The sequence below is a fragment of the uncultured Methylibium sp. genome (assembly GCF_902826655.1).
Taxonomy (GTDB): Bacteria; Pseudomonadota; Gammaproteobacteria; order Burkholderiales; family Burkholderiaceae_C; genus Methylibium.
This window is the reverse complement of sequence record NZ_CADEFR010000006.1, coordinates 56,432-114,102: the sequence shown is the minus strand read 5'-3', so window position 1 is coordinate 114,102 and position 57,671 is coordinate 56,432. Positions and strand designations below refer to the sequence as shown.

The following is a 57,671-nucleotide window of genomic DNA, read 5'->3' as shown; positions in this document are numbered from 1 at the left end:
GTGCCAGGCCTTCGAGGGATTGGCGGCACAGAGCACCGATTGCGGCAGCTGGCGGCCCTGGAAGGGGATCACGAAGGTGTAGATCGTGACGTCCTGAAGCTTGGCGAGTTCGGGCTCGAGGCGGCGGCAGAAACCGCAGCCCGGATCGCTGAAGACGTACAGGGCGCGCGAGCCGTTGCCCTGAACGAACTTCAATGCGTCACCGAGTGGCAGCGAGGCGACCGCGATGGGCTGGCCTTCCGCGGCACCGGTCTCGGTCTCGACGCGGGCGCCCTGTGCCCGTGCGAGCTTGGGGCCCGTCATGTCGGTGAGCGTGGCCGTGTCGAGTACGCGGCCCATGATGAAGTAGCGTGGGTTCCTGGGCGACACGTAGGCCACGTTGGGACCCATCCAGACCTCGAAGACCCCGGGGACCGGGCTCTCGTTCACCGATGTGAACCTGGTGCCGGGATGGGTCTTCTGCAGAAACGCCATGAACCTGGCCTCTTCCTTGGTGGCGCCTGCAGCGGCGGCGGGAACGCCAAAGGACAACATGGCGACCAGGCTCGCGATACCGAGCACAGGCAGGCGATTACTCTTCATCACTGATCACCTTGGTGGTTTGCTCGGACGGCTGCGAGCGGGATGGGAAGGAGGTCGGAGACGCCCTGGCTGGGTCGGGCGCCTCGATGCGAACCCCCTTGGTGAGCACGACATCGATCTCGCGGCCTGCATCGATCTCGATGATGGGGAAGGTCTGCTCGGCGAGCTTGATGTAGTACTGCGCGAGTCGATCGAGGGCCTTGCCGACGCCGCTACCCAGGCCGGCCTTCAAGGCGTCGGAGCCGGTCGTCGTGGCAACAGACCCCAGGGCCGACGTGCTGTAGGTGGTGTTGGCGGTCGAGATGCCCTGACCGATGCCGCTGACGACGCCAGCAAGCAGGGCATTGGCAAGCATCTGGCCCTGCTTGGTGATGAGCCGGCCGCGCATGCCGACCTTGCCGTCCTCGCCATAGACGCTGCCCTGGATCCTGACCTCGAGGGCCGTTCCATCGGCGCGGACGCACGACAGGGACTCGGTACGCAAGTAGGCGCGCTCGGAGCTGATGTCGCCGTACCCGGCGGCGATCACGAAGCACTCGCGGTACTCGGCCCGGTAGCGATTCGGCAGGACGGAGTTGTCGGACAGCCGAATCAGCACCGGGTGGGGATTGGTCTGGCTCTGCCCACCGGTCGGCGCGTCGAGACCACCCAACAGGACGCCGCGCGTGAAGCTGACGGGAAGAAAAGTGTCGATGGTCTGAGGAGGCGATTTGCCCGCATCAGCGCTGCCTGCTTGAGCTTTGCCCGGCGTGGCCAGCGTCACGCGCACGAGCGCGGGTTGAGGAGGAGCGTCCGCACCCATGCCAGAGGGAAAGCCCGGCGCGCCCACCGGCATTCCGGCGCGCGCGCCGGCGGGGGGCGGCGGAGGAGGGAGACCGGACTGCCGTGCGAGGGCGGCGTCGGGCGGGAAACGGGACGGCGGCGCCGCGCCGACCGGTGGTGAAGCCAAGGCCGGAGCCGACGCAGGCCTGGGAGGCTCGGCAGCTGCGGCCCCCTTCAGCCTGGCCTCCAGTTCCGCGAAGCGCCGCAACAGGGCATCCTGCTGCTCCTGACGCTCACGGTTGATGCGGCGCTGGTCTTCCCGATCCGCCTTGTACTGGTCGAGCTCGCGGCCGGCCTTGCCGATCCACACCTCCTCGGGCTTCAGCGCCGCGCCCGGTGCCATCAGATCGACGTTGGTGGGCTTCAGGTCGGTCTTGCCTGAAGCGGACGCGGCGCGCTGGGCGTTGTCGCCGGAGCCCATCGCGAAGACGGCCCAGAGGATGGCGACGGCGGCGGCAGCGATCGCGCCGATGGTGGCCCACTGCCGCGTGCGGGGCGACATGCTCTCGACAAGACCGGACCAGCGCTGCCTGAGGGTGCACTGCATGGCTACGCTCCTTGGCGAATGACGTAGACCGTCGTGGTCTCGCCCGGGCGAAGGTTGTGGTTCTCGATCGAGACGGCGAGGACCGTTCCGGACTCGCGGTCGAACTCCTGCTCGGTGAGGACCATGTTCTGGTTGCTGACGTTGGTCAGGATGTAGCGCTCGCCGATCAGGCCGCGGCCTTCGTACAGGCGAACCAGCGAGAAGCGGGCCTCGGCCCATAGCTGGATCGGGCGGTTGACCTCGTCGATGCGGATGTCGGTGGGTGCCCTGTCAGAGGCCATCGCGACCAACATGGCCTTGAGGGAGCGAATGTGCTGAGCCTGACGGCCCGTGGGGTTGGAGGCCGACGTGTCGAGCCTGGCGGCACGTGGCGCCTTGTCACGGATGACGATCGTGTCGGCCGGCGTGTCGGACCTGCGCAGCAGCAAGGTGTAAGTCGCGTGCTGCGACGAGACGAACAGGTTGACGGGCTTGACCGAGTCGCCGACCGGGCGAACGTAGATCTCGCCCTTGTCGACATCGCACTCGAGCACGATCTCCCCGGCGGGATTGACCTGCGAGCCCGGAAGCGTCTGGGGTGCGCCGCTCTGTGGCGCACCGGGTGGAGCGGAGGTGGTGGCGCCGCAATTGCTCGAGTAGATGTTGCCGAAGACGTTCGTGATCGACGATCCATCGATCCGGATGCGGGTCGCTTCCTTGATCGACAGGACGGCCTCGACGGTGACGCCGTCGCTGGCCTCGACCACTTGAAGCGCGTGGGCAGGTGGCGCGCTAGCGAGCCACAGTGCCGGAACCAGCGACGCCCACGCGAACCTGGCCAGGTTGGACATTGGCGATCTCCTTGAAGGTCTGGATGTGGACACGGCCGCCCGTGTAATGGAACTGCGCGAGGTAGGAGCGTGTCTCCGGCTCGGCGACGTCGGTGCCGTTGATCTGCCGGCGCAGGCGGCCGGTGATCAGGACCGACTGCTCCTTCTCGTCGGTGGTGAGCTGCTGAATGAGGAAGGAAGTGGAGGCGTTGTGGGTGCGCAGACGGTCGGCCTCCAGATCCATCTTGGTCTTCATCGCCGCGTGCTGCTCAGGCGACACCCAGTTCAGCAGCACGTTGCGCTTCCAGTCGACCGTCGTGGGAGTGACGTCGAGCATCAGCCAGGACACGTAGCCGGCCATCTGCTCGAGGTACTCGCGACTGGCTTTGTCCCTGGACACCCAGAACGACTTGTCGATGTTCGGGGGCACGATGACCGTGCGTTCGGAGCCGACGATGCTTGCGATCACGACCAGCGAGATCAGCTGGCAAACGCCGAGCAGCGCGAGCACGGCTCCCAAGGTGCGATTGGCCTTGCGCTGGACGCGCAAGTCGTTCTGGTGGCGTTCGAAATCCATGGTGTTCGCGAGTGAGGGTCAGCCGACCATGCGGCGAAGGTGCGATGGCGGGGTGGACCGCATCGCGGTGATCGGATTCGAGGGCAGCGCCCAATAGGCCCAGTGCATTGCGAAGGCAGGGTGCTTGTCGGCCTTGGTGCGCGAAACCCAGCGGCTGAGGTAGAGGCCTGCCGCGACGCAGAGGAAGAAGCCGAGCTTGGTGCTCGACATGTACCCGACGAAGAACGAGAAAGCGAAGGGGAACGCGACGTCGGCATCCCAGAAGCCGACCTTCCATTGGTCGTCAAGACGGCGTGGGATGTAGGTGTCGGTCTGCATCGAGTTCTCCTCGCTTGGTGGTTGCGACTGGAGCCGGCGTCAGATGACCGCGCCCATGATCGCGCCGGCGATGACGAGGCCGACGGCGCCGAAGATGGCCATCCCGATGTAGAACAGCACAGGACCGAAGTTGCGCAGTGCGGCGAGGCTGATGAAGGCGACGACGAAGCCGATGAAGGCAACGAGCGCCTTGATGCCGGGGCCGAGAGCGGCCAGGAGCGTCAGTGCGCCAACCAGCGGGCCCGTGATGCCGGTGAAGGCGACCAGGTCGAGGGCGTGGGTCGGAAACGCCGCCAGCAGGCCCGCGAACAAGACGGCCAGCAGGCCGATGAGGGGGACCAGCTTGCGCGAAGGCGCGGGAAGGGGCGAAATCGATGCATTCATGACTGGAACTCCATGGAAAGATTGATGGGTCAGGCTGAGGTGCGTGCCGGACGCAGGGCGTCCAGTGCGCGCTGCACGATGACTTCCGCGCCAATGTCCAGAGCGATCTGAAGGCACGCGTCCGTCAGGTAGCTCAGGTCGATCGCGGGATCGCTCGTGGATTTCTGGATGGCCCTCAGCTTCGCGAAAGTCTCGGCTCGGACGATGGTTGCTTTCCATCCGGGCCTCACCCTGCGCTTGGGCTGCGGGTATGCAGAGGAGCGCGCCGTCATGTCGCGTCGCCGCGGATCGGACTGCGGTCTCTCGGGAGTCGTGGCCGCAGGCCTGAGAATCGGCTGATTCATCAAGCGCCTCCTACGGCCATGAACACGATCTCGACGCGGCGATTGCGCGCGCGTCCGTCCTCGTCGCTGTTCGACGCCACGAAGCAGCAGCGACCCTTGGCGTCGATGGCGATCGTGGCACTGATGTCGGGCGCGATCGTGCGAATGCGGTCGCGCACCGCGAGCGCTCGGGCCATCGCGAGCGCCTGGTTGACGTTGACGTCGCCGATGGCGTCGGTCCGGCCGGAGATGACGATGCGGTTAGCCTTCTTCGCATCGCCCATCGAGGCATCGAGCGCTGCTTTCGCCGAAGGCGACAACTCTGCTGATGCGAACGCGAACGTCAGCACCATGTGGCGCGTCGCATCGACGGGCGAGGGCTTCCCGGCTTCGGTGGGCTGCGGTGCCGAGGCCGCTGACTTCGTCGGCTCGACGTGGAGCGCGGCAGTGGAGGTGGGCTGCGCGAGAGGCTCCCGCTGTGCGACGGGCTGCGGAGTCAACAGTGCGGTCGCAAGCGTCTTGCGCGTCACCTGTGGGCAGGCAGGTTCGGCGCAGATGCCGAATACCGCGTCACGCCCGAAGGAGAATTGCGCCAGCCGCTGTCTCAGCGGGGCGTGGGCAGCACGTGTGGCTCCATCGCTCAGCGCATCGCTCGGCGTTTGTGAACGCAATCCGGCGCACGACGAACAGGTCATCACCAAGCAGCCGGCGAGCGTCGATGTGACGGCCGCCCGAGAGATGCGGCGGCTCATGGAGAGACCCTCGCTGACAGGATGAAGCCCACCTTCGCTACTCGCGTGCTGCGCTCCGGCGCCGGCGCCTTCGTTGCGCCAGGCGTCGCGTGGCCAGGAGTCGGCAGGCGGTGGTAGACGCGCCATGCGTAGCGGCTGCGGGCTTGCGTGCACGCCTCGCCCTTCAGCTGGCTGCACGCGGCGTTGTAGGCCCCGACGGCATTCCAAGACATGCCATAGCGGGCGAACGCATGCGCCATCAGCCAGGCGCCGACCTTGATGTTGGTGCAGGGGTCGTAGAGATCGCGCTCGGTGATCCCGGCCGCCGCGAGCGTCGGCAAGTGGCTGCTGTTGATCTGCATGAGGCCGATGTCATAGGTCCCCGTCCGGGAACGATGCGTGAGGTTCACGGCCGACGGATCGAGGTCTGACTCGGCACGCGCCACCGCGTAGAGTAGGCTCGAGGACACGCCGTACAAGCGCTCGGCCTCCTCCCAGCAGGCGCGGCTGCTGTTGGGCACCCAGGCGGCGCAGGCCGCAGAGGCAGCAACGAGAACACGCAAAGACGGCTTCATCGCGGTCAGTTCGTCGTGACGCCGCGCGCCTTGGCCCGCGCGAGAAGGTTGAGGCGGGCTTGGCGGAGCACGCTCGCCTGGCCGTCGGGCAGCGACATCGCGATCGCCACGCAGCCGGTCGTGATGTGGTCGATCTCGAACATGGGGTTCGGGAAGCGGTTCCATGCCGCCCGATGCGCCTCCATCAGCTGTTCGAACTGCGCGCTCCAGATGTCGCAGCTGCGGCGCTCCGTCTTCGGATCGCGCTGCGTCAGGCGTGTCTCGAGGTATTCGACGAGGCGCTGCTGTCCGTCCGAACTGTCGACCGCCAACGAGACGCACGCGCCCAACAGGTCGGGGAAGCGGAACTTCGGAGAGCGGTTCTCGGGCGACTTGAAGATGCGATGGAGCCAGTCGTGTTCCTCGATCCAGACGCCCGTTTGAACAGTGGGTTGTCGATCTTCACGGTCGATCGGACTTGCCATCGACAGACCTCGCGAGAGTTGCATTTCGGCTTGCATCGGGTGGCCTTTGGAGACGCGCGTTGGTGTCGTCTCAGTGGCCATCAGCGTATGGAAGACGCGCCCCGCGCGCACCCGGAAATCCGGCCCAGATGAGGCCGAGTTGAGGGGGGTGGCCCCTCAGCGGATCACGTGATAGTTCGCCAGGGCCCGACTCAGCACGAAGAGCATCAGGAGCAGGCACAGCGTGACGAACATCGGGTGCATCTGAAGCGGAAGGAACCAGGCGACGACCACCGCACTTCCCAGGGCGATGCCGCCGGCGACGCTGCCGCCGAACATTTCGGCGCTGTGGGGAATGAACTCGCGCGCCCGGACCAAGCGCACCACCAGCCCGTCGACCGCCACCACCAGACAAAAGATCAACAACAGCGGAAGAAGCTCGACGAGTGCGCTGAGCCGGTAGGTGACGAGTACGAAGAGCGAGTCGATCGAGCGAAAGTACGGGTTGCCGAATAGGCGTGCGCTCATTTGGCTCACCTGGTGCACCATGGCGGCGTCGATGGCCCCGCTCGGTGGGACCTGGATCGTCGGAGCCGGCGGGTCACTGAGTTGCTTGCCTGCCTGCTGCATGTCGAGCATCCGCGAAAGGATGCGCTGCGCCGTGGCCGCGCCCCACACGTGTTCGTTCATCGCATGCTCGGCGCGCAGCACCTCGAGGAAGCGCTCCGGAGGGGCCGCGGACGGGATGTACAGCACGATGCACAGGATGGCCAGCATGGCCGTGATCCAGACGTAGCGGATCACTTGGCGGCTTCCTTCGCTGCGGACCCCTGCCGGTCGAAGTCGGGGTTCAAGATCGCGAATCTTCCCTTGACCAGGCGGCCCGCGACCGACCCGAAGTACTGCAGGTTGGGAAGCTTGCCAAGGATGTCCACAGGTACGCGTTCCTCCATCGACTCGGTAACCTGGACGCTCTTGCCTGCGCTCCAGTCGCCGAGGTGCGTGTCCGCGCCCTGGTTGAGCCCCACGCGCATCGTGTGGATGCCGGTCTTGCCGAAGGTCTCGACGATGAAGTCCTGTGTCGGTCGGTCCTTGGAGCGAAGCGCGAAGAGGTTGTTCAGGTTGCCCAGCGCCATGCGGGCCGCGTCCTCGGAGCCGAGGCGCTTGGCCAGGTCGGCGAGCGTCTGCATCGCGCAGATCGAATGGATGCCGCCTTCGGCGCCCTTGTTCAGGATCTCGATGAGGGGCTGGTTGATCACGTTCGCGATCTCGTCGACGACGAGCGTGATCCGCCGGCTGCTGCCCAGGTTGTAGCGCATGCCCGCACGCGCCGCGAGGTCGGCGATCGCCAGCGCGCCGATCGCCGAGGCGACCGAGGGGTCCGGCAGGGAGTCGAGGCACATGTAGAGCACGTGGCCGCCGCGCTCGATCTTCTCGAAGTTCATGATCGGACGCTTGTCGTCCAGATCGAACGGATCCGGCGAAAGGCTCTGCCCGAGGTCGCCCGAGGTGAGCATGGACAGGATCGGCAGCAGATTGGCCGTGATCTTCTGGTAGTGCTCTCGGTTGTGGCGGAACACCCGGATCTGCGAGTCGATGACCTTGTCGCGCTGGGTCTGCGAAATGCGCTGCTCGTAGTACGACACGAACGCGAGCAGCTGTGGTGTGGCAACCTCCGACGGCTTCTTGATGCCCCCGCGCGCCGCCGTCTGCAGCAGGGCGCGCATCTCCTGCGAGTCGCGCCATCCGTAGCCCAGTTGCCGGTCGAAGAAGCGCTGCAGCGATGCTTCGAGCACGGGCTCGATGCCGCCCTCGATGTAGTGCGTGAGCTTCAGCAGGTTCGGCCTGTCTTCCAGACTCACCAGCCCCTGCACGACGACGTTCACTGCGTCCCATCCGAATGCAGTGAACGCGCCGCCCGTGTCCACCGGCATGATCGACTGGATGCGGGAGGCGATCTCGGTCGGCTTCTGCCAGTTGAACGTGAAGTCGAGCCGCACACCGGTCTCGGGGAACGCGGGGTGGAACTCCATGAAGGTGTCCGCCTCGCGGTAGTCCTCGCAAGCACGCTGGACCACGCGCTTGAGGCGGCGGCTGTTCTTCGGGTCGATGAAGACCACGACGTCGCCGCGTCGGACGGCCTGGGTCAGGAAGTTGCCGAGCGCGACGCCTTTGCCGGCTTGGGTCGTGCCGACCAGCAGTGTCCCGCCCTCGAAGTTCTGCAGTGGACGGTAGAGCGCGTGCTCCCGTGATTCGACGCCATGGATGTACGGGAGCCCGATCTCGGAATCGGGTTGAGGACTGACCGCGAAGCCCAGCAATCGCAGCAGGTGGGGCGAAACGGCATAGTCCTTGTAGTTGATCTTCGCGAGCTCATACAGGCGCTGCGAATGGACGGGCAGCCACTCGAACCCGAAACCGAGGAACACCTGGCTCGGGTCGCGCGTGAACGTCTCGAGCTTCCGGGTGGTGATGATCTGCATGGCCTTGCCGGACAGTGAGGCGCGAACCGTGAGGACCCGCAGTCCCTGACGCGTCCGGTGAGCGGCCATCATCAGCGCCACGAGCGCCAGTCCGAGCGCGACCGCAGATGTGATGAGGCCGCGCCCGCCGAGGTACACGAAGGAGAGCAATCCGACCAGCCACGCAGCGCCGGCCCACATCTCGTACGCCGGCCGCCACGGCATTTCATAGTCACGGACCAGCATGGCTCATTCTCCCGGCGCCGGCGCGAAGTCGGCGGGGTCGAGCCCGCGAACGAACGCGGGCTTCAGGACGAAGCCGAACTCGGACTGCCCGCCGAGCTCGTGCTGCACGGTGTCGACGCGCGACGAATGGCGGCCGACGGCCATTCCTGTTTCGGCCAGTGATCGCAGCACGACGGGCAGGTCGATGTTGGTCCGCTTGAAGTGCTCCAGCGAAACGAACACGCCGGCTGGCACCGTGACGGCGATCGCTGCCTTCGAGTCGCCGTTCATGGTGTCGATGGCGGCGGCGAGCGCGTCTCGCACACGCGGGTTCAAGCGCATCGGAGCTTCGAGCTTGAACACGGGTGGCGGCGCCGGCTCGGTGTGGCGCGCCGGCGCGGCTTCGTTGTCCGGTTCTTGGGCGGCGTCGGCGATGTCGTGCGCAGCGCCGCTGCTCCCCGCGGGGAGGATCTCGCCGTCGGCTGTCACCGCCTGCCGCTCGGGGACCGACATGGACGGCGGCGCGGGCACGTGGACTTCCAGACTGAGTTGCTCGGGCTGCGGGCACGGCGGCGCTGGTTCGCTCGCCTTGGGCTGTGGGCGGACTGCGAGCGCAATGGGCAGGGGCGCGACGGGGTCGAGGTGAGTGGACAAAAGGATCTCGGGCGACGACAGCTTGACCGCCTCGATGACGTTCTTGCCCGGCGGCGGAGCGATGGTCCACAGCGCCTCCGCGCCGCCGCGGCCCTCCAGCACCTTCGCGCCGAGGAGGATCTCCAGGATCGTCTCGGGCGCCTTCGGAATGCCCGGCAGTGCGTCTTCCTCGAGGAGCTTGCGGATCTCGGCAGCGGCATTCGGCCAGACGATGAACAAGCCGTCCTTGCCGTACCAGACGCGGGAGCGCTCCTGATTCGGGACCCAGGCAGTGTGCGACGTGACCAGGCGCCGCATCGCATCAAGCAGATAGCGCTCGAGGTGAGCGCCGAGGATGGGTCGCCCGTAGCGGTTCGCGCTGGCAATCAGGTTCCGGTCAATGACGAGCGCGGTCGCGCGCTTCACGAGCTCGGCAAGGATGCTTTGCTCACGGTACTGGGGCACGCCGGCCAGGCAGGCGAGGAACTGCGGCATGACAACCGAGTTGCCCGTCGCGAGGTGCTGCATTGTCTGTTCCGGCACGATGTGGCGCAACGCGAACAGCCCGAGCGCCCGAGTCTCTTGAGCACCCGAAAGCCACCGGATGAAGAAGCGCTTGGAGCGCCTGTGTTGCAGCCAGCTCGTCAGCGGACTCAGGTAGGCCGGCCATTCCTCGCCCCGGTCGTCGGTCACGACGACATGGCTGAGAGTTCGGTGCAGCTCGCTGCACAGCCCCGCCAAGAAGGTTGCCTGTCGCCATCGCGGTTCGAGATGTCGGCGCGTCGAGATCGTTGAACGCCCTGAGACGATGTGGCCGTCGGTGCCCTGCAGCGCGTAGAAGCCGACTTCCAGTCCGAGCCGGAACAGTCCGCCCACCTCGCAGTAGTAGTTGTCGGCCGTCGCCGGAAGCAGGTTCACGAAGTCCGCGAAGTTGCGGACTGACGGCAGCAGGTCCGCCTCGAACGTGGCGCGATCAGCGCCGTAGCACAGCTTGATCCGCGAGAGCAGGTCCTCGTGGGCGGCAAGCAGTTGGTCCACCGAACCGGCGGCCAAGCCGGGGTCGACCGACGGATAGGTCGCGGCGTCTGCAGCAAGAGAAGGATCGGTGCGTGCGGCGGGCGAGGCACGCCGTGGGGCCAAGAAGGATAGAAGGGACATGTCCGTCGCTGCGAAGCCATGCGGCGACGATGTTGGACGTACGACCCGCGGCGGTCTACCCGAAAAGTCGGGGCGATTCGGTCAGAGAAGGCGGGGGGTGGCCGCTGGAGTGGTCGCGTGAGCGCGCGGCGGATATATCTCGGGGTGGCGAAGCAGCACGCAGAACGGGCAACGCTGCGGCGACGGGTCGACGCGGCTCGCGAGATACGTGGAGCCGCAGCGCTCGCAGTCCTTCAGCTGCAGCTTGGGCTCGGAGACACCCCACCGTCCCTCGGACAGGCAGACGACCTCAAAGCATCGATTGAACGACAAAGGCGATGCGTGGTGAAAGGCGGCGAGGACATGCCGGTACGCGGCGGTGATGGCCTGTTCGGGCTCGATCCCTCGATCGACCAGCCGCTTGAACGTCGAGGCCATGATGGAGAACTGCGCGCGCAGCAGCGTCCTGACACCGGAACTCCATCTGGACACCGGGAGGGCCTTGCCGACGCGGACCAGCCGCGAGGGTGCGCGGCGGCTGGGATCCGGATACCCGGAGAGGATGGCCGCTACGACTCGAGGGTGGGCCCCGGCGGACTCGAGCACGCGCTGCATCCGGAGAATCTCGATTTGAAGGGGCAGCCCCGCCGAGACACCGATCGATCCTGAGTCAGGAGGCACGCGGCCTGCGACCCTCCGCCGCAGCCCGCGCTCGCCGCATTCCTCCTTGCAGAAGGCGCACACGGGCGTGAACGCGCCGCCGTGCGCGACCAGCCTCCTCGCCGTACATCGGGGGCAAGGTTCGAGTTGCAGCGTGGGGGTGGTGCAGGCCCAGATGCCGTCAAGGTTCGACACGAGGAAGAAGGCCTCGTCGAAGCTGAAGGACGGAACGGGAGTGAATGAAAGGTAGTGCCGGTATGCCGCGATCAGCGATGACGCCGGGGTGAACCCCGCGGTTGTCAGCGCCCGGTACTTCGCCGCGAAGGTGCCGAATTCGGCCTGGATCTTGAATGTCGTCTTGAAGACGAGGTCATCCGTGTAGGGCGGCCGGCCGCGCGGAGCGCGATGGCCGGCGTCATAGATCTTCGTTCGGATGAAGTCGTTGGGCAGGCCGGTCACCCATCCGATGGTGCGCGGGCAGGCGCCCAGCATGGCGCACAGGCGCGCCGTCTCGAGCGAGCGAATGCGGGCGTCGGCGAACGCCACGATGTGGCCGCTGAGAGCTGGCCGCTAGGCGCCGGGTTGATCGGCGCGGTGCCTCGCAGGCCCCCGCACACGCGCCGAGGCCAGGATGGGAATGACGGTGCGCGGTGCGGCGAGCAGAGAGTCGATGTCGTCTCTGGGCGCGAAGAGCAGCACGTTGCCGGTGCTGGCGACGATCTCGATGACGTCGGCGGGGGTAAGGTCGCTGATGGCCCTCAGCTGCATCGGACTCAGCCCGAAGCGGCAGCAGGCGCTGGCCAAGTCGCTGCGGGCGGCATCACGCATCAGCGACAGGATCGTGAAGTTGAGCGTCTGAACATCGTTCAACGGCGCGGTGTCGTTCATTGGTTCTGCTCCCGGGTCTGCCTGGTGGGCCGATCAGCACAGCCGCTTCGGCTGGCCAGCCGGCTCACCCGAAAGGTGCACCGACTTGAGGAAAGCGTACCCAATAAGGTCGCTGAGTGTCAAATGTTTCTATCGTTGAACGATACAAACTAGACAAGCCGAGATTTCGAAACTAGACACTATGACGCGTGCGACCGCCCTCTTCGGGCTTGGCGCATCCAGGAAGGAGGCGCAAGCGTTGTCGATCCGGTAGAGGGAGCGGGCTATCGCGCGCGGGGCGATGCCTCGAAACCCAGTTCCAGCGCATTGAAGAGGCTGAGAGCTCGTGAGGGTTTCTCGTACAACTGGGCTCGGAAGGTCGTCAGGGCCGACGCCAAGTCCGACTCCTCGGCGTCGCCGGCCTCGATCTGTCCGGTCAGGATGATGACCGGGCCGGCGGGATTCTTGGCGCGGATCAGCGGCAGCAGGGCGGTGGCCTTCTCTTCGCCAAGCACCCAGTCGAGGATGTAGCCATCGAAATTGGTTGTCTCCAGGGCGGTGCGCAGATGCTCGGCGCTCGTGTAGGAGAGCGCGTCCAGGCCCTTCTGTCGCAGAAACTGGACGATGGCCCGGCCAAGATCGTCGTCGTCGTCCACCACGGCGACACGCCTTGGAGGCTCGGCTTCCAAGATCAGCCGCCGGACCTCGAAGACCCGGCGTCCGGCAGCCTCCGAGGCGGGGACGACTGTCCAACCGTTCGGTTCTTCTCCGGGAATCGCGACGTAGGGCCCGATGCATTGTGCCGCCTCGGGCCCGGGCCAGACCGAGCAGGCCAACTTGGCGCCAGCCACCTGAAGCACCGCGGGCTCGCCAGGGGTTTCGTCCACGAGCGCCCCCAAGAGGCGGAACACGGGTTCGCCGAAGTGCGCGGCGAGCCGCTTGATCTCGTCGACGCTCCAGGGCGTCTCGCCCATCATCCGACGCCGGACCTGCTGGTACGCGATGCCCACGGCGGCCTCCAGCGCCCCCAGCCGCTTCCGCTCGGGTATGCCACGGCGGTCGAGAAGAGCCTGGATGGCCCGCGTGATCGCCGTCGGAGCGGACTTGTCGCCTGCGGGGTCTTGTTCCATGTCGTGGACTTCTTTTCGGGAGCGGGACATCTCCTGCATTGGGAGAGTGTACGACCGACGATAGAAAGTCACGAGGCGCGGAAGACTGGAGGGGGCGTATTGCATCGAGAAGTGACCTCAATGTTGATGAAAAACGTCAAATCTGAAGAACTATCGACTGCCTCTCGGGGAAGAAAAAAGGGGCACCACCCCTTCCAGGTTGGTGCCCCCTTTGGCTTATCAATGCGCCGCCTGCGTGCCAGGCGCGGTTCGATCAGGCCGCTTCGGCGACAGCATCCCATTCCGACCGGCTCTGCTCGATCATCCTGCCGGCGATCGCCTCGAGCTCGGTCGACCGGTCATAGTCCTCGACCTCCTGGGCGTACCCGGTCACGGCGTTGACGAGGCCGTAGCCCGACAGGTCGGCTTCGGCGATCAGCGAGCGCAGTACGCCGGCGCGCTCCTGCTCATTGAGCAAGAAACGGGTCGCCAGGACCTCGACCGCCTTCACCGGGTCGCCCTTCAGCGGGATGCCCAGCGTCCGGCGCATCTTCTCCGCGGCCAGCGTGAACGTGGCCTCCGAGACGGCGGATTCGACGACATCGCGCACCTTCAGGAAGAATGCCTTGTCGTCCGCGGCGAGCGTGTCGTCCTTGAAGATCGTCACCTCCTCGGCGGACGCGTCGCTGAGGCGGCCAACGTGCGTCTTGCGCATCGCGCGGTCGGCGGCGATCAGACCGTTCTTGCAGCGAAGGCGATAGACCAGCGGCTGAACCGACAGCGTGCCTTGGCCGATCTCGGAATTGCTGACCACCACGCCGGCCTGGACGATGTCGCCCGGCTGCATCTCGAACTGCACCTGCGGCGTCACGACCTTGAGGTACATGCGACTGGCCGTCAGCTCGGCCGATTCGAAGCGTGCGTCGGGCAGTTGCCGCAGGATCGGGAAGACGTGCTGGAGCAGATCGTAGTTGTCCAGGCGCCGGTACCGATCCGACAGGAAGGCACGGGCTTGCCCGTCGAGGGTTCGCACCATGCGCTGCTCGGGCTCGTCGTGCAGCCAGGTGTCCACATTGCGGTCGAGCAATGCGGGCTGTTCCATCCGCATACGTTCGAAGTAGGCGAACGGGATCTTCAGCTTGTCTGCCATCTGGCGCCGGAACGCGTCCGTCGTGCCGAAGGCACGCGTGCCGCCGGGCGTCTCGATCGTGATGCTCGTCGCGCCGTCCACCGCGGTGTCATGGTGCATGAGCTGCGTGGGAACGATCATGTCGAGCTTGGTCGCGAGCTGGCGCTCGAGTTCGTTGGCCAGGTCGATGAGGGAACGTCCGTACTTCATCCGGAAATCTCCAATGAGAGTCGGGGACGGTCTTCCCCTGTGGGGAGGGCGTCCCCGCAAGGGTGGTGGCTCAGGCCTGCCTGAGCCGGGATGTAGCGAGACCGGTCAAGGCCACGCTGAGAAGTCAAGGGCTGCCTTCGCCGCGATGCGGCCTGGTGCGGCAGCTACCAGTGAGAACCTCTTTCGCTGGACCCCTTGCATGAGGTCCAAGGAAAGAGGCGAGGCGGCGTCGTTGCCACCTCGCCCGAAACGGCTACGCCGCCTTCGCCTCGTTGGCGAAGCGTGCGAGCCAGATGTCGGCCCAGTCGGCGCCGGCGTGCTTCGGCACGAACACCTGGACCCTGCGGTCGATGCCGTCCCGCTTGGCCTCTCTGAGCAGCCGCTGCGCGAGCACATACGCGGACGCCTGGCCGGCGAACTCGGCATTGGCATCGTTGTCGGCATAGATGCAGACGCGCTTGATTGATGCGGGGATCCACAGCTTTTCCATGTTCCCGCAGTTCAGTGCGGACCACACTTGCTTGCCGGTGCTGAGCCGAACGGCCAGCCCGGTCTCGATGCCCTCGGTGACCGCCAGCTCGTCGGAGGGCTCATCGAGCCGAACCGCCGCGCCATTGATCCCCGAGGACAGCACCTTCTTGCTCTGCTCGCCCAGGGCTTTGCGCCCTGCAGCGAGGTACGTCCGGTGCAGCGTGATGGCATGGCCGTCGTGCCCCTGGACGCAGGCAATCATCGCCGGGTACTCCGCGATCTTCTTCGCACGCTGCTGCCCGTTCAGCTTCTCGTAGTAGCCGAGGTCCGGATGGAAACGCAGCGAGCGCGGATAGGTAGTCAGCGCGATCCCGCGGTTGCGCAGGTAGCGGTCCACCTCGTCGCCCATGGTGATGGGCTTGGCTTCGTTCCAGATCCGCTGGCAGAGCCGCTTCATGCGCTCCGGCGACGGACCGTTGACGGCATGAGCCGCCACCGGCCGGGCTGCGCCGAGCTGTCGTTCCACGGCCTCGAGCAGCTCGCCGAATCGCATCCCGAGCACGCCTTGAGCCAGCTTGAGCCCCCCACCAGCGCCGCATGTGCGGCAGTGGTAGTTGCCCTCGCCGAACTTGTCGGTGTACTGGAAGCGGTCGGTCCCGCCACACCCGGGAAGTGGGCACGGCTGGTTCTTGCCGTTCAAGATCGCCTCGTCGACGCCCAGCGCCTTCAGGATGGAAGTCCAGTGACCATGCGCGCGGGACTTGATGTCCCGAACGCGCGATTCGAACTCGTCGTTCATGATGTCCTCGCCACGAGTGGCGGCCCCGTGCGGCCGGCGAGTGGTGTCGCTCGCCGCACGGGATCCTTGGTTGTGAATCAGCCGCAGCTGCCGAGGTGGTTGCAGTTGGCGCAACGCAGGCATCCGTCGACCTTGTGCAGCGCGTTGGCGCCGCATTCGGGGCACCTCTTCCCGCTTCCGAACGCGAGCGCCGCATCGCTGTGCGGCGCCGACGGTTCGGCGGCGCGAGGGGTCGCGTGCACCTCGAACCGTCCAGCCAAGACGTCAGCTGGAACCTGGTTACCCGAGGCGTCGAGAAAGCCGCGCCTCGCGAGAATCTGCTGGAGGGCGTAGCCGATCGCCGCGACCTCGGAATCATGGAAGCGCGGCGCCTGCGCGCCGTCTGCCTTGCTCACCGTGCCGCAGCGAACCGGTCCCTTGTCCCACACCACTTCTTGCATGTTGGCCAGCGCTTTCGGGATCGAGCCCCCGGATCGCGCAACCATCGACAGCAACCGCATGTTCGACGAGATCCACTGCTGGCCCTCGTCGCGTTGCCCCGCCGGAACGAAGAACTCGACGGGCCGCTCGATGCAAACCTCGCGGCCGCTCACCGTACCTCGCACGCGCATGAAGTTCACGGTGAGGTACACGGACTTCTTGCCTTCCGCGGTCCAATACTCGACCTTGGACGTCACGCCTTCGAGCTCGCCGCCAGGACGGCTGGCGATCTGCTTGCGTAGCGGGTCGTCCTCCGTCGCCGGCGTCGACGACGCCGAGGCCGTCTCCAGCGACAAGACCGAGCCGGTGACATCGTTCGGGCGGTAGGTCGCCAGGCCCTTGAGCCCCGCCCTCCATGCCTTGCTGTACAGCTCCCCGAACTCCGCGAACGGATAGTCCTTGGGAACGTTCACCGTCTTGGAGATCGAGGAGTCGATGAACGGCTGCACCCGTACCAACATCTGCAGGTGGTCGTCGGCCGACATCTCCATCGCGGACACGAAGTAGGGCGGCAACCGCACGGTGTCTCCGCCGCACTCTCGGAAGAGACGGTAGGCGTGATCCTCGACCCGGTACTCCATGAACGAGTTGTCGGGCATGCGCTTCTTGCGGTTGTAGGTCCACGAGAAGGCCGGCTCGATGCCGTTGCTCGCGTTGTCGGCAAAGGCGAGGCTGATCGTGCCCGTCGGCGCGATCGACAGCAGGTGGCTGTTGCGGATGCCACGCTCGGCGATCGCCGTGCGGATATCTTCAGGCAATCGCTTCGCGAACCCGCTCTCCAAATACCGCTGCGCATCGAGAGCCGGAAAGACTCCCTTCTCTTCGGCCAGGGTGATCGAGGCCCGATAGGCTTCGTCGCGCATGGCCTGAGCGACCTCCGCCCCGAACGCATACCCGGCCTCCGAGTTGTACGCGACGCGCATCATCACGAGCGCGCTGCCGAGGCCGAGGAACCCCAGCCCGATCCGGCGCTTGGACATCGCTTCGCGCTGTTGTTCGGGCAGCGGCCAGTACGTCACGTCGAGCACGTTGTCGAGCATGCGCACCGCCACCCGGACTACTTCCTTGAACCGGGTCCAGTCGAACCTGGCGGAGGGGGTGAACGAATCGACGACGAACCGGGTCAGGTTGATCGACCCCAGGCAGCAGCATCCGTAGTCCGGCAGCGATTGCTCGCTGCAGGGGTTGGTCGCTTCGATCACTTCGATGTAGTGGAGGTTGTTCTCCTCGTTCATGCGATCGAGGAAGACCACGCCAGGGTCGGCGTGGTCGTAGGTCGACCGCACGATCTCGTCCATCAGCGCACGCGCGCGCACCTTGCAGTACACCCACTGACCGTCTGGAGCGCGCCGGTAGGCTCCGGCGTCGATGAGTGCCTTGACGGGCTCTGCCGAGTGCACGAGTTCGAACTCCGCATCGGCTTCGACGGCGCTCATGAAGGCGTCGGTGATGCCGACGGAGATGTTGAAGTTGCGAAGGCCGTTCTGGTCCTTCGAATGGACGAACTCGAGCAGGTCCGGGTGATCGCAGCGCAGGATGCCCATCTGGGCTCCTCGGCGCGAACCGGCCGACTCGACGGTCTCGCAGGAGCGGTCGAAAACCGACATGTAGCTGACCGGCCCAGAGGCGTTCGAGTGCGTGCCTTTGACCATGGCTCCCCTCGGACGGATCCGACTGAAGTCGTAGCCCACGCCGCCACCGCGACGCATCGTCTCGGCAGCTTGCGCCAGCGCCTTGTAAATGCTGGGCTTGCCGTCGAAGTCCTCGGAGACGCTGTCGCCGACCGGCTGCACGAAGCAGTTGATCAGCGTCGCGCGGATGTCCGTGCCGCCCGCCGAGTTGATTCGGCCGGCGGGCACGAAGCCGCTACGCAGCGCGCAGAGGAACTCCGCTGACCAGTGCTCGCGGTGCTCTGCGTCCTCGGCCTGCGACAGGGCGCGTGCGACGCGGTGTAGCACGTCCTCGATCGAGGACTCGTTGCCCTTCGCGTACTTCTCGAGCAGCACGTCGATGGAGATCGCTTGCGGCTCGAGGGCAGCGTCGGGTGCGGGAAGATCGTTGAGTTTCATGAAAACTCCTTGAAAGGGATACCCACGTGGCAAGGGCAGTCCCCCGCGCATCGCGTTGCAATGCGCGGTGACTGTCTCGGCTGCGGATGTGGGCGGATGGGGCGGACCGAGCGTTGGATCAACTCGGGCCCGCCCGGCGGCGGCCAGCGGAATCGCACGCCGCGGGGCGCGTGTTCAGCTGAATTCGTGCTGCACGCAGGCAGCACCTTGGACTCTTGGGCTGGCTTCTCGCCGCGAGGCGACAGGTCTGCCAGCTACCTGAGGGAACGCTGTCTTTCCGGAGCACACGTCGACATGTGTGCTCTGGAAAGAACCGCTCTGAAGCGGTTCTTGGTCTCTCGCCTGTCGCGAGGATCCGGCGCCTGGTGGCGCCGATTCAGGCGGCGGCGCGGACTCCTGCCCGACGGCGCACCGGCGGGACATGCTTCGGGTCTTTCAGCCGCCAGACGGGTGCCTCGACGAAGCCCGACGGAACGCGCCGTCCGGTGTCCTCGAACAAGCCCGTCGCGAGCATCGGCTCGACGAGCGGTTCGTTCTCGGACCAGGACTTCACCGTGAACTCGTCGTCTGCGATCCGTGCGCCGTACGGCACGAGGTTGGTCGAGAACGCCCAGAGTTCGTCGGGGGCCGGGCCCAGGAAGACTTCCACGGCGATGGCTCCGCCGGATGGATAGCGGCCGATGTGGATGGTCGCGTCGCCGTACGGCGTCGAGACGGATCCGATGGATTGGTCGAAGTGGGGCATGGGTGCTGCTCCTTTCAGGGTCGCGCGCTACTGCAGCGCGGTGGTGTACAGAAGTCCACACGCGATGGCATTGCCCAGCGTGTGGTTCAGGAGATCGGGCACCGTGGCCCGGTGAGGCATGGCGCCGGTGTCGTGGTCGGTGCGTCGGATCTGATAGCCGCCGTGCTCGAGCCGGACGTGAAACGCCGGCCGGTCGGCACCGGCGACGACGAACTCGCGTCCGGGCTCGCCGGTCATCAGCTCGCTTTCCTTCACGAGCCAGTCGAGATCGTTGAGCGTGCGAACCGGGACGAGCTTGCGCAGCTCGGTCTGGCGGATCGTGGTGCGTTGAGCCATGTGAGTGCTCCTCATTCGTCGATGACAAGACAGCGAAGGGTGGTTGGCGGCAGGCGCCGCGGTTGAGGTGCCGGCGCGCGGGCCGGGATGCGGAACGAAGCGAGGCTCACCTCGATGGGACGACGTTCGGTCAGCACGTCGCCGCTCGCTGCGACATCGTCAACTTCGCACTGCAGTCGGATGGCCCTGAAGGTTTCCGCTGCGGGCGGCGGCTCCGGCGGCACTGTGTCTTCGATCGGCTCGTCCAGTGCGCCTGCAACGCCCCAGAGGATGAGGATCGCGAACACGGCCCAACCGGGGCTGATCTGCGCTTGGTCCATCTCGTGCCTCCTAGTACGCCAGGAGCGATGCCGCGGAGCCGAACAGGTCGGGCTGGGCGGTTTCGTCGTGCGCCTTGATTTGCTCGTTGAGCCACTGCGGGTTGCGAGCGAGTTGCTTCGCGACCCAATCAGGTTGCTCATGAATGAGGGCCTGCACCCAGTCGGGGTAGCGGCAAAGCGTCGCGCGGACCCACGTGCGTGCGTTCGCCCGGAGCCAGTCGCGCACATCCTCGACCTGCAGGTCGCCGAAGTACGCCGTCGGTGACAGCGGGCTGGTGCCCACCACGCGCAGGCAGTTTGCGAACGAGAAGGGACGACCGTCGAGCGCTGGGTCCGTCAAGGCCCAGGCCAGCGTGTCGAGCTTCTCTTCGAGCGGGGTCTCCGGATCCGGAAGGCGCCGCAGTTCCAGGAGCAGGCGCCAGTGAAGCAGGACCACGTCTTCTTCGGACCATTCCGGCTGCTCGCCAGCGTCATCGAGGTAGTCGTGAACGGCCTGCTGTGCATGCGGCGGCAGATCGCGCAGCTGGACGGTCGGATGATCGTCGTGGGCGTCGGGGTCGGCCGGCAGTGCATAGAACGCTCGCGAGAGCGGGTCTCGCGCGATTGGTGCGCGAGGAACACTCGGCATCGGCATGGTGAGCCTCCATCAGGAAAGCGGGAGGCAATGCGATGCCCGTCGCGGGGCGCAATGCCCCGCGGGGTTTGAACGTGTCGGTCACGACCGACTGTCTTGGGCTGGTCAGTGCAGCGCGCGGCGAACGCGCGCGATCGGCACCAGCTGACCGATCAGAAACCTTTCGACGCGTGCCGGAGGCCGGTCATGTCTCGAAAGGTCGATCGTGTCGGTGGGATGAGCCCCGAGGGGCGGCACGACGTTGGGTCGTGCACTGTGGATGGGCTTGCCGCGAGTTTGAGTGCCGGGCCAGCTACGGCACATGCGCGAAAGGTACTGTGGGCGCCGGGCGTTGTCAATCGCCCGGCTCTGCCAGGTCGGCAACCACCTGAACATGAGGCTGACCCCCCTCGTACTCCAGCCTGAAACGGCGGGATTCTCGTTTGGTGTGCCGGCGCCGAGCTGGTGAAGATCGGGCGGGCGTCACAACACCATGGAGGTTCCCATGAACGAGGCCGCACTGGCGCTGTTGGATAGCGGCGAGGCGAACCGACGCATCCTGGCCAAGGATGAGTACCGCGCCGACTTCAGGCGGGTGGAAGCTGCCTCACTGAAGCGCAAGACGTGTCTCGCGAGCGCTGAGGGCAAGCGCATCTTCGCCCGCTGCTTCTACTCTTTCCAGGCCAGCATGTACTTCGTCTCGACGCTGGGCCGCACGAAGCTGCCGCGGGAGTCGATCGAACAGATTGAGCAGGCGGTTCGCGCGAAGCTGGAGGTCGCTACGGGAGAGCTCAACAAGGCGATCGACGGCGCCGAGCTTCTTCTGAAGAACAACAACATCGAAGTCGTTGCGACCTACGACACGGTGCCGCTGGAGGTCGAGATCGGGATCACCTCCGCACTGGGGCGCCGCTACTTCGAGCTCATCCACAAACTCGATCAGATCATGCCGCTGCTGCAGACCTTGGAGATCGAGGAAGTGGTCAACGAGCAGCAGGCCGAGCGCCAACGGTCGAACTTCAAGCGCATCGTTCTGGCCATGTCGTCGACGGCTCGCAACTTCTCGATGGGCGTCAGGCGCCGCATGAACGAGGCAGACGCGAAGAAGGGCGAAGGCGACGACAGGCGAAGCCGGCCGGGACCTGAGAGAGTTCGGCAGGATGCGGATGCGGAAACGGGGCAGGGCGATCACGACAGCGGTGCCTCAGGTGAGCCGCCGCAGGAAGGGGCTGGTCACCGGGACGCTTCGGCGCCCGCGGACTGCGAACTTGCTCTCGACGGAACCGCCGATGCGACAGCGTAAGGAAGAGTGCTGTCGCTTCGTCGTGCCTGTCCCGTCCGCCCCGTCTGCGGGCCTTGCGGCCTCGTATCGACTCGCGGTCCGCGTGGGTGCGGCGCTTTGTCCACGACTATCGGTTCTGATCCGCGCCAAGCCGCTCATCCTCACATCCTCTTCGAGGGCACTCGGAGATCGCGTGCCGCCATGGCCCGATGCCCGATGCCCCACGTCGGCATCGAGATTCATTGCATAAAGATCAACCATCATGGCTACCGGCAGTCAGCCAAGAGCGGACATTGAACTGCAGCATCAACAAACGACCGCCGTTGCGGCGGCACGTCCGGGAACAGCAACGCAGCTTTCCCTCAGCCATTGGACTAACGTTACAGGTCGTTGCCACCGCGCATCCGGCCAGCGCGCTCACTCCCCCACCGCCGTCTTCGTGGCGCCGCCGTGGTGGGTCACCCGTGGCCGGCAGCGGATCTTCACGGCGCTCTTGGTGAACGCCTCGTCGGTCGCTTTGCTCGACCAGATGAAGGCCTCGCCGGGGCGCAGGTTCGACATCTTCTCCGGCGTGAGCGAGCCGAGCGCCGCGTTTGCCTTCTGGATGTGCTTGAGCCACGCAGGCGAGTTGAACTTGTGCAGGATCACTTGGCTCGAGAGCTCGATGAGCGAGATGGGCACCGAGGGCGGATCCTGGCTGGCGACCATGATGCTCGTGCCCTTGTGGCGCATCTCGCGCACAACCTCAATGAGGCCGGCCACGAGGTCAGGGCTCTCGATGTATTTGTGCGCCTCGTCGAAAACAACCAGCTTGTTGAACGAGCGCTCAGCGCCCTCTGCGTCGCGGCACTTCGCGTCCGCGACAATTTGGAGGAGCACGACAAAGAGACCGAGGGCTTCGTCCTTCTCGATGAACTCGTCTCGGAGGTCGACGATGATGAGGCGGCCCGGGCGGATCTCCTCTTTCAGGCGAACGGAGTCGTCGATGTACTCGGCCGCAAGCTCGAGGCGCATCTTCGCCATGCTCTTGAGGTGGTCGGGCAGCGACGATGCCTCGATACCTTCGTTCAGCCCTTTGAGCGTGAGGTCGTCACGCAGCGACTTCATCACGCGATTGAGTTGGCGGATGTACGTGGCTCGGTTACCGACCGCGCCCATGAGAAAGCGCCAATGGCTCGTCTGCAGCTCACCCGCGCCGAACTTCAGCGGGCGCACTTCGATGTCCGGGTACTCCTGCTTTCGTTCGTCGAGTTTGTCGGCGGGCGCGAGCAGCAACACGTCACAGAGCGCCCGCGGCTCGGCGCCGAACATCTCCTTAAGTGCCTTCACCTGTGCGGCCTCGCTGTTCGCCGCGACCATCGACGTGAACTCGGGGCGGTAGTCCATCGTCGGGCTGTAGTGGAAGATGACCGTCGCGAGCGGGTTCGGGAGGACGTTGATGTGCGGAATGTGCAGCGAGGCCATCTCCGCGATCGTGCCGAGGGTGTAGCTCTTGCCGCCGCCCTGGACGCCGAAAAGGCTGATGGTGTGCGTTTGGTTCAGGTCGATCGAGATCCGCCGACCTGAGACATCGCCGAGAAGGCCGTACTGGGGTGAGTCACCCGTGACGCCGAGCATTATGTCGTAGGGGACGGCGTGCGCATTCTTCGCAGCGGCGCTCGGTGGGGGCGGCGGCTCCGCTGATGGACATTCGGGAGGCAGCGCAGCGGGTGCGACGTCAGCCACCGTGGCGGCCTTCGGCGGCCGCGCCGCGGGCAGCGCCACCGTCGCGCGCGGGCGCTCCGCCGGCGGCACGGCGGGCATGGGCACCACCTCCTGCGGGGCGACTGGCATGTCCTGCGAAGGCGGCGGGACGCTGGGCAGGCGGCCGCGCAGCTCCTCCCACGAGACCGATCGATCGCGCGGCGAGCCAAGGAACGCGGCCGAGTCAAGCGTTGGCACTGAAGGAGCGCGCTCGCGCCGACGGTTAAGCTCGATGACACCGCCTGGGCGCGGCTCTCCGCCACCTTGGCCACCGCTACCCGAAGAGCTTGCGCCAATGCTCGCCGACGACTCAGTGCTGGGCGCGGCGGCGTCGACGAGCTGACGAATCAGGTCGACCCCGATGCGGTGGTACTCGATGCCGCTCTCGCTCTCTGGCGGCTCCGTGCCGGGCTTGGCGAAGTCGAAGATGAGCGCGCTGCGCGTGAACGAGAGGTGGTATCCGTCGTCGAGCGTGTGAGCGAAGTAGCGCGCCTCGTCGGCGGCCTCCCGGGTGATTGCTCCATAGCGCTCCGCGCGCTCCAAATAGAACTCGAGGAGCAGCGCAAGCTCGCGCGTCTTGAACGTTCGATCGGGACGGTCCTGGGGCGTGCGCTGCGGGTCGAAGTGGTGCGCGAGCACCTGTTCGCTCTGGCCGATCTGCTCAGCAATGCTCGACTTGAGCGCGTTGTACGCGGCAAGGTCGCCGACGCCCGAGTAGCACTTCACCTCAACGAGTCGGCACGTGACGATGCGCCGGTTGATGTCGAGGTCGAAGAGACCGAGGTCGGTGCGCTTGAAGCTCACCTCGTCGCCCAGCTCGTCTGCCCCCTGCTTCAGCACACGGTACAAATCGAGGTGAGCGTCGAGCGGGACGACGATCTGGTTCTCGAAGACACCCTGATGTTCCAGATAAAGCCGCGAGAGCGCGAGGCCGAGGGCTTCCGCTCGCTGCGTCGGCGATGAGATGAGTTTCAACGCGAGCCGCCCGGATAGTGACCGGAGTTGGTCGAGCAGCACCACCGCGTGGCGCCCTTCAGCCTGGAGACCGTACTGCTCGAGAACTGGGCGTAGAAGTGCTTCAAGCTCGGCCACCGAGCGCGAGGTGATGACGAGACGGTGTCCCAGCATGCTCGCCATGTCAGGCGAGTGGTCGATGAGGTAGTCGGGCCGCGTCGCGTGCCCACCGTGATCGAAGAACTCGATGCCGAGGTTTCGATCGAGCGTGAACACCCAGTCGCTCACCTCATGTACCTGGTGGAGGAGCGCGCGGTCATCGGGCCCGAGCACAAGACTCACCACGGGACGAAGATCCATGCCGCTCTGGCCCGTAGCGATAGTCGCCGTCGCGCTCGACATCGCAGCAGCAAGGCTGCCGAGCAGATCGGAAAGCTCCTCGGCATCCTCGATGGGTCGGGCCATGCCGTGACGTGGGAGCCGGCGCCACGCAACAGTCAGCTCGTCCTCGTGGTACTCCGTCGAGAACTCCTGCACGAGGCCGTGAACGAAGGCCGTCGCGTGGCGAGGGTCGGCCCTGCGCGCCGCCACTTCCTCGGCCGGGAACACGTCGAAGAGCAGCGACAGGTGTGCCGCGTGCGTCTCGGGGCTCGTGCGGAATTCTCTGGTCGCGCGCACCGCGAAGCGCAGCTTAGGATGCAGGTGCGTCTCGGCCGGGACCGAGAAAGCGTCGGCTTCACGCGCTGCCGTGCCGCCGTCGGGCGTGAGCAGCGCGGCGATTTCCTCTCCTACACCAGGCGCGTCGGGATCGGGCACGAACAGCCGAAGGTCATAGCGGAGATCGGCGAACGCCGACTCCTTCTGAAGTTCGAGGAGCATGTCGCCGAGGACGCCCGCGCGGCCCGGGTTGAACGCGTTGATGGTCAGCGTGCGAACGTAGGGATGCTGTACGAGGTAGCGCCGCACGCGCGAGGCGAGGTACGCGCCGTCGATGAGCGCGCCGCCGATGGCGGGCTCGGGTAGGCCAAGCGCGCTGCACACTTCGCCAACGAGGCCGCGAGGATCCTCCTCATTCGAGGGTGCGAAGAGCGTCCAGAACGGGTTGATGCTGTCGACGGCGGTAAGCACGTGACCCGCCTCTGTCGGGAGGACCGGCGGGAAGCTCGTCGGCGACAGGAGCTTCAGCAGTGCCTCGCGCGTCGGGACCACATACTCATGCGGGGCGCTCTTCGCCGCTGCCACCCAGCGTGCTCCGAGCTTCGCCCACGTGGCGAACCATAGCGCCCGAAGCGGGTGCGTGGGTGCCACCAGGACGGCGTCGCGGCGCCGGCCACGGTGGTCGACAATGGCGAGAAGCACGGAGTCGAGCGCGAGGACCTTGCGCAGGTCGGCGAAGGCCCGCTGCGAGTCGCTCTTGGCCGTCGCCTCGGCGCGGCGTGAGAGGTGGGCGAGCAACTCGAGGTACGCCTCGGAGTAGTCGCTCGCGAGCTCGGCATGCGCAGCGGCGTCGGTACCCTGCGTCACCAGCTCGGACGTGCCGCACCGCACCGCTTCGAAGTAGCGCCTGCGCGCTTCGAGGAAGCTGTCGACAGCAGGCCCCTGCGGCCAGCCGTTGACCTCGCCGGTACTCGACCCGGGCACGCCGTGGGTCAATGGTATGCGCCAACTGATCGGCCCCTCGGGCGCGGCTAGGATCTTTTGCTCGATGCTCTTGAGCGCGCGTGAGACCGGCACATGCACCGAGCCCTCGCGTCCGAGCTTCACCTCGATCATGTCGGTGCCGGTGACGTGGCCCTTGGTCTTGTCGGCCCACGCAGCGTGTCCCAAGACGACGCTGGTCGGGTCGCGGTTGTCTAGAATGGCGGAGAACTGCGCGCGGAAAAGGGCATGCAGAGCGCTCGGCTCACGCGGGACCGCGCGCTGTGCTGGCTCCACTTCGACCTGCGTGTCGGGTAGGACGTAGAAGAGGTCACTCTCGTTCGGGCGCGGAAGAGTCTCTTCGGCTTCGGCACTCCACGCGATGGGATGGCCGTTGACATCCACCAGCGGGATCAGGTCACCGCTCTCCGTTTGGGCGAGCATGCGGACGAAGTGCCACCCTTCCTCCCAGTCGATCTTGCCCAGCGCGGAGAACGAGATGGTCGCCTTGTCGGTGGCGGTCCTCCACGCGGCCTTGCTGCGTACGAGACCGATGGGGCCGTGTTCCTTTGAGATGACCTGCGCCGCGAACTTGGCGAGCCCCTGCACCTTGCTCGGATGCGGCTCCGTACGGAACGTGACGTTGAACTTCTTGAGGCTGCTGATCGGAAGGATGCGCTGCGCGATGAGCTGCACGAGCGGATCCTTTGTCTCGTCCTCGGCGACGGACGGAAGGTCCGTCTGCACCTCGCCGATGAAGATGGCGTCGGGCTGAACGCCGCCATCCTCGAACTCCCACTTGTTGAAGGCAAGCTGCCAATGCGACTTGTCGACGACGATGCGCCGAGCCCACTGGCGCGGGTCATCTGCGCCTGCTTCGGCGAGGAAGTCGCCGAGCAGGTTCTTGAACGCGCGCTTGGCGAGCCCCAGATCGCCGACGCGACCGCGCTCCGAGCGCGGGGACCACGTCAGCTTCTCGACGCACTCGCGGTTGCGCATCAGGCGCGCCGGCGCCTTTTCCGGCGGCGCGAGCCACTCGAAGTCCGGAACGAGGCCGATCTCATAGAGCGAGGCGCCGATGGCTTCGGCGTCGTTGCCGTTCACCTTGGCCGTGAGAAGGAAGCGCACTGTCGAAAGCGAGTCCGCAAAGGTCCAGGGAGTCTCGGCTTCACGCAGGCGACGAATCGACACCTGGACGGAGCCGCGCAACGCCGGCGGGATTTCGTCGACGAGCCGCTTGATGAGCGCTTCGTAGAGGCCCGTCACAGAGACCTCTTCGAAGGTCGCCACGCCGAAGGAATCCTCGGCCGAGGCGCGTACCTCGCTGGGCACGAATACGAGGAGTGGCTGGCGCAGCGAGCCATCGGCGTACGGGTTGCGCAGCTCGACGAGCTTTGTGCTCGACACCGCGAGGTCGGCCGGGATAGCCAGCTTGCCATCCGTGAGCACGACGACCATTGTGTTGGGCAGTTCGGCGCGGAGGCGCGCGCAGAGCCGAACCATCAGTTCGGCGTCGAGGTCGCTGACGCGCATGCAATGCCCGGCGACGCGGTTGCGGAGCTGCTCCACGAGTAGCGGAACCGCGACGTTCTCCAACTCGATTGTGAGCTGCCCTGAGGACAGCTCCCGGAACCCAGCGCTCACGGCTGTCCTCCTTGCGCCGTGCCGCTTTCGGCGATGCGGTACCTTGGGGTGATGGTCTGCGTGACATAGGCGTCGGAGAGGTCGCGGTAGAAGCCGACCTCGCGGAGCCGTCCGGTGAATGCGCGGAGGTTGTCGCGAAGCGCGCGTCGGTCCTCGATGCTCGTCGTGGGGAAGCCATCGCTTCGCGGCAACTGGTCGATGTAGATGCCGTAGCGCTCACGCAGGAATACCAGCAGCTCGTCGACGCGCAGCTCGCCCGTGTGGAACCCCTCCGCGCCGCCAGGCTTCAAGACGGCGATCTGCAGCAGCACCTCGAGGAGCCGGCTGTCGAGCACGAAGCGCCGCGGCGCGTTCCTGGTCCGCCCCTGCGCGAGCGCGGCACCTGAGCGGTTCTTGAGCAAGAGCGAGTCGAGGCACTCGACGATGTACCGGCGGTGGAACCGACCGCGCAGTGCGACGATCATCTCGATGTAGGCGTCGAACTCGGAGAGCCTCATCTCCGTGACCGCCTTCAGCTCGGGATCGAGCTCAGCGTCCTTCGCGCCAGAGGTCTCCTCGACGAGGCTAGAGATGCGCTGACCGAAGAACTTCTCGCGCTCGGCCTTCAGCGGCGCGTCGAGGAGCTGCAGCACCTCGCCCACCGAAAAGTCTCCACTTGCCGGCTTTGACAACTTGCCGCGCCGAACCAGGTCGGTGGCGAATTCGTCGAGCTTCTTCGTCGCAAAGTAGGCTCGCACAAAGGTCGGGATGCGGCGGTAGTGGGTGTCCGCGCTGCGCTCGGCGAGTGCCGCCATCGGCGTCCCCGGCTGGCCCGCTAAGTCGACAAGAAGACCCACGCGGTAGGGGCAGTCTCCGAACGGGTTCGCCGGGCTCTTCGCGTTCATCGGGCATGCGCCCGTCGCGCATGTGGGATCTGAGTCCTTCTTGCGCACGAGCGCCGGCAGGAGCTTCAGGAGCCGGAGGTGATAGAGCCCGAGATGGAAGGCGATGAGGACTTTCAGATAGTCCACCATTACCGAGCGCGGGATGAAGTGCTGGTAGAACAGCAGGCGCTGGATGTCCTCGGCGAGGAGGTCTGCTGCGCCCACGCAAAGGGGAGGGAAACTCTCGCGCCCAGACTTCGTGTCGGGCGCGTCCTCGACCTGGTCGAGTAGCCGCAGGAGAGCCTGTGTCTCGACGTCGAGTACCGCGCCCGTGTCGGCCTTGCCTGTGACCTTGTCGTGGCCCTGAAAGAAGAAGTGGTTGAGGTGTTCGATCGCCTTCTGGCCCGCGCCGTTCCGCGCGCCGTAGAGCATTTCGTAGAGGTGCTGTGCGGCTCCGTAGTCACGCGAATGCTTCGGATTGCGGAAGCGGTACGTGAAGCCGTGTAGCGGCCGAGGGGCGGCAACCGCTTGGTTCGGTTTTCCCCGGTTCACGACGTCGAGCAGGTGCGTCTCGACCCAGCGCTCGAGTACCTCGCGGTGGTCCTTGAAGCCCGTGAACCACTCCGGGTGCTCGAGGAACTCCTCAACGAAGCTCTCGACCGACAGTTCCACCTTGCGCCGCAGACGGCTCGGAAAGCCGTTGTGCGCGAGCCGCGCGAAGAATGCGGTCAGCACCCGGTCCATCTCGAGTTGCTTGAAGTCGAGGTAGCTGATCTTTGGCAGCCGGAACTCGCGGTCTCGTCGGCTAAGCGCCATACATCGCCTCCGGCTCGCGAACGTAGCTCATCTCTAGGCGGCTGTCGGCCTGGCGCTTGACCAAGTAGAAGTCACGACCTGCAGTCGTCAGCAAGACCTCCTGATAGGGGGCTGAACCCAGTTGGTTCTTGAAAACCACGAGACTCAAGTAGTACCCGCGTTCCTCCTCTACGCTGGGCCGATAGCCCTCGTTGAGGCGCTGCAGCATTTCGTATACGTCGAGCGAGACGAGAAGCTCGGCATGGAGGTTCTTGTCCCGGTACCGCAGGACGAGGCCCGTGGGCATGTGCTCGACGAAGCGTGAGCGCGAGGCCTGGTCTGCCAGCGCGAGCGAGAAGCGCTCGCGCGGGTACAGCCGGTACGAGCGCACGCTGCCGCCGTCGACACGGCGGACCTCGAGCGCGAGATTGTTGCCGATGCGTTCGGGCCGTGTGAGCCCTTCGCCACGGTTGATGGCGACGAGCAGCGGCTCAAGCAAACGATCAGGCTTGCGATCACCACGCACGACGGCAAGCAAGTCGTCCGCCGTCTTGTAGGGCAACATCGAGCGCCAGGCAGTGTCGCGACGCTCGAAGAACGACCGTCGGCGCGCCATCGCAATGAAGCGGCGGTGCGCCTCTGCGCGATGCGCGCTGACCTTGCCCGACACGTCTCGCGGCAACTCGTCGTAGAGGCTGCGGAGGATCTCGCGGTCGTAGGTCCCGCGCTGATCGAAGCGGAAGAGCGTGCGATCCTCGATGGGTGAGACGAAGTCGAGGGCGCGATCGAGGCGCGGATCGTCGGCGTCCGCAACGTCTACCTCGGAGAGCAGCGTCAGGAGGCGGTCTGCGTTCGGCGCGTCGCCGCCTCGCCAGCTGTTGAAGTAGAAGCCCTGAACGATTTCGTTGCGCTGGCCGGCGCGGTATAAGTCGTGGATCCCGGCGCAGTCGCGCGTCCCCACGAGCGTGTAAGCCAACGCCGAGCGCAAATCGCGCAGCGTGATGTGCAGGCGCCCGCGCAGGTGCGTGATGGCGTATAAGCTCTTGAGCCGCTCGACAACGTGCTTGCCCGCCGTCGCATCCTGGATGGTCTTCGCGTTATGGAACGCGTAGCACTTGTCCTTCAGGTCGCAGCCGTGGCACGGCTCCCAGAACTTCTCCTGCGTCATGCGGCTGACGAGCCGCTCGAGGATCGAGTTGTCGAAGCCTTGGGCATCGACCACCACGCTTCGGAGGTTGAGGTTCACGACCGCCACACCTCTTGCTGGCTCACCCGTGCGGAGGCCCTCCTTCACGAGCGCCGCGAGCGCTTCGAAATCGGCGCGGTTCGCTTCAAGGAAATCCACGAGGCGGCCCTCGTTGATGGCGATGAGGCGCGTCTCGTTCGACTCGGCCCAGCCCGACGCGTCCTTGCCCTTAAACGGGGCGAGATAGGCGCGAAGCACGTCGTCGTTCTTCTGGTCGCCCTCGTCCTGACTACCATCGTAGTTGGAAAGGAACGTGCGGCCGCGCAGCTTGAAGCGCGCGCCGTTCAGCAAGGGTGTGACGAGGGCCTGCTCGTCCTTGGCGGCGCGCTCGAGCTTCTGGAGAAACGCCGTCTTCCCGTCACCCGCATTGCCCGAGATGATGACAAGCGCGAACTCGCCCGCGAGTACCGATGGGAGCAACTCGCGATCGAGCGCGGTTTGGACGTAGGTCTGCTCGCTGATGACATCGAGGCCTCGGGTGCCCGCGTTGCTCCACTTGCTCTGGCTGTACACCGTGAGCAGATGGCGCACGTATGGGTTCGTGTTTGGCGGAATCGGAGTCCCCGCGCCGCCCCCGGTCCTGATTCGCTTCCCACCGCCGCCGTCCTCCGGCATGCCCCACGCGAGCGGCACGAGAGTCGTGGGCTGTGCGGCTCGCCGCGCAGTCGGCACGTTCGTCAGGGCGCCTTGCAGCTCTACAGCGGACGCGAAGCGATCGGCGCGCTTGGGCGCGATGGCCTTCAGCATGATGTCCGCAAGCTCCGGCGCAATGTTGGTCAGGTTCGACTGCTCGCGCGGGTCGGCGGCAGCTTTGCCAGGCGGCGGCATCTGCGCGCCGTCCCACGGGTAGCGCCCAGTCACCGCCTCGTAAAGCGTGATGCCCAGCGCATAGAGGTCCCGGTCCGCGAGATCGCTTGTCGACGGCACCGACTCGAGGTCGAGGTCAGGAGGCAGGTAGCGACGTGAGCCGCCACCCCGGTCGCCGTTTGCGCCGAAAACGGCGACGTTGAAGTCGATGATCTTCGCGCCGCGATCGGTCCACAGCAGGTTGCGGGGCTTGATGTCGCAGTGGAACACGCCCGCCTCGTGGAGGTGGACGAGGCCCGACACCACCTGGCGTGCAAGCTCAAGCGCGTCCTCGGGAGCGAACAGGTTGCCGTCGATCATTTCGCCGACGTCGAGCCCGTCGATGTACTCGAAGACGATGAAGGGGGGACCATTGCCGGGGATGAAGTCGGCATCGATCACCTTCACAACGTTCGGATGATCCGGGATGCGAAGTAGCGTCTTGTATTCCTTCTTGAGCCGGTCGACGGTCGAGACCCGGTCACGCAGCACGAGCTTCATCGCGCGCGAGACATCGCCGAGCGTGTCGATGACCTTGTAGGCGACGCCGAAAGAGCCGGGCTTGCCGAGGCGTTTCTCGACGACGTACTTCTGCGTGAGCTGGGTCTGCGCCGGCAGGTTCGAGTAGTCGAGCTGAGGCTGCCCAGCCTCGACGGCGGGCGCGCATGCAGGCGCAGACGTCTCCGCAACCGGGCTCGCACTCGGGTCGAAGATGATCTTCAGCTCGGCGAGCGCCCAGACAGCCGTCGCGCGCTTCTCGGGGTCGAACCCGCAGAGTTTCTGGAGCCAGACGTCGAAGCCCTTGGGCAGCTCGGGTCGCGCGGCGCTCGGCTTCACCGCGAACACCGCCTTCTGTTCGAACAGCTCGGTCGGCGTCTTGAACGGCCGCTCGCCGGTGAACAGCTCGTAGAGCACGAGCCCCACGCTGAAGATGTCGGAGGCCGGCGTTGCCGCGGCGGGTTCGCCGTGGATCTCGGGCGCCATGTACTTGGGCTCGAGGTCGTCGACGATCTCCTGCGCGATGGTGCGGCTGTGATCCATTCCCGGGCGCGCGAAGTCGAAGCCTGTGAGGCGTACGCGCCCGTCGGTGCCCACGAGGATGTTCGACGGCGAGATGTTTCGGTGAACGACCTTGTGCGTCTGCAGGTGCCCGAGCGCTGTGAGCAGGTCGGCGGCGATGGTGGTTTTCTGGTCCAGGGTGAGCGCCAGCGTCGGCTTCTCGATATGCAGGCGAAGAGCCTGTCCCGGCACGTCCTCGGTGACGAGGAAGTACTTGTCCTCGCCTTCGCTCGTGAAGAACTCGCGGACGCCTATGATGCCGGGATGGCCGGGCATTGAAATGAGCGCGCGGTACGCGGCCGAGATGAGGGCCTTCTGCTTCGCACGCTCCTCCAGCGGCTTGTAGGGGTCAGCCTGGTATGCGCGCACCAGCGCGGTCGCGCGCTGCCCGATGATCGAGTTGAAAGCGCGGTACTCGATGTAGCTGTCCGTGCCACCGAGCTTCTCGAGCGCCTGCCAGTTGCCAAAGCGCTGCGGGCCTGAGCGCGCCTTCGCCACGCCCTGGAGCGCCTTGATGATGATCTTGTGATGCGCGCTTATGTTCTTCGACTTGCCCGCAGGGATGCGCGTGCTGTTCTGGAAGAACGCTGCCGCCTTCTTTAGCGTGGTGACGTTTGGCGCATCGCGCCCGCCCTGGTCGACGAGCGTGGCGTCCGACGCGGTCAGCACGACGGCGGCGTCGACGTAGATGTCCTCAAGATCGCGGCGGCCGGGCTGGCTGTTCGTGATGACGCCTTTCACTGCCTTTGCATGCCCACGCAGCTTGGCGAGCGGCGAGCTGAAGGGTTGGCGACCCTCCGGGTACCACTTGGGCCCATAGACATCGATGAGCCCACGCGTGCCCTTCACGTCGACGAGATAGACCGCGTGCGGCGCGACGACAGCAACGTCGACCTCGAACGTCTCGCCGTTACGGATGATCTCGAAGTTGTGCAGGACGAGATAGCTCGCCGGCAGGTGATCCCGCAGGTGCGCGATGGCCTGGCGTTCGGCCTCGTTCACCGGCTCGCCGATGGGGATCACGGTGGCCATCAGTTTGACTCTCCATTCTCGATGGCGTCTTCGACGATGCGCACAGCCTTGCGCTCCACGTTGATCGCCTCGTCACGCCGGCGCTGAGCGTCGATCACGAGCTTACCAATTCGCATACGGATGCCGCGCTCCGGCCACGGAATCGAAAGAGCACGAACACGCCCAGCGTCAATGTGCGGAATGCTCGAACCGGCTGCCTCCCGTGAGATCAAGCGCATGCCGTACGTGCTCGCGAGTACGGCATAGAGGTAGCCAGTGTCGCCAGCGTCGTTCGCAATCACGCGCACCATATTGTTCGAGCATGCGTAGCCATCGAGGCTGTCCCCGACCAACACTGACCGCCCAATCAAGCCTCCGAGTTGTCCCGCCTCTTGGATGACAATCATCCCTTTGCGAAGCACGAGTCCAACGTCTTCGGCGACACGCTTTAGCAGGTATTGGTCAGTTATCGGTACCAATCGAAAAACGTCAACGCCAGTGATGTACGGAACGCCGTAGCTCGGGTCGGTTGCATACTGCCGCTTAAAGATTCCGGGAATGAACACCTCGGCAATCTTGCCGAGCGTCACAGTCACCTTCGCTGAGTCAAATGCTCGGCGAGCGTCGGTATTCAGCGGCGCGTAGTAGTACGCGTCCGCACGCCTCACGAACTCTGCTGACGTGCTTTGAGAGATCTGCGGGGCAGGGTACCCGTTCTGGGCAATCGGCTGAGGAAGCGAGAGCAACTCGACAAACAGGGAGTCCGCCTTCCAGAACACGTCCGAAGCCTCATCTCGAAGCCGTGCCGCCTCGTCGATCAGGCTGTGGACCTCGGTCTCTATGCGTTTTCCGAGGCGCGGGACTGGAATGTCGGCAACGTGCTGCCGCTCCAGGTGCTGGACTATCGTGCCGTAGGTACCGCCGCTGACGAGGGCAGCGCCTACCTCAGAGCGAAGAAACGCGTAGAGGTAGCCAGGAGGAATCTTCTCTGGGTCCGGCTGAATCTTGAGCAGGTCTCCGGCCGACGCCATCCCTTCCATGCTACCGCGCGCATATGCCATGCGTCCCACGGAACCGGAACACGAGATGAGAGTCATCCCCGGCTTAATCTTCAAGGGCTGGTAGCTCCTCGACTCAGCGTCGCGTTTGGACAACAGCGGAAGGTCCGACAGGTCCGCTTGCAGCATTGACGATGCACCGAGGAACGGCACGCCGTACTTGCGGTCGCCTACGTAGGTTCGCTTGGGTGAAAAGAGGTGAGTAAAGATTCCGCCTCGAAAGCCGGTGGTGACAGTCTCCAGTCTTGAATGGGGCAACTCGAGGACGCGTTTGCGTAGGCGTATGGCGCCGCCAACGTAAGGACGCGGATCAAGTCGCAGTCCCTCGTCCAGAATCCACGTGTTTGGAACCTCTGTGATCTTCATGTTCCCTCCGCGGGGAACCACGCGCGGAGCGCGTCGCGAACGCGATGGAACGCAGGGTCCACACAGCCCGCAGTCGAAACCGCCATCGCTATCTGGCTGTAGACCACCATCGGCACGCCGGCGCGGTTGGTGCGAATCAGTGTCTGGATGACGTCCTTAGGAGCTAGCGGCTTCGGCGCGCCCTCGGGCCACCGGCCATCTGTCGCGAGGAGTCGACGCAACGAGCCGCCCTGGTGGCGAAGCGCGCGCTCGACGTTGACGTTGTCTTGCCACAGCAGCACCTCGAGTTCGGGCTCGATAACTGCGGCGGCCGCACGGCCCGCCCAGCCGTTGGTGTTGAGACGTTGCTCGATTTCGACGCGAACCTCCTCAGCCGGCCGTTCGCCGCCGAACTGCTGATCGAGGACGACGAGCGCGCGCCGATGCGTGTTGAGGTACGAGCGCAGAATCTCGTGGCAGCGCAGGTGCACCCCGCCGTCTTTCTCGAGCGGGTTGTTGAAGAGATCGAGGCGCGGGTTGAATTCAAACGGCGCGCACATTAGCGCATGATGGAATTGCCGCTCGAAGAATGCGGTAAAGACAGCGCGCATCGTGCCGTCGGCTACGAGGATGACGAGCTCGCGGCTCATCCCAACACCCCCGTGGCGAACAGCGTCGGCAGGCTAACCTCGCCCTTCCAGTCGACAAGGCGTGGGTGCTGGGTGCCGGCAACGACCTGGGCCGCGCCGCTCTCGCTGATCCGCGCCGCGAGGATCTGCTCGAGATTCATGCTCGCCAGCACGACGGGCGAGTGCGACGAGACGATGACCTGGCTATCGTAGATCGACGAGAGGCTCTGGAGAACGATCTCCGTCGCCTGCGGGTGGATGCCGTTCTCAGGCTCCTCGGTGACGAGAAATCGCGGCGGCTTGGCGATGTACGCGAGCAACGTCATCACCAGGATGCGCAGCGTGCCGTCCGATAGCCCCGACGATGGTACGTCGTAGCGATCGCCGTAGCGAACGCGGAAGTAGGCATGATGGTCGTCCTCGCGCTCGTGAACGCTTATATCCGAGACCTGCGGCAGTGCGAGGCGAACATGGGTTTTCCACAGAGCGAATCGCTCGGGATCGGTCCTCTGCAACTCGAGCGCGAGCCACGGCGCGTTCTTTGCTGAGCCAAGCACCTTCGTCTTCGGTAGTCCCGGAGGGCTCGCCATGCGCAGCGAGTTCCAGTCGGGATCGAAGAACACCGCATCCTCGACGAGCAGGTCGAAGAACCACCGCGCGGCAGGGAAGTCGCTCTGATTCTCGAACTGCACGCGCGCCAGAGCGAGCTGGCTCGGCGCCAGCTTCACCGATGAACGGGCGCCCTTGCGTTGTTTCTCTCCGATGTACTCGGCGTCATCGCCGTACTCACGCGACAGAATGAGTCGCCAAGGCGGAGGAAGCGACGGCGGCTGAGGCTTTACCAACCCGTGCTTTCCCCTGGGCTGACGCACAGGTCGGGTCTGCTGCGCCTCTGCATGCAGGCGGGGGGCAGTCAAATCGGCACCCGCTCTCGCGGGCGCGTGGCCCTCAGGGAAGGCGAAGAGATACTCGTTCTGAACCTGTAGCTCGGTCTTGTTGAAGACCTGCAGCCTCAGTTCATACCGAAGATGCGTACGCGCGGCGCTCTCGACCATATCGCCGCCGAGGTCTCGCGTCACGTGTTCGGGAAGCTTCGCCTCAACTCCGAGGATGAAGTTCTCGCCCTGCCCTTGGAAGAGCAACTCGCTCAAGCTCGCTGCACGCGGGGCGCGGCCATCGCGAACGCTCATGAAGGCCTCGTCGATGGTTCGAACCCTTAGCAGATCACCAAGCAGCACAGGGATGTCGAGCAACGTCGTCTTGCCCGAGCCATTCGCGCCGACGAGCACGCGGAAGTCTCCAAGCTCGACGTCGAGCTTCTCGAAGCAGCGATAGCGGGTGGCTTCGATGCGTGTAATCACGTCCCTGGTTCCTTGTTCTTCGTGCGGAACGCCCGGTATGCATCTGCAATCGGCCCCTCGATGACGCGGCCGTTCTCAAGAGTGATCGGCAGGTCGCTATCCACGACCTTCTTCTTGCGACGCAGGCGCCGCTCGACGAAGTGACCGTTGGTTCTAATGCGCTCAATCTCCTCGACATCCTCGAGAATCTCCTCGCCATCGGGGCTGCGTTTATAGAGCGTGTTGCCGCGCCGATCGAAGCCGACCTTCTCTGCGACCGCCATGAACACTGGGTAGCCCTTAGCGTTGCCGAGGTCGCCCGCCTTCAGCTCCTGCTCCGTCTTCTTCTTCAAGAAGAGCAGGCTTGTGAGGATGTTGACGTTGGCCTCAACGATGAAGACCTCGACGGGAAGGTCGATGCTCGCGAGCACCCACGTGCGCCGCAAGATCCACCAACGGATGTACTCGTCGCCAAGATTGCCGAGAATGCCGTTGGGCAAGACGATGCCCATGCGCCCGCCCGGCTTGAGCCAGTCGACGCAGCGCTCGATGAAGAGCACCTCGGGCGCAACGCTGCCCTGAAGGCGCCCCGTGTTGCGAAAGCCGCCGTCTTCAGTGCGCTCCCAGATGTGCGCGAGATCGAAGTTCCGCAGGATGTTTGGGTCAGTGATCGGGATTTCCGAGCCAAAAGGCGGGTTCGTCATCACCACGTCCATCGTGCCGAGCTTGGCTGCCCTCTCGGCCTCAGCGAGCCCCGGCAGGTGTCCTTTGGGGAACTCAAGTGAGTTGATGTTGAACAGACGCGCCTCGGCGTTGCTCGCCATCACGGCATTCATCTGCGCAGCACGTACGAGGAACGGATCGAAGTCGGCCCCGAAGAGGTTCGTCTTTACGAACTCGGCCAGGCGCTCTTGGATGGAGAGGAATTCCTGCGTCGACTCGGCGCCCGGCTCGATGCCCTTCTCCTCCTGGAACTTGTGCGCGAGGTGCGCGAGTGTCGCGGTGAGGAAGCCGCCCGTGCCGCACGCCGGGTCGAGCACGCGCTCGCCAGGCTTGGGGTCTAGCATCGAGACCACGAGCTTGATGGGGCCGCGGGGCGTGAAGTACTGGCCGCGATCACCACGCAGGTTTGTACCGACGATCTCCTGGTACGCGGCTCCCTTGGCGTCGACGTCGGTGCGGCCGAAGTCGTACTTCGCAAGCTCCGAGACCATGAAGGCGAGCGCGCGGTCCGAGAGCGTGATCTCCTCGTTGCCTCGGAAGACTGTCGAGTACTTCTTCTTCACCTCGTCGAAGAGCGGGAGGATGCGCTTCTTGATGGCTTTCTGGCCTTCGGCATCGAACTGCTCATCGATGAGCTGGCCATTCTTCTCGAAGCGCCCAGCCCAGAAGCGGCGCGCGTCATTCGGCTGCCGCTCGTCATGCATTTTGGCGAAGATGAGGTAGAGGAACTGCCAGAAGGCGGCGTCCTTCGGCATGCCCTCATTGCCGTGGATGAAGTTGTGGCAGCGCCGGAACGCGGTGCGCAGCATCTCCGGGTCGGCGCGACGGAGTTTGGCGTGCGAGGCGACGTCGCGCGTGCCGATCGATTCGTCGGCCAGTGGCCAGTCGCCGATGGGAATGAACTTGACGTCGAACTTGGTGCGCTTAACCTGAAAGAAGAAGAACTCGAAGCCGTTGGTCCACAGGCCGTACTTGCATTTCTCGCACGCAGCCATCGCCTCTTTTAGGAGGTCGAGATCCTTCGCGGCCTGGTCGTGGTCGCGCATCTTGTACGCGCCCCTGTCGCCGAGCTTCAGCTCTTTTTGGCAGACCACAAGGCGGCGCACGTTTTCGGGTGTGTGCTTGGCACCCGGCTCGAAGATGGCGATGTCAATCTTCTTGTTCGATGAACGACCGGACTCCTCGACCTTCACCTTGAAGTCGGGCACCATGTCGTCGACGTTGATGCCGTACTCGTGGAACAGCGCGCGCGCAATGCGCTGGCGGACGCGCTCCTTGTCACTCTCGGCGACCGGCTTGTCAGTGATGTAGTCGAGGATCTTGCCGTCCTCGATGGCGCTTGTCTCGTCGATGGACGTGTCGCTGCCTTCGGCGGCGCCTGTCAACGTAGCCTTCGCAGTTGCTGTTTTCGCGGGCCTAGCCATTCTTGTGATCCTTCACACCAAGCTCGTCGGAAGATGAGGCGGCGCCGCCATCTCGGACCCAAGCGTCGACGTCCTCTCGCTTGAACTTCCAGAAGCGGCCGACCTTGTGCCCGGGCATGCTTTTAGCGGTGACCCAGGTGTAGACGGTGTCCTTGCTCACCCCGAGGTACTCGGCGATTTCGTCAACGGAGAGCCACCTATCGTCCATGCCCGTCCCAATGCCACGCCGGCTGACTGCGGTCCTGACAGGATAGCATAGGAATGGGTCGGCTCAAGTTGGGTTTGCTACGATTACGTTGGGTTGATATGGGTTTAGGCTGCCAAGAGCCGGGCTGGCCACATCTGGACTGGCCCTTCTGGCCCTGGCCCTTCTGGCTCGGCTTGTGGGACGCCGAGCGCCGCCCGCGCCGGCCGCGGCAGAAGCCAGGTACGGAACTCAGTCATTGGCCCGGTGCCATCGACGGCCTCGAGCCCAGGACCTGCTCGTGAAGGTTAGCGGCAAGCATGAGCCGGTCGAAGTGCTGCGCGACGCTGGCTCGTGAGCCCGAGCTTCCGCGCAGGGTGGACTGCAAGCGCTCGGCTTGATGCAGAAGTTGGACTCGATCGCCCGGGGTGCGATGCAGGGCGGCTGGCGAGGCCCAAAAGGGTAAACCAAGCGGTAAACCGGTTTGTGGCTGGCGTCGGATCTCGCGCGGCCGGGCTCGATGCCAACCCTGGTGCTGGTCGCCGTCCTCAATCTGTGCTTAGATACGGCTCAACTCCTGATGAAAGACGATGACGACGGCGACCTCCCTCCTGGAGCAGGAGACCCAGACTCTCACCGGGCATGAGTGCCCGCCGTGGGCTGCTGGCGTCCGTCGAAGCATCAGCGCCGCGGAAGGAGCTGGGGCCCTGGACGCCATGGACGAGCGCATCACCGAGTACGTCGACCCGCAGACGCAACTGATCGTCATGCGCGCCCCTGGTGTGCATGTGGTGGCCATCGAGCAGCCGTTCAGTGAGCAACGTTATCTGGAAGCGACCAGGTTGTTGCGGCAACTCAGGACGCACCCTCTTGAGGTTGCCGCTCTGGCGTTGCCGCCAGGCATCGCGCCGCCGCCCGACCTCGTAGTGAAGCTGGCAGACGAAGGTCTTGCCGTCGTTCGAGACGAGGGCGAGAGTGCCCATGCTCGCGCGAGCAACTACCTGCAGCGGTTCATGGTGCTGCGCGCCGAAGGGCAGGCCCATCTGCGTCAGTCGATGGGCATGGACGAGCCCCGGCCGCGTCGAGCGAGAGCTCAAGCGCGCCGATGACGGCGTGAGGCGGCGCACTAAACTGCGCCGCCATGGCGAGACCCGATCAGGCTCTTTCGTTTCACCACGTCGGCGGCTTCCGCTACGAGCTGAGCGGCTTGCGCACGGGTAGCGTGCGCGACCAGATCCTGCGTGCACAACTGTTGGTCGAGCGGCTGCTCGCGCGCAACGACCTCAGCACCGATCCGTTGCTGGTGATCGGTGGCGGTGCCGCCGGCGTCACCGCCGCGTTGACCGCGAGCCGCCTCGGCCGCGACGTCACGCTGCTCGAAGAGCAGCTCAGCCCATTTCAGACGCAGGCGCGGGTGACGACGCGCTGGCTCGATCCGACCGAGTTCGACTGGCCACAGCCACATTGGAGGACCGCGGACATGGCTTGGGCCGGCTCGGTCTACCGGCTGCCGTATCGCGCGAACTGGGCGGATCAGCTGGCGACGCAGTGGACGACCATGTGGTACTCGGTCGTCGGGCCCGCGCCCGTTGCGCTGCCGCCCGGTTCGGGCTCGATCGAAGAGTTCACGGGCGTCGATGCCCGCATGCTGACGATCGCCGACACCAGCACGGGGGTTCGCCTCGCCCCGTGGCCCGCGTACGGCCCGGCCGGCCGCCCGTACTGCGCCGCGATTTCGTGCGTCGGTTTCTCGGGCGAACACACGAGCGTGCGGTCGACGGGAGGCGTCTCGCTCGAGGGGCCCGCGTTCTGGTCAACCGATGCGCTGGGCGTCCCCCACCTCGGCATCAAGCCGCCGTCGGGCCGGCCAATTCGAGTGCTCGTGTCCGGCGGCGGCGACGGCGCGCAGCAGGACTTCCTGCGCGTGCTGACAGGCAACTTCGGCAAGCGGCTGTTTGACGCGCTGGGGTTGGACAAGCTGAAGCTTGACTTGGCCGACGTGCTGCTTGCGGAAGACTCGGCGCGCCGAGCGCATGCATGGAGTGCACCCGGCTCGCCGCCCGTGCGTGCCTACGGCGACTGGCACGCGGCCTACGAGCGCTTGGCCGACACGGTGTGGGCCATTTGGACATCCAAGCCTGCCTCGATCCCTGCACTGAGGCCGCTGCTGAATCCCAACGTCGAGGTGACTTGGGTCGTGGCGGACGCCTCACCTGGCTACAGCTACGGGCTGAACCGGTTGCTCGTGATGCTGGCCGCGCGCCTGCACGCGACCTTCTCGGGGCGACCGTTGCCGAAGGCGCCGAGCAGAGGCTACAAGCCCACCGGCAACGAGGTGTACCTCGCAGGGTTCGTCCTGGACAACGTGGTGCCGGCCGGTGCCGCGCACGTGTGTGGCCCGGCGTGCTACGGCATCGAGCATGAGGTGAATGTGGCGGCGCGCCTGCCCTTCGTCGCGCCGGGCGTCCACTCGCTGGGCAAGTTCGATGTCATCGTCGTGCGCCACGGGGTCAACCAGAAGCCGTTGTTCAGCGCAGCGCCGGTGTCCGAGCAGCTCTCGCCGTTCGATTTGCCCGGTTGAGCGGACGGAGCCGGCCGGCGAACCGCCGCGCGTATTCGGCGCCCGCGTCGCGGCGCAGCTGCCGGGGTCAACTCAATCGTCGCGTCTACGGCAGGTGCTCATTGGAATATGTACAAAACTACAGTAGTATCGCCGCTGGTGAGTCTATAGACTGGGCCAACTCAGAGAGTCATTCCGCTTATCCGGCTTTGGTCAGCCGATGAGCGACGTGGTTTAGCCGCCAGAAGGAGCTGACATGGCCACTTCCCCGATCCGGAGCGGGGCGAGCATCTCTGCTCGCAATCGCACTCCCTCGCTCGACTTGACGACGCTCGTCGAGTTGCTGGCGAACGCAATACCTCCGGGCGGCGAGGCCGGCCTCGCGTCCATCCCGCTGGTGACGCTCGACGCGCAGACGCTTCGCGTCAACACCCGTGCGGTCATGCAGCGATTCATGCATGCGCCCGGATTCGAGAAGAGTTTTCAGCCCGGGGACGAGACCGGGTTTGTCCGCGACCTCGTCATGCCGCCACCTGGCACGTCGGCGAAGGTGGGTGGGCGCCTGACACCTGGTACCGAAACAAAGCTGTCCGAGCGCTTGGACAAGTTGCAGGCGGCCGTCAGAACAGAAATTGATGGCGCGCTCGGGACCACCTCGGTGTCGGAACTAACGGCGGAGTCGCTCGACTCCGCGCTTCGCGAGATGGCTGCTGCGACGGGGGTCCAGGTTCCGAACCTGCCTGCGTCGGCTTCGATGGTCCAGGTGCAATTCGCGCCGCCTGCGCGCAAGCTCGTCGAGCGCGAGCGCGATCTCGCAAGGGTGCTCACCGCGATGGAAACCATCGACGGCGAGGACTGGCTCGAGCCCATGCTGCGAGGTATCACGCGAGAACTCCAGCAGAAGCACGGACTGGACCTCGACGAGGTGCAGGCGATCAGCGAAACCATCAGGAAGCAACGGGAGCGCCCAGGCAGCCAGGTGGCGTCGTTCCTCGACTTCCTGGAGGACGAAGCACTCGCACGGGTACGCATGCAGGTCAGCATGCGGCTGATGGAAGCCGTTGCGGCACAGAGCAGCAAGCCCGGCCTGAAGGTTTATGTGGAGCGGGTGCGCAGGGCCTTCGACCTCTTCGCCGGCGCCGAGGGACAGTCGATGCTGTTGGACGTGTCGCGCACCTTCGGCGTTCACAACAACGTCGATCTCGCCGACGAGCTGCGCAAGGCGATGTTCTATGGCTGCCTGCCCGTGTGGGCGGAGTGGTCGGTCCAGCTTTTCGAGCGCCGCACCGACCCGGCGTTGAAGAAGGCGACCGTGCGCGAGGTTTCATATCGGTTTCGCGTGAACGGCCAAAATCCGATGTCGGGGAAGAGGTCGTTCGACACGCGGCTCGAGTCGCTCTACGACGACCTTGTGAACGATCCAGACCCGGCACGGCGGCTCGGCCACAAGTTTGCGCAGCTCGTGTTCCTCAACTTGGTCGTGCCCGACTCGATGGGCGCGCCGAGCGAGGTCGACGTGCTTGCCGCGGCCGCGACCGCAGCCGAACAGCTCAAGGACGATCCGCTCGGGGCGGCGAAGCAGTTGCATGCGGCGTTGAGCAAGCGCGCCGGAGTGATGGAGGACTTGGCAGACGAACTCGTCGCCGTCCTTCGCGACAAGTCCACTTCACTCGTCGATGCTGCGAACAGGCGGGTTCACAAGTTCATGGTCTTCGTGCTGCGCAGCGTCGTGCGGTGGGAGGTGCTGTCGACCCTCAGCTCGCCGACGACCGAATGGCTGGCGACCTCGCCCGGCGGCGGCTCCGACCGAATCGCATGGTTCAAGCATCTGCAGGTCGACGAGAGACTAAATCTGCCGGCGAGCCTGGCGTCGCTTTCGGTCGAGACCGAGTTGCAGGAGCGCTCGCTGGCTCCAGGTGGTGGAACATCGGAAGTGCACATGGAACGCGACCTGACGTCGCGGACGCTTCCAGTGCGCATGGTGCCGTTCTTCTGGACCAAGTCCGAGGGCACATGGCTGCCGGATATTCCCAACGAGCGGGTGTTCGATGCCGGCGCAGGCATTGACATCGAGTACGAGGTTCGCAATCTTCGTTTGTCCATCGTTGAACCCAGCAAGAAGGCCAGGTCCGAGCAACTGCGTTCGGCGACCCTAGTGGCGTTTTCGTTGCTCGTCTACACGGTGCTGTGGGACATCGTCCAACGGCTGAAGAAGACCGACGAAGGCGTCGAAGGCGCTGGTGGCGGGGAGCGGTTGGCGATGACCATCGTTCGACTGCAGCATGCGGGGCGACGCAAGATCCGCGAGGACGACGCGCACGACGGCAACACCGCGGTCTACGCGGTCAGCCAGGCCATCGAGCGCGCGATGTGCCGCGAGCTGCCGGTCAAGCTGCAGGGCATTGCGACTCGGGCCGAAAGGAGGCGCCCGAGCGACGACGATTTCGCCAAGACCGGTTCGCTGGCGGCACTGCTCGGTGGGCAGCCCATGCGCTTTCGGATGGAAGGGACACTCGACAAGGTCGCAGTCTTGACCTACGTCACCAAGCCCAGCGACGCCCATCCCCTCTTCAGTGACGCGCAGGGCCAGCTGTTCATCTCGCGCACTTACTTGGCCGAGCGCGCCGCTGCGGGCGCCACCTTGCGCGTCGACCGGATGCTCTCGCGCCTTGTGGAGAGCACCAACGACTTCAAGACGCCTCACACCATCTTGGAGGAGGTGGCGCGACTGGAGCGTGAGGGCTACACGCACATCGCGTTGCTCTCTCATCACTACGGTAACCGGCACATCGGGCGTGCGGCCGAGCGGCATGCACCTCATGCGACGAGCGAGTTTCTGGATGGTGCCGCGAAGCGGTTCCCTGGCGTGCACCTGTATCCGCTGCGCCGCGATGTGTTTCCGGCGACCCGGTTGCGCCGTCGTACGTCGATGGAAAGCGGGTTCGAGGTGACGACCTTCGACGACCACCGCAAGATGTACGCCGACGGCGCCTCAGACATGCTTCGCAGCCTGCTGCCCGTGTATACCTTCGCGACTCTCTCGGTGGTCGGCGAGGAGCTTCACCCACAGTCGGGGTTCTGCACCTATTTCTTTGACCTCGAGTCCCGGGTTGAGCACACCGAGCTCAACGAGTCCGTTCGGCGCAACATGCTCGGGTTCGAGAGCGGCAAGGGCCCCAAGGACAGCATCACGAGCGTACTGCGCGCAGTGCACTTCCTGGAGAGCGAGAAGCCCGCCAACAAGACGCAGCTGCTGCCGGTTCTCGACCCGTTCGAGTGGGCGATGCCACAAAGCTCTGCCGCGTCGGGCGAAGTCGAAATCATGAGCAGTCGGCGGCAAGGCAGCGTCTATCTCTCGCTGTCGTCCGTGCTCGCCCACGCGACGCGGGTCTTCCACAAGGAACGCGCGTGAGCGGCGTGGCCGCCGACGGCCCGTCGTTTCGGGATCAGTCCGTTCTCTGGGGGCAAGCCTACGAAGTCCTGGTCAAGCGCGGCGTGCTTGCCGCGCTGATGGAGGCAGGGCTGCTGCATAAAGACCGGCCTGGCGTGAAGCCGTGGCTCGACACTCGCCTCCTCGACGTGCAGACGGCGCTGGTGCGGGGCCTGGGCATCATCGACGAGAACGCCGTGCGCCTGGTCGACGCCGCGCTCGACCACATGGCTTTGACGGCGTATGGCTTGGGCTACACGGCAACCCGGGAGTACCTCAGGCCTCTGCAGCGCCCCATCACCACGGAGCGGCTGAAGCTGCGCGCGCTGTGGTGTCCTCTTGCGCTGCCTGGACAGGGCGCCGACACGGCGGCTGAGGCCAGAGCGCGCGCGTTTCACGCAGAGTTCGCGCTCGAGGGGATCGTCGATGTCGCCCTGGCCGACAAGGGCCGGCCGGCCAACTCCGACTTCACGCTCTGGTTGTCTGGATCGCACAAGGAGGACTACCTCCTGGTTCAGGAGTACTCCTTCGACATGCCATCTGGACTCGGGGATTTCCGGGAACAGCAGGCACACCTCGACGAGCTGACGCGCCATCGACGCCTCCTGGATGCCCGCAGCGTCTTTGCCGCGGTCTCCGCGGAAGTCAGCGGGGAGAGCTTCGAGCTGGCGCAGGACATCGCCGTCCATCTCACGGCCCTCACGTCGGGCAACAAGCCGCTCTTCAAACTGTGCCAAGCGAGCGGCTATGCCCAGAGCACGGTCGACTGGCTGCGGCGCGACGGAGCGATGAAGAAGCCCTGCATGGCGCGCGCCCTGGCCATCACGCCGAACGGGCTCGAGAGCTTGGCGGCCCTATTCACCGCAAGCGACACCGAGGAGCCGCGCCGCCTGTTGATGACGCAGCTCGGCGAAGCGTATCGCGCCGCCATCAAGGTCCGGGATGACGATGACGCAGAGCTAACCAACCGCGTCAAGGCGGTGTTCCGCGGCATGCTCAACAAGCTGCCAAAGGCGTTGAAGGATGGCATGAAGTCGCTCGAGCACATGCCGGAGCCGGGGCAGGACTACAACTTCGAATTCGAGGAGACGATTCCGGAGTTCACGAACCCGACGACACGACTGCCCGTTGAGCGCGCGATCCAGATGGTGGACGACACCGATGAACTCAAGGAGTACCTGGGTGCACCGGCGCCGCAGGCCATCGGCCAAGTGCTTCGTGAGTTCGCCGGAAACGAGCCCGATCTGACGCTGCGCGATGTGCATGCGGCAGCGATCGTCGCAGGCTTGCGCCGCAGCGCCCGCGGGCGCCTGAACGTGCTCGCACTCGAGGGAAACCCCGGCATCGGCAAGACGACGGCGGTGCGCCGCCACCTCGAACAGAAGTCCAGTGGCTACCTGTTCCTCTACGTCAGTCCGCGCGTCGTGATCAACCGCGACGTCACCGAGAGTCTGGCCAGGAGAAACGGCCAGCCATCCGGCATCCTGACCGTGACGTCCAACGCGAGGCTGATCGCATCGGCGCCGCGTTGGCACGCTGAGCAGGTGAAGCAGGGGCTGGACGAGCCCCGGCGGATCGATGGGGCGGTCGTCGTCGACGGCGTCCCGGATCTCCAGCGGCCGCGCGGGAGCATCCTGGCCATCGACCCCTCGCAGGAAGCCGAGATTGAGCGCATCCACGCCGGATCTCGGATGGCCAAGATGGCCCTGTCGGAGAACGAGGACCTGGTGGAGGAACGCTCGCTGGTCGGCGTGTTGTCCGGCATGGCGCGGATGACCAAGGAGCTGGTGGCTCTCAACCCACGAGTAAACCGCGTGGTGCTCACCGCGGCGCTCCAGGGCTACCGCAGCAAAGGTGGAGATGCGACCACCATGCAGTCGCTGTCGCGGCTCTTCGCGAACAAGGCCAACACGCTCGCCGGCGTTGCCGAGCGCCGGCAGTTCGCGGATCGATTGCCTGAAATCGTCGTGATGGTCGATGAGCTCGCGGGCGACGGTGCGGGCGCCCCGTTCGTGCACGGGGTGGCAAGGTGGCTGCATGAGGAGTTCATCGACTGCTTCGAGGATGCCGGGGAGAGCTCCCCGTTCACCGTCACGCTGGTGATTTCGGACGCGTCGCTCGGCAACGAGGTCGTGCTTGATCGCTACCTGAACGCAGCGGGCCCGGGCGAGCGTGCGCCCGACAAGATTCTCGTGTCGCGCTCAGCTGGCAAGGCGCCGTTCCGGGTCGCAGCGACCGAAGTTCGCATCGGCGGCAGGCCGTTTGGCGTGCTCCACGTAATGACCAACAGCTTCCCGGCAAGTAGCCTCGGAATCCGCTACCGGGTGCGGATGACCCGGGTCAGGCCGGAGGAGAATCCCGACGGCACGATGCAATCGGCGCGGCAGGCGGTGCGCAAGCTGGCCGGCGAAGCGCTACAGGCGTCGGCGCTGGCCGAGATCGTGCGTGCGCTGGAGCAGGGATCCAAGCAGGTCATCTACTTCGCACAGGACAAGCTCTTCCTGAGCGACCTCCAGAAGGCGCTGGCCAAGCGAGAGGACGCCGGCTTGGATTCGACGAACGTCGAGGTCCTGGACTCATCCGTTCCAGGGTCCAAGCGCAAGCGCCTTATCAGCCCGCAGGTGCGAGACAGCATGCGGGTGTTCCTCATGACATCGTCGGGTGCGCGTGGCGTCTCATTTCCGAAGACCGACGCCATCATCGCCGCGGTGCCCCGCTTCAGCGTCGAGGCGTCGCTGATGGAGATTGCCCAACTCATCTATCGCGGCCGCGGACGGTACAAGGACGAGCAGGGTGCCGAGGTCGACGGCGACAACGTCGCGCGCAGGCTCGTGATGCTCGTCGACGACTTCATCGTCGAGGACGATGAGGACGATGGCGCGTTGGACCAACGTCAGTGGCTGCGCCAATCGCTGGATCTGATGACCTTGCTGGTGATGCTCCGGGCAACCATTCACACGCGCATCACCGGCGACGCCTCGCTGAAGCAATCGTTGGCGCTCGTGCCAGTCGGTGGCGTCGGCTTGGAGGAACTGGTCAGCGTCATGTCGCAGAGCGTCGTCAACTTCGTCAACGAAGCCGAGGTGTTCTGCCGGCGTGGGCGCGAAGACGAGCTGTCCGGACTCGTGAAGAACGCCCAGTCCAACGTCGTCGAGCTGTTCTCCCAGTGCAAGCTGCGCGCGGTCGCCCAGAAGGACAAGGACTGCCGGACCATGGTGCGACAGGAGGATATGGTCGCCCTCATCGACCAGGTTTGCACGAGCATGGGCCCGCTGCTCGTGACGGCCGCCGAGGGTACGACGCTGCCCGATCACGTCTTCTTCTCGGGGCCCTCAATCCTCGAGAACTGGGACCCGTTCGACAAGCATGAGGCCTTCACGTTCGAAGGGCACCGGACTCAGATCGAGCGCGTCAGCAAGGCGCTCATCAACCAGCTCTACGCAATCGACCGCAACGAGCGTTTCCCGTCCTCGCTGCGCGAGCCGGCGATGAACCTGTTCCGCTTTCTGCAGCGTGAGAACCAGGAGGCTGCGAACGAATTCAGCACGCTGAAGGCGCTGAAGTCATCCAACACCTGGGTCTGTCTGCCGGCAGGCTATCTCCAATTCCTTCGTACCAGCGAAACGCGACAAGGGGTGCCGTTCCAGGTGCGCGAGCCGGATATCTGGCTCGGCGCGATGAGCAAGACGCTACAGGCCAGCAATGCGGTCATGCCGCCGATACCGCGGTACGAGTCGTTCCCGTGGGCGGCGGCGGTTGGTGAGCCAAACCCGTTGAAGCTCCATACGGTGTTCGACGATCGGTACTTCATGGCATCCAACGAGCTGAATCTGCTCAACACGCTGCTGCTGTGCCAGCAGGAAGCGCCGCAGCTGGTGTAAGCCAGTGGGCGTTGACGCAACGTCGCGTACGAGGCCCGGCCTCCACGCTTTCCATGTTGCGGCCGGCACGCGGGGCGATCAAAATCTGCCGGTCATGCCTTCGCGACCGGTGCTGCGAACAGGTTCGCCGCCACAGCCGCTCAAAGGTCGGCAGTACTTTCGTCACCGCTTTGGTTCGCCGCAGGTCGGCACGAGTCGTTTCCAAAAAATCGCGCTAAGTCGTTGTCACGCAAGGCAAGTCGACATCCTTGACATGGTGGGGGTCGTTGGTTCGAGTCCAATCGCGCCTACCAACACCGCAAAGCCCGACATGTCGATCGACGTGTCGGGCTTCTTGCTTTCAGCTCGCCGTCGCCCCTGCGACGCCGGGGAAAACCCCTTCGAGCCGTTTCCGACGCCCCTCCTAGAATGGTTTTTGCATTGGAGAGCAAGGCATGACGCAAGCGAAAGCGCGAGCTCAACGCGGCAATTCGGCCGACGGCGGCACCGAGGCGCAGGCCGGCGCCGAAGCCTTGCGCGTGCTGAAGAAGTACCCGAACCGGCGTCTCTACGACACCCAGACCAGCGGCTACATCACGCTGGCCGACGTGCGCCAGATGGTGCTGGACAACGAGCGCTTCGTCGTGCGCGACGCCAAGACCGGCGAGGACCTGACGCGCAGCATCCTGCTGCAGATCATCCTCGAGGCCGAGACCGGCGGCATGCCGATGTTCACGACCCCGGTGCTCGCCCACATCATCCGCTTCTACGGCCACACGATGCAGGGCGTGATGGGCAGCTACCTCGAGAAGAACATCCAGGCCTTCACCGAGCTGCAGACCCGCTTCGCCGAGCAGTCCGGCCTGTCCGCCGGGCAGGGCTTCAGCCCCGAGCTGTGGACGCAGTTCATGAACGTGCAGGCGCCGATGATGCAGGGCCTGATGTCGAACTACCTCGACCAGTCGAAGAACCTGTTCGTGCAGATGCAGGAGCAGATGCACAAGCAGACCGAGACGCTGTTCCCGGCCGGCTTCGGGCTCGGCGGCAAGAAGTAGCCGTCGGGCGTCGCCGTCGCCTGCGGGCGGATCGGCGAAAATCCGCTGATGACTCAAGACAGCGCGCTCGCCGCAGGCGCGGCCCCCCGGATCGGTTTCGTCTCGCTCGGCTGCCCCAAGGCCCTGACCGATTCCGAACTGATCCTCACCCAGCTCAGCGCCGAGGGCTACGCCACCAGCAAGTCCTTCGCCGGCGCCGACCTGGTGATCGTCAACACCTGCGGCTTCATCGATGATGCGGTGAAGGAGAGCCTCGACACCATCGGCGAGGCCCTGGCCGAGAACGGCAGGGTCATCGTCACCGGCTGCCTCGGCGCCAAGGCCGGGGAGGGCGGCGGCAACCTGGTGCGGCAGATGCACCCGAGCGTGCTCGCCGTCACCGGCCCGCACGCGACGCAGGAGGTGATGGACGCCGTGCACCTGCACGTGCCCAAGCCGCACGATCCCTTCGTCGACCTGGTGCCGGCCTACGGTGTGAAGCTCACACCCAGGCACTACGCCTACCTGAAGATCAGCGAAGGCTGCAACCACCGCTGCAGCTTCTGCATCATCCCCAGCATGCGCGGCGACCTCGTGTCGCGGCCGATCGGCGACGTGCTGAACGAGGCGCGCGCGCTGTTCGAGTCGGGCGTGAAGGAGCTGCTGGTCATCAGCCAGGACACCTCGGCCTACGGGGTCGACGTCAAGTACCGCACCGGCTTCTGGGACGGCCGGCCGGTGAAGACGCGCATGACCGAGCTGGTCGACAAGCTCGGCGAGCTGGCCGAGCCGCACGGCGCCTGGGTGCGCCTGCACTATGTCTATCCCTATCCGCACGTCGACGAGATCCTGCCGCTGATGGCGGGCGGCCGGGTGCTGCCCTACCTGGACGTGCCGTTCCAGCACAGCCACCCCGACGTGCTCAGGCGCATGAAGCGCCCGGCCAGCGGCGAGCGCAACCTCGAGCGGCTCGCCAAGTGGCGCGAGGCCTGCCCGCAGATCGTCGTGCGCTCGACCTTCATCGCCGGCTTCCCGGGCGAGACCGAGGCCGAGTTCGAGCACCTGCTGGACTTCATGCGCGAGGCGCGCATCGACCGCGCCGGCTGCTTCGCGTATTCGCCGGTCGAGGGCGCGACGGCCAACGCGCTGCCGGGCGCACTGCCGGCCGATGTGCGCGAGGAGCGCCGCGCGCGCTTCATGGCGGTGGCCGAAGAGGTTTCCGCGGCCAAGCTGCTGGAGCGTGTCGGTGCCGACATGCAGGTGCTGGTCGATCACGCACCGGCGCTGGGCAAGAAGGGCGGCCGCGGCCGCAGCTATGCCGACGCGCCGGAGATCGACGGCGTGGTCCAGCTGCTGCCGCCGCTGAAGGCCAGCAAGACGCTGAAGGTCGGCGAGTTCACGCGCGCACGCATCGTCGGCACCCAGGGGCACGACCTGGTCGGGCAGCCGCTATGAGTGGCCCGGACGATCGCGACGAGGACCGGCTCACCACCGGCCTGATCCACCACCCCTACGAGCCGCCGGCCGGGTTCGGCGCGGTGGCGCCGGGCGTCTTCAAGGCCTCGACCGTCATCTTCAAGGACGTCGCGGCGCTGCGGGCGCGCAACTGGCGCGAGAAGACCGGCTACACCTACGGCCTGCATGGCACGCCGACCACCTTCACGCTCGAGGAGCGCATCGCGACGCTCGAGGGCGGCGTGCAGACGCTGCTGGTGCCCAGCGGCCTGGCCGGCATCGCGCTGGTGAACCTGTCGCTGCTGAAGTCGGGCGACGAGGTGCTGCTGCCGTCGAACGCCTACTGGCCCAGCGCCGAGCTGGCCCGCCAGGAGCTGGCGCGCTGGGGCATCGCGCACCGTGTCTACGACCCGATGGATGTCGCGGCCTTCGCGGCCCAGATCGGCCCGCGGACGCGCCTCGCGTGGGTCGAGGCCGCGGGCTCCATCACGATGGAGTTTCCGGACCTGGCCGGCCTGGTGGGCGCCTGCCGCGCGCGCGGCGTCACCGTCGCGCTGGACAACACCTGGGGCGCCGGCATCGCGTTCGCGCCCTTCGAGCAGGGCGTCGACATCTCGATGCAGGCGCTGACCAAGTACCCCTCGGGCGGCGCGGATCTGCTGATGGGCTCGGTGACGACGCGCGACGAGGCGCTGCACCAGCAGCTGAAGGCGACGCACATGCGGCTCGGCGTCGGCGTCGGCGCCAACGACGTCGAGTTCGTGCTGCGCTCGCTGCCGACGCTGGCGCTGCGCTACGCGGCCCAGGATGCCGCGGGCCGCCACCTCGCGGCCTGGTGGCAGGGCCGGCGCGAGGTCGTGCAGGTCTTCCATCCGGCGCTGGAGGCTTCGCCCGGGCACGCGCACTGGGCGGACTGCTGCAGCGCCGCCGCGGGCCTGTTCTCGGTCGAGTTCGATCCGCGCTACGGTCAGGCGCAGGTCGATGCCTTCGTCGACGCGCTGCGTCGTTTCCGGATCGGTCATTCCTGGGCAGGTCCGGTCAGCCTGGCAGCGCCCTACGACCTGGCGACGCTGCGTGGCCAGGCCGGTCGCGGCAAGCTGGTTCGCTTCTCGCTCGGCTTCGAGAACGTCGACGACCTGATCGCCGACTGCGAACAGGCGCTGGGCGCGCTGTGACGGCCGTGCGCTCGTTCCCGGCATCGGGGGCCGGGCGGCTGCCGATGATCGACCTGCTGAAGGCCGTCGCCGCCCAGCTCATCGTGCTGCACCACCTGGCCTTCTACGGGCCGATGTCGGACGTGGTGGCGACCGCGGCGCCGCAGCTGATCGAGTGGCTGTCGCGGCAGGGACGGCTCGCCGTCCAGGTCTTTCTCGTCGTCGGCGGCTTCCTGGCCGCGCGCCAGCTGGCGCCCGATGGCCGGCTGGCGCTGCGGGGCTCGCCCTGGGCAGCCTTGCGCGACCGCTACCTGCGGCTGGTGTTGCCGTACGCGGCGATGCTGGTCTTCGTGCTGGCCTGTGCGGCGCTGGCGCGGCGCTGGCTCGACCATCCCTCGGTGCCTGCCGCGGCCGACGGCTGGGACCTGCTGGCCCACCTGCTGCTGCTGCAGGACCTGCTGGATGTCGACGCGCTGTCGGCCGGCGTCTGGTACGTCGCGATCGACTTCCAGCTGTTCGTCATGCTGCTCGGCCTGCTCTGGATCGCCGCGCGCGCGGAGCCGCGCTTCGGCCCGGCGCGATCACCGGCCGTCGTGGCGACGGCGGCGCTGGTGCTGGCCTCGCTGCTGCACTTCAACCGGGATGCCGGCTGGGACGAGGCGGCGCCGTACTTCTTCGGTGCCTACGGCGCCGGCGCGCTGGCCGCCTGGTGGACCGCCGCGCCCGGCCGGCTGCTGTCGCCGCGGCTGGCGGCGGTCTTGCTGCTGGGGAGCACCCTCGCGCTGGTGATCGACTACCGGCCGCGGATCGCGCTGGCAGCGGCGGTTGCGCTGGCCATCGCGCTCGTCGCCCCGCGCATGCGGGTGCTGCAGGGCAGGGCCTGGGCGGTCATCAGCGCGCTCAGCCGCATCAGCTACTCGCTGTTCCTCGTGCACTTCGGCGTCTGCCTGGTGGTCAACGCGGTGTTCGTGCGCTTCCTGCCGGCCACGGTGCCGGTGCAGGGACTCGGGCTGCTGGTGGCCTGGGCGGCCAGCCTCGCGGCGGCGGCCTTGTTCCATCGCTGGATCGAGGCGCCGGCGCTCGCGTGGGTGGCGGCGCGACCCGGTCGCGCCGCTTCAGCTCTTGGGGCCTGAGGAGACCTTGGTCCGCATCAGGCGGCCCTTCTCGCGCTCCCAGTCGCGCTTCTTTTCGGTCTCGCGCTTGTCGTGCGTGTCCTTGCCCTTGGCCAGGGCGATGTCGGCCTTCACCCGGCCGCCCTTGTAGTGCAGGTTGAGCGGCACGAGGGTGTAGCCCTTCTGCTCGACCTTGCCGATCAGGCGCCGGATCTCGTCGCCCTTCATCAGCAGCTTCTTGGTGCGATCGGCCTGCGGATGCACGTGCGTGGACGCCTCGCGCAGCGGGTTGATGCGGCAGCCGATCAGGAACAGCTCGCCGCCCTTGATGACGACGTAGCCGTCGGTCAGCTGCACCTGGCCGGCGCGGATGGCCTTCACTTCCCAGCCCTCGAGCACCATCCCGGCCTCGTACTGCTCCTCGAGCGTGTAGTTGAAGCGGGCCTTCTTGTTCTCTGCGATTGCCATCCGGGGTCTCAATAGAATTCCGTCGATTCTATGAAGCACGTCAAGAAGTCGGTCCTGCTGTGGTACTCGGCACGCGAGATGTACGGGCTCGTGACCGACATCCCGGCCTATCCGGAGTTCCTGCCCTGGTGCGACCGGGCCGAGGTGCTGGATGCCGGCCCCGCCGGCATGACGGCCCGCCTGCACCTGGCCTACCACGGGGTTCGGCATGCCTTCACGACGCGCAACACGCATGTCGACGGCGAGTCGGTGACGGTGGCGCTGGTCGACGGCCCGTTCTCGCGGCTCGAGGGCCAGTGGCGCTTCGTCGCCGTCGGCACGCCGGCCGACGGTGAGGAGGCGCTGCGTGCGTCGCGCGTCGAGCTGGACCTGCGCTATGCCTTCAGCAGCGGTGCGCTGGAGGCCGTCGTGAGCCCGGTGTTCGACCGCATCGCCAACACGCTGGTCGACTCCTTCGTCCGACGGGCCGAGCAGGTGCATGGGCCACGCTGAGCCGATGGCCTTGCGCGTCGAGATCGCCTACAGCCCCGAGGCGCGCGTCGTCGACCGGGTCGAGCTGAGTCTGGCGGAACCCTGCACCGTCGGCGAGGCGCTCAGGCAGAGCGGCCTGCTGCAGCGCCATCCGGAGATCGACCTCGATCGGCCGCGCGTCGGCGTGTGGGGCCGGCCGCGACGGATCGACGAGATGCTGAGCGACGGCGATCGCGTCGAGGTCTACCGGGCGCTGCAGGTCGATCCGAAGGAAGCGCGCCGCCAGCGGCAGCGGCGTCAGTCAGGACGTGCGCCGAAGCGCGGGGCGGGGACGGCCGAACGCTGAGCCGCGCTCAGCGGCACTCGCTGGCGATGACCCGGCGACCCTGCTCGAGCTCGCGGGCTCGCGCGCCGTCGTCGAGGACTTCGCGTTCGCCCTTGTCGTTGACGCGCGAGAGCCGCTGGCCGCTTTCGATCGTGCGCATCGACGTGCGGGCCCGTTCGCAGTTCTCGGCCCGGGCCTGTGCCAGCTTGGCTTCGTCGGCCTTGCGCTGCGCTTCCTGCTGTTGTTCGGCCTGCTTGCGCTTGGCATCGAGCGCCGGGTCGACGGCGCTGGCCGCGGCGGCCGGGGCCGATGCGCCCGGGGCGCTGGCCGGCACGAGCTTCACCGGCGCAGCCACGATCGGGCTTTGCAGGACATCCTTGGCCGGCGTTCCGGCGGGCGGCGGCCGGTCGCTGTACTGAACCCGTCCCGCCGCATCGCGCCACTTCCATTGCGCGTGGGCCGGCAGGCACGCCAGGGCGATCAGGCCGACCATCAGGCCGGCGAACCAGCGGGACGCTGTGGAACTCATGCAGGCAGTTTAGCGGCGCACCCCTGCATTGCGGCATGCGTGCACACCACGCCCGCGGGGTGTGCACACGACGGCGCGGACGAAGCGTGGATTTATCACGCCCCACCGTCGCGGCAGCACCCCATCCGTATAATTTGCTTTTGCGAAGGAGCTCTTCCCATGCGCCTACTCGGCAAGGCACTCACCTTCGACGATGTGCTGCTGGTGCCGGCCTATTCCCAGGTCCTGCCGCGCGACACCAGCCTCGCCACCCGCCTGTCGCGCAACATCACCTTGAACCTGCCGCTGGTGTCCGCCGCGATGGACACCGTGACCGAGGCGCGCCTCGCGATCGCGCTGGCCCAGGAAGGCGGCATCGGCATCGTGCACAAGAACCTGCCGCCCAAGCAGCAGGCCGCCGAGGTCTCGCGCGTGAAGCGCTACGAGTCCGGCCTGCTGCGCGATCCGATCACCATCTCCTCCGGCGTGCGCGTGCGCGACGTGATCGACTTGTCGCGTCAGCACGGCATCTCGGGATTTCCGGTCGTCGACGACGGCAAGGTGGTCGGCATCGTCACCGGCCGCGACCTGCGTTTCGAGACGCGCCTGGAAGCGCCGGTGCGCGAGATCATGACGCCGCGCGAGCGCCTGGTCTTCGTCAACGAGGGCGCGACCCTGGAGCAGGCCAAGGCGCTGATGCACCAGCACAAGCTGGAGCGCGTCGTGGTGGTGAACGCCGCCAACGAACTGCGCGGCCTGTTCACGGTGAAGGACATCACCAAGCAGACCAACTTCCCCAGCGCGGCGCGTGACGCGCAGGGCAAGCTGCGCGTCGGCGCTGCGGTCGGCGTGGGCGAGGGCACCGAAGAGCGCGTCGAGCTGCTGGTCAAGGCCGGCGTCGATGCGATCGTGGTCGACACCGCGCACGGCCACAGCCAGGGGGTGATCGACCGGGTCCGCTGGGTCAAGAAGAACTTTCCGCAGATCGACGTCATCGGCGGCAACATCGCCACCGGCTCGGCGGCGCTGGCGCTGGTCGAGGCCGGAGCGGACGGCGTCAAGGTCGGCATCGGTCCGGGCTCGATCTGCACCACCCGCATCGTGGCCGGCGTCGGCGTGCCGCAGATCATGGCGATCGACAACGTGGCGACGGCGCTCAAGGGCTCGGGCGTGCCGCTGATCGCCGATGGCGGCATCCGCTACTCGGGCGACATCGCCAAGGCCCTGGCCGCCGGCGCGCACACCGTGATGATGGGCAGCATGTTCGCCGGCACCGAAGAGGCGCCGGGCGAGATCGTGCTGTTCCAGGGCCGCAGCTACAAGAGCTACCGCGGCATGGGCTCGATCGGGGCCATGCAGCAGGGCAGCGCCGACCGCTACTTCCAGGACAACTCGGGCGCCAATCCCAACGCCGACAAGCTCGTGCCCGAGGGCATCGAGGGCCGCGTGCCGTACAAGGGCTCGGTGATCGCGATCCTGTTCCAGATGGCCGGCGGACTGCGCGCCTCGATGGGCTACTGCGGCTGCGCCACCGTCGACCACCTGCACGACAAGGCCGAGTTCGTCGAGATCACCTCGGCCGGCATCCGCGAGAGTCACGTGCACGACGTGCAGATCACCAAGGAAGCGCCGAACTACCGTGCCGATTGATCCGGCCCCCCCGATCCCGAACCGCCCGCCCGCGTGGGCGGTTCGGCCTTTCTGAAGGACGTTCTTGAGGTCGCGCAACACTCCGGCGGCTCGCCAGGCGGCGATGCCCTTCATCATGGTCACGGTCTTCATCGACATGATGGCCATCGGGCTCATCGTGCCGGTGCTGCCGCCCCTGGTGGGGTCGTTCACGACCAGCCAGGCCGAGCAGGCCTACTGGTATGGCGTGGTGGCGTTCGCCTTCGGTCTGGCGAACTTCTTCGGCGCGCCGATCCTCGGGGCGCTGTCCGACCGCTACGGGCGCCGGCCGGTCCTGCTGCTCGGCTTCTGCGGGCTGGCGCTGAACTTCTTCGCCACGGCCCTGGCGACGGCGCTGTGGATGCTGATCGCCGTGCGACTGGTCGGCGGGGCCGTGCAGGCCAACGCGGCGGTGGCCAACGCCTACGTTGCCGACATCACGCCGCCCGAGGAGCGTGCGCGGCGC

General features: G+C 66.0%; 46 protein-coding genes (2 of these 46 running past the window's edge). 13 read left to right on the top strand and 33 right to left on the bottom strand.

Annotated elements, in window-relative coordinates:
- From QZV97_RS04910 to QZV97_RS04800, 23 genes are all read right to left on the bottom strand, one after another.
- Positions 1–582 carry the 5' portion of a DsbC family protein gene (locus QZV97_RS04910; protein WP_295639349.1) on the bottom strand. 252 nt of this gene lie to the left of the window's left edge, so the window shows 582 of its 834 coding nt (coding positions 1–582); the start codon lies at positions 580–582; the stop codon falls past the left edge of the window.
- A complete protein-coding gene (locus QZV97_RS04905; protein WP_295639346.1) occupies positions 572–1,951 on the bottom strand; it encodes a TraB/VirB10 family protein in 1,380 nt (459 codons plus the stop codon). The genes QZV97_RS04910 and QZV97_RS04905 overlap by 11 nt, the downstream gene beginning before the upstream one ends.
- A gap of 2 nt (positions 1,952–1,953) precedes the next feature.
- A complete protein-coding gene (locus tag QZV97_RS04900; protein WP_295639343.1) occupies positions 1,954–2,781 on the bottom strand; it encodes a type-F conjugative transfer system secretin TraK in 828 nt (275 codons plus the stop codon).
- A complete protein-coding gene (traE, locus tag QZV97_RS04895) occupies positions 2,723–3,337 on the bottom strand; it encodes a type IV conjugative transfer system protein TraE (RefSeq protein WP_295639340.1) in 615 nt (204 codons plus the stop codon). Before traE ends, QZV97_RS04900 begins: the two co-directional genes overlap by 59 nt.
- 18 nt (positions 3,338–3,355) lie before the next feature.
- The gene (gene traL / locus QZV97_RS04890) at positions 3,356–3,655 is read right to left on the bottom strand and encodes a type IV conjugative transfer system protein TraL (RefSeq protein ID WP_295639337.1); all 300 of its coding nucleotides are present in this window, start codon (positions 3,653–3,655) and stop codon (positions 3,356–3,358) included.
- A gap of 39 nt (positions 3,656–3,694) precedes the next feature.
- Complete coding sequence (locus QZV97_RS04885; protein ID WP_295639334.1) at positions 3,695–3,967, bottom strand: hypothetical protein; 273 nt, start codon at positions 3,965–3,967, stop codon at positions 3,695–3,697.
- A 101-nt stretch (positions 3,968–4,068) separates the two neighbouring features.
- The gene (locus tag QZV97_RS04880) at positions 4,069–4,383 is read right to left on the bottom strand and encodes a hypothetical protein (protein ID WP_295639331.1); all 315 of its coding nucleotides are present in this window, start codon (positions 4,381–4,383) and stop codon (positions 4,069–4,071) included.
- Complete coding sequence (locus QZV97_RS04875) at positions 4,383–5,114, bottom strand: OmpA family protein (protein WP_295639328.1); 732 nt, start codon at positions 5,112–5,114, stop codon at positions 4,383–4,385. The genes QZV97_RS04880 and QZV97_RS04875 overlap by 1 nt, the downstream gene beginning before the upstream one ends.
- Entirely contained in the window at positions 5,111–5,668 is a 558-nt protein-coding gene (locus QZV97_RS04870; RefSeq protein ID WP_295639325.1) for a lytic transglycosylase domain-containing protein, read from the bottom strand. The genes QZV97_RS04875 and QZV97_RS04870 overlap by 4 nt, the downstream gene beginning before the upstream one ends.
- A 5-nt stretch (positions 5,669–5,673) precedes the next feature.
- The gene (locus QZV97_RS04865; protein WP_295639322.1) at positions 5,674–6,213 is read right to left on the bottom strand and encodes a hypothetical protein; all 540 of its coding nucleotides are present in this window, start codon (positions 6,211–6,213) and stop codon (positions 5,674–5,676) included.
- A gap of 75 nt (positions 6,214–6,288) precedes the next feature.
- Positions 6,289–6,915: a DUF4400 domain-containing protein gene (locus tag QZV97_RS04860; RefSeq protein ID WP_295639319.1), complete on the bottom strand. Its 627-nt coding sequence runs from the start codon at positions 6,913–6,915 to the stop codon at positions 6,289–6,291.
- Complete coding sequence (gene traD / locus QZV97_RS04855; RefSeq protein ID WP_295639316.1) at positions 6,912–8,819, bottom strand: conjugative transfer system coupling protein TraD; 1,908 nt, start codon at positions 8,817–8,819, stop codon at positions 6,912–6,914. Before traD ends, QZV97_RS04860 begins: the two co-directional genes overlap by 4 nt.
- A gap of 3 nt (positions 8,820–8,822) precedes the next feature.
- The gene (gene mobH / locus QZV97_RS04850; RefSeq protein WP_295639313.1) at positions 8,823–10,589 is read right to left on the bottom strand and encodes a MobH family relaxase; all 1,767 of its coding nucleotides are present in this window, start codon (positions 10,587–10,589) and stop codon (positions 8,823–8,825) included.
- Positions 10,590–10,670: 81 nt separating this feature from the next.
- Positions 10,671–11,774 carry a FlhC family transcriptional regulator gene (locus tag QZV97_RS04845; RefSeq protein WP_295639310.1) on the bottom strand — a complete coding sequence of 368 codons (1,104 nt, stop codon included), beginning with the start codon at positions 11,772–11,774 and terminating at the stop codon, positions 10,671–10,673.
- 24 nt (positions 11,775–11,798) lie between these two features.
- Positions 11,799–12,116: a flagellar transcriptional regulator FlhD gene (locus tag QZV97_RS04840; protein WP_295639307.1), complete on the bottom strand. Its 318-nt coding sequence runs from the start codon at positions 12,114–12,116 to the stop codon at positions 11,799–11,801.
- A gap of 263 nt (positions 12,117–12,379) precedes the next feature.
- Entirely contained in the window at positions 12,380–13,225 is an 846-nt protein-coding gene (locus QZV97_RS04835; protein WP_295639304.1) for a helix-turn-helix domain-containing protein, read from the bottom strand.
- Positions 13,226–13,478: 253 nt separating this feature from the next.
- A complete protein-coding gene (locus tag QZV97_RS04830) occupies positions 13,479–14,474 on the bottom strand; it encodes a DUF932 domain-containing protein (protein WP_295639301.1) in 996 nt (331 codons plus the stop codon).
- A 322-nt stretch (positions 14,475–14,796) separates the two neighbouring features.
- A complete protein-coding gene (locus tag QZV97_RS04825; protein ID WP_295639298.1) occupies positions 14,797–15,813 on the bottom strand; it encodes a toprim domain-containing protein in 1,017 nt (338 codons plus the stop codon).
- 77 nt (positions 15,814–15,890) lie between these two features.
- Positions 15,891–18,362: an adenosylcobalamin-dependent ribonucleoside-diphosphate reductase gene (locus QZV97_RS04820; RefSeq protein ID WP_295639295.1), complete on the bottom strand. Its 2,472-nt coding sequence runs from the start codon at positions 18,360–18,362 to the stop codon at positions 15,891–15,893.
- A 376-nt stretch (positions 18,363–18,738) separates the two neighbouring features.
- Positions 18,739–19,107 carry a hypothetical protein gene (locus tag QZV97_RS04815; RefSeq protein WP_295639292.1) on the bottom strand — a complete coding sequence of 123 codons (369 nt, stop codon included), beginning with the start codon at positions 19,105–19,107 and terminating at the stop codon, positions 18,739–18,741.
- Between the two features lie 27 nt (positions 19,108–19,134).
- Positions 19,135–19,443: a hypothetical protein gene (locus tag QZV97_RS04810; RefSeq protein WP_295639289.1), complete on the bottom strand. Its 309-nt coding sequence runs from the start codon at positions 19,441–19,443 to the stop codon at positions 19,135–19,137.
- Between the two features lie 11 nt (positions 19,444–19,454).
- Positions 19,455–19,763: a hypothetical protein gene (locus tag QZV97_RS04805; RefSeq protein WP_295639286.1), complete on the bottom strand. Its 309-nt coding sequence runs from the start codon at positions 19,761–19,763 to the stop codon at positions 19,455–19,457.
- A 10-nt stretch (positions 19,764–19,773) separates the two neighbouring features.
- A complete protein-coding gene (locus tag QZV97_RS04800; RefSeq protein ID WP_295639283.1) occupies positions 19,774–20,397 on the bottom strand; it encodes a hypothetical protein in 624 nt (207 codons plus the stop codon).
- A gap of 484 nt (positions 20,398–20,881) precedes the next feature.
- Here QZV97_RS04800 and QZV97_RS04795 point away from each other — a divergent pair, with 484 nt between their 5' ends.
- Positions 20,882–21,679: an AcaB family transcriptional regulator gene (locus tag QZV97_RS04795; protein WP_295639280.1), complete on the top strand. Its 798-nt coding sequence runs from the start codon at positions 20,882–20,884 to the stop codon at positions 21,677–21,679.
- 396 nt (positions 21,680–22,075) lie between these two features.
- Here the strand turns inward: QZV97_RS04795 and QZV97_RS04790 are convergent, their stop codons facing one another.
- The 8 genes from QZV97_RS04790 to QZV97_RS04755 are packed head-to-tail and all read right to left on the bottom strand — an operon-like array spanning position 22,076 to position 39,184.
- Positions 22,076–27,637, bottom strand: a complete 5,562-nt coding sequence (locus QZV97_RS04790) for a hypothetical protein (protein ID WP_295639277.1) — start codon at positions 27,635–27,637, stop codon at positions 22,076–22,078.
- Positions 27,634–29,316 (bottom strand): hypothetical protein, encoded by a 1,683-nt coding sequence (locus QZV97_RS04785; protein ID WP_295639274.1) that lies wholly within the window; start codon positions 29,314–29,316, stop codon positions 27,634–27,636. The genes QZV97_RS04790 and QZV97_RS04785 overlap by 4 nt, the downstream gene beginning before the upstream one ends.
- The gene (locus QZV97_RS04780) at positions 29,306–33,478 is read right to left on the bottom strand and encodes a protein kinase (protein ID WP_295639271.1); all 4,173 of its coding nucleotides are present in this window, start codon (positions 33,476–33,478) and stop codon (positions 29,306–29,308) included. Before QZV97_RS04780 ends, QZV97_RS04785 begins: the two co-directional genes overlap by 11 nt.
- Entirely contained in the window at positions 33,478–34,881 is a 1,404-nt protein-coding gene (locus QZV97_RS04775; protein WP_295639268.1) for a hypothetical protein, read from the bottom strand. Before QZV97_RS04775 ends, QZV97_RS04780 begins: the two co-directional genes overlap by 1 nt.
- Entirely contained in the window at positions 34,878–35,510 is a 633-nt protein-coding gene (locus QZV97_RS04770; RefSeq protein WP_295639264.1) for a hypothetical protein, read from the bottom strand. The genes QZV97_RS04775 and QZV97_RS04770 overlap by 4 nt, the downstream gene beginning before the upstream one ends.
- Positions 35,507–36,850 (bottom strand): AAA family ATPase, encoded by a 1,344-nt coding sequence (locus QZV97_RS04765; RefSeq protein ID WP_295639261.1) that lies wholly within the window; start codon positions 36,848–36,850, stop codon positions 35,507–35,509. The genes QZV97_RS04770 and QZV97_RS04765 overlap by 4 nt, the downstream gene beginning before the upstream one ends.
- Positions 36,847–38,937, bottom strand: coding sequence for an N-6 DNA methylase (locus QZV97_RS04760; RefSeq protein ID WP_295639258.1), 2,091 nt, complete (start codon positions 38,935–38,937; stop codon positions 36,847–36,849). Before QZV97_RS04760 ends, QZV97_RS04765 begins: the two co-directional genes overlap by 4 nt.
- Before the next feature lie 31 nt (positions 38,938–38,968).
- The gene (locus QZV97_RS04755; RefSeq protein WP_295639254.1) at positions 38,969–39,184 is read right to left on the bottom strand and encodes a helix-turn-helix domain-containing protein; all 216 of its coding nucleotides are present in this window, start codon (positions 39,182–39,184) and stop codon (positions 38,969–38,971) included.
- Between the two features lie 692 nt (positions 39,185–39,876).
- On the opposite strand from QZV97_RS04755, the gene QZV97_RS04750 reads away from it, so the two are divergent.
- From QZV97_RS04750 to QZV97_RS04715, 8 genes are all read left to right on the top strand, one after another.
- Positions 39,877–40,269: a hypothetical protein gene (locus tag QZV97_RS04750; RefSeq protein ID WP_295639252.1), complete on the top strand. Its 393-nt coding sequence runs from the start codon at positions 39,877–39,879 to the stop codon at positions 40,267–40,269.
- Positions 40,270–40,301: 32 nt separating this feature from the next.
- Entirely contained in the window at positions 40,302–41,741 is a 1,440-nt protein-coding gene (locus QZV97_RS04745) for an FAD-dependent oxidoreductase (RefSeq protein ID WP_295639248.1), read from the top strand.
- A gap of 235 nt (positions 41,742–41,976) precedes the next feature.
- The gene (locus QZV97_RS04740; protein ID WP_295639245.1) at positions 41,977–45,132 is read left to right on the top strand and encodes a hypothetical protein; all 3,156 of its coding nucleotides are present in this window, start codon (positions 41,977–41,979) and stop codon (positions 45,130–45,132) included.
- Complete coding sequence (locus QZV97_RS04735; protein WP_295639243.1) at positions 45,129–49,031, top strand: hypothetical protein; 3,903 nt, start codon at positions 45,129–45,131, stop codon at positions 49,029–49,031. Before QZV97_RS04740 ends, QZV97_RS04735 begins: the two co-directional genes overlap by 4 nt.
- Positions 49,032–49,465: 434 nt before the next feature.
- Positions 49,466–50,065: a polyhydroxyalkanoate synthesis repressor PhaR gene (gene phaR / locus QZV97_RS04730; protein WP_295639240.1), complete on the top strand. Its 600-nt coding sequence runs from the start codon at positions 49,466–49,468 to the stop codon at positions 50,063–50,065.
- 48 nt (positions 50,066–50,113) lie between these two features.
- Positions 50,114–51,499 carry a 30S ribosomal protein S12 methylthiotransferase RimO gene (rimO, locus tag QZV97_RS04725; RefSeq protein WP_295639236.1) on the top strand — a complete coding sequence of 462 codons (1,386 nt, stop codon included), beginning with the start codon at positions 50,114–50,116 and terminating at the stop codon, positions 51,497–51,499.
- Positions 51,496–52,674 (top strand): PLP-dependent transferase, encoded by a 1,179-nt coding sequence (locus tag QZV97_RS04720; protein ID WP_295639233.1) that lies wholly within the window; start codon positions 51,496–51,498, stop codon positions 52,672–52,674. The genes rimO and QZV97_RS04720 overlap by 4 nt, the downstream gene beginning before the upstream one ends.
- Positions 52,675–52,718: 44 nt before the next feature.
- Complete coding sequence (locus QZV97_RS04715) at positions 52,719–53,786, top strand: acyltransferase (protein ID WP_295639230.1); 1,068 nt, start codon at positions 52,719–52,721, stop codon at positions 53,784–53,786.
- Here the strand turns inward: QZV97_RS04715 and smpB are convergent.
- Positions 53,769–54,233 carry an SsrA-binding protein SmpB gene (gene smpB, locus QZV97_RS04710; RefSeq protein WP_295639227.1) on the bottom strand — a complete coding sequence of 155 codons (465 nt, stop codon included), beginning with the start codon at positions 54,231–54,233 and terminating at the stop codon, positions 53,769–53,771. The genes QZV97_RS04715 and smpB overlap by 18 nt on opposite strands.
- A 30-nt stretch (positions 54,234–54,263) precedes the next feature.
- Here smpB and QZV97_RS04705 point away from each other — a divergent pair, with 30 nt between their 5' ends.
- Together QZV97_RS04705 and QZV97_RS04700 are read left to right on the top strand one after the other, a co-directional pair.
- Positions 54,264–54,725 carry a type II toxin-antitoxin system RatA family toxin gene (locus QZV97_RS04705; protein WP_295639224.1) on the top strand — a complete coding sequence of 154 codons (462 nt, stop codon included), beginning with the start codon at positions 54,264–54,266 and terminating at the stop codon, positions 54,723–54,725.
- A gap of 4 nt (positions 54,726–54,729) precedes the next feature.
- Positions 54,730–55,050, top strand: coding sequence for an RnfH family protein (locus QZV97_RS04700; protein WP_295639221.1), 321 nt, complete (start codon positions 54,730–54,732; stop codon positions 55,048–55,050).
- Positions 55,051–55,057: 7 nt separating this feature from the next.
- On the opposite strand, the gene QZV97_RS04695 is transcribed toward QZV97_RS04700, so the two are convergent.
- Positions 55,058–55,558, bottom strand: a complete 501-nt coding sequence (locus tag QZV97_RS04695; protein ID WP_295639218.1) for a DUF4124 domain-containing protein — start codon at positions 55,556–55,558, stop codon at positions 55,058–55,060.
- Between the two features lie 159 nt (positions 55,559–55,717).
- Between QZV97_RS04695 and guaB the strand changes: the two genes are divergently transcribed.
- On the top strand, positions 55,718–57,187 hold the full coding sequence (gene guaB / locus QZV97_RS04690; protein WP_295639215.1) for an IMP dehydrogenase: 1,470 nt from the start codon (positions 55,718–55,720) through the stop codon (positions 57,185–57,187).
- A gap of 103 nt (positions 57,188–57,290) precedes the next feature.
- Positions 57,291–57,671, top strand: the start of a protein-coding gene (locus QZV97_RS04685) for an MFS transporter (protein ID WP_295639212.1). It continues 855 nt past the right edge of the window; the window shows 381 of its 1,236 coding nt (coding positions 1–381); it begins with the start codon at positions 57,291–57,293; its stop codon lies beyond the right edge, outside the window.

Excerpts from the sequence above, each read along its gene's own strand:
- QZV97_RS04905 (WP_295639346.1), bottom strand. The coding sequence starts at position 1,951 with ATGCAGTGCACCCTCAGGCAGCGCTGGTCCGGTCTTGTCGAGAGCATG.
- QZV97_RS04900 (WP_295639343.1), bottom strand. The coding sequence starts at position 2,781 with ATGTCCAACCTGGCCAGGTTCGCGTGGGCGTCGCTGGTTCCGGCACTG.
- traE (WP_295639340.1), bottom strand. The coding sequence starts at position 3,337 with ATGGATTTCGAACGCCACCAGAACGACTTGCGCGTCCAGCGCAAGGCC.
- traL (WP_295639337.1), bottom strand. The coding sequence starts at position 3,655 with ATGCAGACCGACACCTACATCCCACGCCGTCTTGACGACCAATGGAAG.
- QZV97_RS04880 (WP_295639331.1), bottom strand. The coding sequence starts at position 4,383 with ATGAATCAGCCGATTCTCAGGCCTGCGGCCACGACTCCCGAGAGACCG.
- QZV97_RS04875 (WP_295639328.1), bottom strand. The coding sequence starts at position 5,114 with ATGAGCCGCCGCATCTCTCGGGCGGCCGTCACATCGACGCTCGCCGGC.
- QZV97_RS04870 (WP_295639325.1), bottom strand. The coding sequence starts at position 5,668 with ATGAAGCCGTCTTTGCGTGTTCTCGTTGCTGCCTCTGCGGCCTGCGCC.
- QZV97_RS04865 (WP_295639322.1), bottom strand. The coding sequence starts at position 6,213 with ATGGCCACTGAGACGACACCAACGCGCGTCTCCAAAGGCCACCCGATG.
- traD (WP_295639316.1), bottom strand. The coding sequence starts at position 8,819 with ATGCTGGTCCGTGACTATGAAATGCCGTGGCGGCCGGCGTACGAGATG.
- mobH (WP_295639313.1), bottom strand. The coding sequence starts at position 10,589 with ATGTCCCTTCTATCCTTCTTGGCCCCACGGCGTGCCTCGCCCGCCGCA.
- QZV97_RS04840 (WP_295639307.1), bottom strand. The coding sequence starts at position 12,116 with ATGAACGACACCGCGCCGTTGAACGATGTTCAGACGCTCAACTTCACG.
- QZV97_RS04835 (WP_295639304.1), bottom strand. The coding sequence starts at position 13,225 with ATGGAACAAGACCCCGCAGGCGACAAGTCCGCTCCGACGGCGATCACG.
- QZV97_RS04830 (WP_295639301.1), bottom strand. The coding sequence starts at position 14,474 with ATGATCGTTCCCACGCAGCTCATGCACCATGACACCGCGGTGGACGGC.
- QZV97_RS04825 (WP_295639298.1), bottom strand. The coding sequence starts at position 15,813 with ATGAACGACGAGTTCGAATCGCGCGTTCGGGACATCAAGTCCCGCGCG.
- QZV97_RS04820 (WP_295639295.1), bottom strand. The coding sequence starts at position 18,362 with ATGAAACTCAACGATCTTCCCGCACCCGACGCTGCCCTCGAGCCGCAA.
- QZV97_RS04815 (WP_295639292.1), bottom strand. The coding sequence starts at position 19,107 with ATGCCCCACTTCGACCAATCCATCGGATCCGTCTCGACGCCGTACGGC.
- QZV97_RS04810 (WP_295639289.1), bottom strand. The coding sequence starts at position 19,443 with ATGGCTCAACGCACCACGATCCGCCAGACCGAGCTGCGCAAGCTCGTC.
- QZV97_RS04805 (WP_295639286.1), bottom strand. The coding sequence starts at position 19,763 with ATGGACCAAGCGCAGATCAGCCCCGGTTGGGCCGTGTTCGCGATCCTC.
- QZV97_RS04800 (WP_295639283.1), bottom strand. The coding sequence starts at position 20,397 with ATGCCGATGCCGAGTGTTCCTCGCGCACCAATCGCGCGAGACCCGCTC.
- QZV97_RS04795 (WP_295639280.1), top strand. The coding sequence starts at position 20,882 with ATGAACGAGGCCGCACTGGCGCTGTTGGATAGCGGCGAGGCGAACCGA.
- QZV97_RS04785 (WP_295639274.1), bottom strand. The coding sequence starts at position 29,316 with ATGGCGCTTAGCCGACGAGACCGCGAGTTCCGGCTGCCAAAGATCAGC.
- QZV97_RS04780 (WP_295639271.1), bottom strand. The coding sequence starts at position 33,478 with ATGGCCACCGTGATCCCCATCGGCGAGCCGGTGAACGAGGCCGAACGC.
- QZV97_RS04775 (WP_295639268.1), bottom strand. The coding sequence starts at position 34,881 with ATGAAGATCACAGAGGTTCCAAACACGTGGATTCTGGACGAGGGACTG.
- QZV97_RS04770 (WP_295639264.1), bottom strand. The coding sequence starts at position 35,510 with ATGAGCCGCGAGCTCGTCATCCTCGTAGCCGACGGCACGATGCGCGCT.
- QZV97_RS04755 (WP_295639254.1), bottom strand. The coding sequence starts at position 39,184 with ATGGACGATAGGTGGCTCTCCGTTGACGAAATCGCCGAGTACCTCGGG.
- QZV97_RS04750 (WP_295639252.1), top strand. The coding sequence starts at position 39,877 with ATGGACGAGCGCATCACCGAGTACGTCGACCCGCAGACGCAACTGATC.
- QZV97_RS04745 (WP_295639248.1), top strand. The coding sequence starts at position 40,302 with ATGGCGAGACCCGATCAGGCTCTTTCGTTTCACCACGTCGGCGGCTTC.
- QZV97_RS04740 (WP_295639245.1), top strand. The coding sequence starts at position 41,977 with ATGGCCACTTCCCCGATCCGGAGCGGGGCGAGCATCTCTGCTCGCAAT.
- phaR (WP_295639240.1), top strand. The coding sequence starts at position 49,466 with ATGACGCAAGCGAAAGCGCGAGCTCAACGCGGCAATTCGGCCGACGGC.
- rimO (WP_295639236.1), top strand. The coding sequence starts at position 50,114 with ATGACTCAAGACAGCGCGCTCGCCGCAGGCGCGGCCCCCCGGATCGGT.
- QZV97_RS04720 (WP_295639233.1), top strand. The coding sequence starts at position 51,496 with ATGAGTGGCCCGGACGATCGCGACGAGGACCGGCTCACCACCGGCCTG.
- QZV97_RS04715 (WP_295639230.1), top strand. The coding sequence starts at position 52,719 with ATGATCGACCTGCTGAAGGCCGTCGCCGCCCAGCTCATCGTGCTGCAC.
- smpB (WP_295639227.1), bottom strand. The coding sequence starts at position 54,233 with ATGGCAATCGCAGAGAACAAGAAGGCCCGCTTCAACTACACGCTCGAG.
- QZV97_RS04705 (WP_295639224.1), top strand. The coding sequence starts at position 54,264 with ATGAAGCACGTCAAGAAGTCGGTCCTGCTGTGGTACTCGGCACGCGAG.
- QZV97_RS04700 (WP_295639221.1), top strand. The coding sequence starts at position 54,730 with ATGGCCTTGCGCGTCGAGATCGCCTACAGCCCCGAGGCGCGCGTCGTC.
- QZV97_RS04695 (WP_295639218.1), bottom strand. The coding sequence starts at position 55,558 with ATGAGTTCCACAGCGTCCCGCTGGTTCGCCGGCCTGATGGTCGGCCTG.
- guaB (WP_295639215.1), top strand. The coding sequence starts at position 55,718 with ATGCGCCTACTCGGCAAGGCACTCACCTTCGACGATGTGCTGCTGGTG.